Source organism: Paenibacillus gorillae (assembly GCF_000513275.1).
GTDB lineage: Bacteria > Bacillota > Bacilli > Paenibacillales > Paenibacillaceae > Pristimantibacillus > Pristimantibacillus gorillae.
The window spans coordinates 1-57,671 of the sequence record NZ_CBVJ010000021.1 but is presented as its reverse complement, the minus strand read 5'-3'; the positions used below and the strand labels follow the sequence as shown (position 1 = coordinate 57,671).

The following is a 57,671-nucleotide window of genomic DNA, read 5'->3' as shown; positions in this document are numbered from 1 at the left end:
AAGCAGCTGGCCTTCTGCTTTCTGTGACATTTCTTCAACTTGTTCCTTGGTTTCACCTGGGGCCGGATTGTACGTAACAACCATCGACTTCTCTTCGTCGCCCGGCAGGAAGCTCATGCCGATAACCGGAAGAAGGAAGCAACTGCCGATCAGCAGCACCAACGCGATGCCAAATGCGATAAATTTATGATTGAGCGACCATTTGAGCGCACCTTTGTACCATTCCGCCAGGCGTCCTGGTTTTTCTTCATGCGCTTTGCCGGCTTTGATTCCGTTACGGAACATCATATGCGCAAGCATCGGAACGACGGTAATCGCAACCAGCAGCGATGCCAGAAGGGCGAATACAATCGTAAGTGCAAACGGCATGAAGATCTCGCCGATCATGCCTGAGACGAGCGCGAGCGGCAGGAATACAGCGATGGTAACGATTGTAGAGGACATGATCGGTACGAACATTTCTTTCGTAGCGTCCAGAATCAGTTCTTTGCCCTTCAGCTTCTCGCCTGTCAGCGCCATCCGTCTGTATATATTCTCGATAACGACGATCGAGTCGTCGATAACCCGCCCGATCGCGACGGTCATCGCGCCAAGCGTCATAATATTGAGCGTAACGTCGAAACGGCTCAATACGAGAAGCGCGATCAGGATCGACAACGGAATCGATACGACAGCGATAATCGTCGAACGAATGTTGCGAAGGAAGATCAGAATAATGAATACGGCGATAATAGCGCCGATAATCGCTTTGCTGATCATCGTATGAACCGAATCTTCAATCGGTTTGCCTTGGTCCAGTGAAGTGATCACTTTCAATCCATCATTGTTTTTCTCCAAGTCAGCGATCTTGCTCTTCACGCCGTTGACAACGTCGACCGTGTTGGCGTCAGCCGATTTGACGATTGAGATGCCGATAGACAGCTCACCATTCGTACGCGAGATCGATTCCGCCTTATCAATAACTTTAAGATCTGCTACTTCGCTCAGCGATACGGTCGGAAGCTTGATATCAAGCGTCATGCCTTCCGGCAATTCTCCGCCTTGCGCTCCGCCGGCAGATCCACCTGCCGGTGCGCCTGCACCTGCTCCAGCTCCCGCACCGCCGCCAGCGCCTTGCGGTGTATACGGAATTTGCAGGTTTTTCAGGTCTTCTTCTGTTACGATATTGCCGTCTACAAGCACCGTTTTTTCGGTTGAACCGAATTCAAAGATGCCGAGCGGCACCGATACGGCGTTGCCTTGAATAATCCCTTTGACTGTCTCTTCCGTCAAACCGTACTTCGCTAGCTGCTCCGGCTTAAACGTCAGTTCAGCCTGCTTTACGTTTTGACCGGAGATTTGAACGCTGGCAACCCCTTCGATGCCTTCGAGTTCAGGCACGATGTTCTGCTCTACATCCTTCGTCAATTGTTCCAGGTCCATCTTATCATTGGAGAGGCTGAGCGCCAGAACCGGGAATGCATTCAGACTGATCCGCGATACGCTTGGGCTTTGAGCGCCTTCCGGCAAGCTCAAGCCTGCTACGGCTTCCTTAATCTCAGTTGCCGCTGCATCCATATCTACCCCGTAATCGTATTCAATAACGATCGAAGAGGCATTTTCCATCGAAGTGGAATTTACCGTTTTAACGCCCTGCATATTACGGGTACGCTGCTCGATCGGCTTCGTAACTTTCTCCATGATTTCCTCTGGAGCTGCTCCCGGATAGACCGTCGTAACACTTACAATTGGTACAGTAATGTCGGGCATCGTCTCCATCTTCATGTTCAATCCGGAATATAAACCGGCAAACATAATGATCGCAGTTAGAATCCACAAGGCAAACTTGTTGTTCAACGAAAACTTAATAATACTTTTCAAACGAATTCCACTCCTTCTCTCTCGTTCATTGTTACACTTTAAAGCGGTAGCCTACGCCCCAGATCGTCTCGATATATTGCGGGTTGGAGGGATCATGCTCGATCTTCTCCCGAAGCCTGCGGATATGAACCGTTACGGTCGCGATGTCGCCGACCGACTCCAGCCCCCATACCCGCTCGAACAATTCCTCTTTATCAAAGACACGATTCGGATGGGTTGCGAGCAGCAGCAGCAGATCATATTCCTTTGCAGTCAGCTGGGCCTCTTGCTCATGAATCATCACTCGTCTAGAAGGCTTATCTATCGACAGTCCCCGAATATGGAGCTGATTGCCGGCCGCGCCTCTATCGCCTGTCAGCCTCTCATATCGCGACAGGTGAGCCTTGACCCGGGCGACAAGCTCGCTTGGACTAAACGGCTTCGTCAAGTAATCGTCAGCGCCTAATCCAAGTCCTCTAATTTTATCAATGTCGTCTTTTTTCGCCGTTACCATAAGTACTGGAATATCGGAAGATTGCCGGATCTGCCGGCATATTTCGAATCCGTCCACCTTAGGCAGCATTAAATCCAATATAATGAGATCATAGCTGCCTTCCACCGCTTTTTGCAGCCCGACATCGCCTCTCCCTTCGATTTCGACGGCAAAGCTGTGGCTTTCCAAATAGTCACGCTCCAACTCTGCAATTGCTTTTTCGTCCTCAATTATCAATATTTTCTTCATCTTGTATCACCGTCTTGGCTTGAGTTGCAATGGGAAGAGCCACGTAGAACCGCGACCCGCCTTCCTGCGCATTTTCCGCCCAAACTCGGCCGCCATGCCCTTCTATAATTTGCTTCACGATCGCAAGGCCTAGCCCGCTGCCGCCCGTCTCCGAATTCCGGGATTGCTCCGCGCGGTAAAAGCCGTCAAAAATGTACGGCAAGTCTTCGGGTTCTATGCCAGGACCGCTGTCTTCGATGACGATGACTGCCTCCTGATCGCTTCTTGTCTCCATTCGAACAGTTATTGACTTGCCGCAGGCCTCACCATCACCATGCAGCTCCCCCATATATTTCACACTGTTGCTCAAAATATTGCCAAGGGCGCGGCTCAGCTTTTCAGAATCGGCTGCGACATAGAGCGAGGAACCGCCGGATGTTAAATTGGAAATGCGAAAATCAATCTCTTCCTTTTCCATATCGAACTGCTGTTCTTCCATAAAATAAAGTAAATAACTGCGCAGATCGATGACTTTAAAATCAAACGCAACCTTCTGCATATCGAGCTTTGAGAACAAAAACAATTCATCGATCAAACGGTCCATGTCGGTCGCCTTGCGATAAATCGTCCGCATGTAGCGTTCTCTCTTCTCATCGGTGTTGGCAATGCCGTCCACAATACCTTCCACATAGCCTTTTATGGCAGATATCGGTGTCTTCAGATCATGTGAGATATGCGACAGCAGCATTTTACGATTATCCTCGTATTGCAGGCTTTGATCGATAGAATGCTTTAGCCGGACTCTCATCTCCTCAAAGGCATTTCCTAGATCGCCAACTTCTCCTTTTGACGTGGCATCAACCTTCTGGGAGAGATCGCCCTCCTTCATCAGCAAAGCCGCTTTCTTTAAATTCTGGATGGGAAGGATAATGCTTCGGGACACCAAGTAAGTGAGCAACACACCTGTGAGACCGATAACGCACAGTGCTGACAATCCGAAAATCGGATGCCAGTACATCGGCACTTGATCCGCACGCAGCAAGAGCATTGCTCTGCCATCGTCGCCGTTTGAATACGTAAAGCTTAAAGAGACGATCCGGAACCGGTACTGCTTGTAAGCCACTTCGTCAGGCGTGGAATCAGCGTATTTCTGCCAATCCTCGTTCGGAACAAACTGCTTCAGATAGGAGGAAACCTGATCGAACTCCCCTTTGCGGAAAAATACAAAACCTGAATTCAGCTCTGCCAGCTTTGCATCCCATTTCGCCAATTCACCAGGCTCATCGACACGGTCCGGGTTGTTCTGAAGCGCATTATGCAGTTCCCCGGCGGTAAAGGACTGGACATAGACGATTTCACTGTTTTCCTTCAGGTCTCTCAGGTCCTCCACGCCGCTTAGAGACAGTGTTACGATCATAATCGCCGCAACAACAATAAAGGGGACAATCGTCATTAACATGTAAGACAAATACAGCTTTCTACGGATGGACAACGGCAATCACGCCTAACCTTTTAATTCGATGTAACTATCATTTATCTTAACGGGCAATTATAAACGGACGCTAAATCATTTCTTACAAAATCATTAAATCCAGCTGAACGCAGAGCCGGACTGTATTTCTACCCGTTTGACTTCATTTTTAAAGGATTGGCTGCGGCGCTGCAAAGTATGAACGATACCGATAACAGCCAGTGGAAAACAATCCATTCTGCGGCCCCTGCCCCGTTTATGTGTCGAAGCCAGGTGCTTCCTCCAATAATAGCTAGCAGCAATACTAAGCTTGCAGCGGTCAACGCTGTACGGCCGTTTTTCCGGGCAAGCTGCAGCAGCGCAATACAGAACAATGCGAAAAACATGGAAGTAAACGGAGCCACGACCCACATGTTGAGAAACCATGGATCGGAAGCTAACGCCAGCTTAAAGATAAATAATGCGGCTCCGATGCCCGCCCCGGACAAAACAAGCGGCACATACAGCTTGTCCCGGTAGTTACTGTAATTGTGCTCAGCTGTTTCTTTTCTCTTATCCCGCATGAACCACCTTATCCATTTGGCGATTAGCCAAAGTGCAGGAACGGCAACTCCCAGTAACGACAAACCCAGCTGAAGCAAATAATAAACACCGTACGGACCTACTCTCTCCAGCAAGGAAGGTACTCGAAGCACAAAAAAATCCGTAGCGGTGCGTCCAATTGTCAACAAAAATATGAGTCAAGTAACCGATAAAAGCAGACAACACGAACATCGCCCAGCCCGCGTATGTAAAACTCGAATAGGCCGGTGATGGGCGTTCTGCATACTCTCGCACGAATCGCTCCATTCCACCTGCCGACGGCATAAAAGCCGGCAGCGCCGGCTTTAGTACACGATGATATGCTATAGCAATTGCAATGCATAACGGTAAGCCAAGCAGCATAAATCCAGGCAAGGAATGTCCGATCGAACGAAAAGACTGCATTGCAACAAAATATTCCATATCCGGTGCCATGCTGCCCAGAACGAGCCCAGTCAGGCTAAATGCCGGAATTATTTTTTTGCAATGGAGCTGCGAACAACGGATGCGATAATGTAAACGGCATTACAATCCCCTTTCAATTGCGCTTAATACACGTTGCCGAATTTATCAATCGGCCAGATACGATATACCACCTTTCCTTCGATGCTGGAAAAAGCAATCGGTCCAAGCGATCGGCTGTCTTCACTATGCTCACGGTTGTCGCCCATTACAAACAGCTTCCCTGGCTCAACCTTGTACGGGAATTGGATGGAGCTGGTCGTCGTCATTCCTTTGACGTAAGGCTCATGCGTGAGCTCGCCATTAAGGTAAACCGCGCCGTCCCGTACGTCAATTTCATCACCGGGGATGCCGATCACTCTTTTTACGAGCCGCAATTCGCTTTCCGGGCCTTTGATAATGACGATGTCCCCCCGCTGCGGATGCTTGAAATGGTAGGACCACTTGTCTTCGATCAGACGTTGTCCGGCGACGAGCGTATTCTGCATGGAGATGTTATGTACTTCGGACTGCGCATACACATAGTTTTGGAACAGAAAAGCAAAAACGAGCGCCATACCGAGAGCAACCGTCCACTCCCGCAGTTCCCTTTTCCATCCCTTTTTTGTTACTTGGTCTTGTTCTTCCATCCGAAAGCACCTCAATTTCCATTTAGAATAGACAGACACATCATTCAAACCATAGCTATATACGACTAATTCGTTGCAGAAGTTTCCAATTCCTTCTCTCAATTTGACGTGACAGCATGAGCCTGCTCCATTAAAGTAATAAGTGGAGGGGAACAATCATGACCGCATCATCTCGAAATCAAAGACTATTGTTTACTTCGATTACTTTATTGTACTGGATTTCTATGTATGCCTATGTACCGACTTTATCACCTTACTTGAGCACACGCGGGCTATCGCTGCAACTGATTGGCATCGTGCTTGGCAGCTACGGCTTCGTTCAACTGCTGATCCGTTTCCCAATCGGCATCGCCTCCGATCGGCTTGGCAAACGCAAGCCGTTTATTGTACTGGGTATGCTTGCAGCCATGATCAGCTGCCTGCTGTTTATCGTGCCAGGCTCATGGCTGCTTCCGCTTGGCGGCAGAGCAGTTGCGGGCGTTAGCGCATCCGCTTGGGTCGCCTTTACGGTTATGTATGCCAGCTATTTCGCGCCCGGTGACGCCTCTAAGGCGATGGGCAACATTAGCGTCATGACCGTTGGCGGTCAATTAATCGGCATGATGATTAGCGGCTGGTCAGCCGAAGCATTGGGTGATGCGTGGCCTTTTCTAATCGGAGCGTTCCTCGCATTGACCGGACTGCTGCTGGCCTTAATGCTTAAAGAGCCGGAAAGCGCACTGCGCCCGAACGGGAACGGGATGTCGTTCGCCATGATCGGCCGTGTTATTCGGACCAAAACACTGCTTCAAGTGTCGCTGCTGTCGGTGCTTGCACACAGCGTTCTGTTCATTACGATGTTCGGATTTACGCCGTTAAAGGCCAAAATGCTGGGAGCCGGCGGTTTGGAGCTCACCGGCATCGTGCTGGCTTTTATGCTTCCGCATGCTGCAGCGTCAATGTTTACAGCCAAGTCATTCGCACCCCGATTCGGCAATTGGACGACGATCGGCGCAGGCTTTCTGCTCAGCGGAATTTGCACGGTCGCCATGGGCTATTCACCGTCCCTCCTCGTGCTGGGACTAACGCAAGCCGTTAACGGATTTGCCCAAGGCCTTCATATCCCGCTGCTGCTTGGACTCGCTATCCGCGATGTCGATCTGTCCGGCAGAGCGACTGCGATGGGACTCTATCAAGCGATTTATGCGGCTGGCATGTTTGCCGGCCCATTTCTGGCAGGCTGGCTGAATGAAGGCTGGGGCCTCAACAGCGGCTTTCTGTTTGGCGGGGCGCTTGCAGCCGTTGCCGTCCTATTATGTCTCGGCTGGCAGCGGAGCGAGAAACGCCGTCAATTACAGGAGCATGACGCAGTCTAGATCATCTAGACTGCGGTATTCACATAAATGAGGAGTGTAGCGGACAATAGAGCGGCAAGCATCAGCAGCGCATCTCTGGCCGTGAACTGAAGCACGAAGCCTCGTGTCGGCTTTCCGTTTGGATTGCCGATCCCTCTCGCTTCCAGCGCGTCAGCCAGCTGCTCGGCTAAACGCAGTAATGACCGGATATAGGGAATGATGACGGGGAACAGCATCGCTACTGGCAGCGAGCCCAGCTGCGTCGTTGCTTTACCTCTTGCATGCGCAATGGTGGCGAAACGCTGCCATTCGGAGCCAAGCAGCGGAATGAAGCGGAAAATAAGCGTTACCGTTAAGGCAGCAGAGCTGACCGGCACCTTGAAGCGGCTCAGCCAGCCGAAGGTCTGTTCGATAGCCCGTTGGACTCGCAGCGGAGTGACCATCGCCAGCATGGGCAGACCTAGCAGCATAACGAGCAGCAGCCCGCTGAACCTTAGAAGCGTAAACTGTGCATTCGTCCACTCAAAGCCAAACGGCTTTAATTGAATACCCGCAATAAAGGCAATTGCTGCAATCATAATGCTATAGGCCCGGATCACTTTGATCCAGGGCCTTATTTGCGCTCGAAGCGGAAATAAGACCACGCCGGTTAAGAGAGCTGCGGCTGCAATGCCCGGCCAGCGGCCTTGCATCAATATCGCGGCAGCTAGCAGCACATATGACAGAATGAGGGCACGCGGATCAAAACGCGAAGCTAATCCCGCTGCGCTAACGCCCGTGTACGGTGAAGTGCCAGAAATTGTGACCGTATGCTGCAGGCGATGTTCGGATATGAATACATCAGAGCTAGCTTGATGACCCATACCAACAGCTGCTGCTGGCTGTACGGAACGCGGAATAACCTCTTGTACTTCCTCATGCGGGTGCCGTACGAATTGTGAAGCAAGGGCGCGGGCAAGCTCACTGGAACTTGGCCAGAGATCCGCCTTGCTATTGCGCGAGATCTCGATTCCCGTACGCTGAAGCTCAGCCAATACACGCAGCGCTTGCGGAGCCGCCCCATCAGACGCATGTGCTGCTGCCCATTCCGCCGCTGGTACCGCCTGAAGCAACAAACCGTCTTCCATGACAGCCACCTCATCGGCAATCGGCAGCAGTGCATCCAAATCATGCGTCGAAATAACGGCACCGCCTCCCGCTTCCCGATGGACTCGGAGCACGTCGAGCAATTGGCTAACACCTGCCGTATCTAGACCGGACGTCGGTTCGTCAAGCAGAAGCCACTTGGGCTGGCAAGCAAGCAGACAAGCAAGTGATAATCTGCGCTGCTGACCGCCGCTCAGCGTCCAAGGATCAGCATCAGCCAGCTGCAGCGGTAGACCTGTTGCCTTCATCGCCTTCCGGATGCGTTCTTCTTGCTCTACTTCCGGCAGCTTATACGGTTTCAAGGAGAACCGAAATTCCTCACTTACCTTCGGAGCGAACCATTGCGCCTCCGAATGCTGGAGCGAAATTCCGGTATCAAGCAATACGCTGCGGTTCAGCCGCATTTTGCCGCGTTTGCCTTTTTCCCATAAGGAGCTCTCCCCAAGAGCAACGCTCCCTGACTGAAGGGCTCTAAGCCCTGCCATCGTCTCCAGCAGTGTTGATTTCCCTGCTCCATTGGCTCCTGCCAGCAGTGTGATTCGGCCTTGCCGGAAACTGCCATCAACTGGTCCGATAATTCGTTTGTTTCCAGACGCAGTAACGGCATAAACCGCCGCTTCTTCTAAAGTCCAATTCCCGCTCATCGGCTATGCACCGCCTTTGCAAGCGCAGCAGGTGTAAGCGGCAAGCCCGTCAGTTGTACGCCAAGCTTCTCTAGCTCCCATACGGTTTGAACGACATAAGGCGCTTCGAAGCCCAGCCTTTCACAGACGCTTTCCGCTGCTCCGCCCCCGCTCCGGTCGTAGAAGCCTTCCGCAGCGCCATTAAACACGATCTCGCCATGCTCAAGCGCGATAACCCGGTCGCCTTCCCTCAGCTCATCCAGCTTCTGCGTAATCCATATCACGGCAATTCCCGAACGGTTCAGCTCGCGGACGATTTCATGCACATGAATAGCGGCTTCCGGATCCAGCATCGCAGTCGGCTCGTCCATTAATAAAATAGGCGCTTCCACCGCCAGACAACCCGCGATGGCAACACGCTGCTTCTGTCCGCCGGACAATGTGCCTACCGGTTGATGAGCATGCTTGAGCATACCGGTCCGTACCAGCGCATGCGCGGCTTGCTCTGCAATAAGCTCTCCCTTAACGCCGTTCTGTTCTAGCATTATAATAAGATCCTCAAGAGGCGTCGCGCCTACCATGGACGCCTCCGGCTGCTGCATGACGATAGGCGCTTTGATACCGATTCTGGCTGTCAAGACGTCACTCCAGTCCAAATACCCGCTTGCCTCTCCGGCTTGAAAACCGGCAATGAGCTTCAGCAGAGTGCTTTTCCCGCTTCCGTTCCGTCCTATTAAAGCAATCCATTCTCCTTGTTCTACGCCCAAATGTATGTTTTTAAGTATAGCGACCAGCTCTTCTTGCTCGGCGGCCGAAAAAGGCCGGACCGTAACGCCGGTTAACTGCAACAATAAATTTGTTTTCAAAAAAATTCACCTGACCTCTTCCACAATACGGCTAGCTGTGCTACAATCCGATTTGTTAACCTAATATATAAGAATATATGGTTAACATATGACTTGGCAATGAAAACTGAAGGAGTCGATTTACTATGCGTTCCACCAGCAATGTACGCAACCTTGTATTCATCGCATTATTCGCCGCTTTATTCATCGCTATGAGCTCTATTGAGCTTAGACTGGGCCTTCCAGTCCCCATTACGCTTCAGACGCTGGCCTTGACGCTGGCAGGGGCCTTTCTCGGACCCCGCAACGGTTTCTTCGCCATTCTTATCGTTCTCGCGTTAACGGCAACAGGACTGCCCCTTCTTCATGGCAAAGGCGGCATTTCCTATCTTGTCGGGGCGACCGGCGGCTTTTTATTTATCTTTCCGTTCTGTGCCATGCTGATCGGATTCGCAACCCGCTTCATATTTAACAATGACAAGCTCCGGACTAATCGAACGCTTACCTTTATCGCCCTATTCATCGCATTTGAACTGTTCGGATCACTGATTTCCTACGTGGCCGGCGTTCCTTGGCTCATGCAGGTGACAGGTCTTAGCTTCCAAAAAGCGATGGCAGCCGGCTGCTACCCGTTCCTGCTTGGCGACGTCATCAAGGCATTCGCAGCAGCCGTCATCACACTCTCATTAAAACCATACATCCTGCGCATTCAATCGTCAATGAAGGGCAAATCACTACAAAGCGCATTTAATTCGAATCTATAAGCGAAAAAGCGGAAAAAACAAAGAAATGGCGGTGCCAGGGAGTTAATCCCGGGACCGCCATTTCTTTGTTTTCACCAATGTCCTCCGTCAGTCAGCCAAGATATTGCAGCAAGATTACATGTCAAAATGTAAATATGCAGGCTGTTAGCTGATAAATCGACGATTTATTGCTTCAAAATGCAAATGTGCAGGTTGATTCGCCTAAATCCCCTCTAAAGGGTCGAAATAACAGAATTCAAATGTACTTTTCTACAGCGACATCCGGTAAATCGCAATGACGTCTTCTTTTGTCAGCTTGCGGAAGCTTCCGCGCGTCCCGCTTCCGGTTACCTTCTCTGCCATTTCCTCTAAGCGGCTGTCATCAATATCATAATCGGCCAGTCTGGAAGGCGCTCCGATTCCGTTCCAAAACTCGCGCAAGGCAAGAATGCCTTCCTCGGCGATTTCCCGGTCTGTTTTCCCCTCCGTGCTAACGCCAAACACATTAACCGCAAACTGGCGGAAACGCGCCACGTTGTCATCCAATACATAGGTCATCCAGTTCGGGAACAGAATCGCCAATCCGCCGCCATGGGGAATGTCGTATACGGCCGAAACCGCGTGCTCCATATCATGATTAGCCCAATCTCCTATGATGCCCATCGACAGAAAGCCGTTCAGCGCCATCGTGCCGCTGTACAAAATCGTCTCCCGGTATTGCAAATTGGTCAAATCATCTACCAGCAGCGGAGCCGTTGCAATGACCGCACGCATGATTGATTCGCAAAAGCCGTCTTGAACCGGAGTGACCGGATCATGATGGAAATATTGCTCGAATACATGCGCCATCATATCAACCATGCCGTACACGGTATGATCCTTTGGCGCACTCGCTGTAAAAGCAGGATCGAGAATCGAGAATGCAGGCGATACGAACGGGCTGCCCCAGCCATGCTTCTCCAGTGTTTCTTCATTAGAGATAACAGAGCCTGCATTCATCTCCGAGCCCGTAGCTGCAAGCGTCAATACCGTGCCTAGTGGCAGAGCGGCCTGAACAGAAGCCTTCTTCGTAATGACGTCCCAGAAATCACCGTCGAACTTAGCTGCGGCCACAATCGCCTTCGCGCAGTCAATCGTGCTTCCGCCGCCAACCGCCAAAACCCAATCTATGTTTTCCTTACGGCAAAGCTCTGCACCGCGGCGTACCGTCGTAATGCGGGGGTTAGGCTCAACGCCAGCCAACTCCGTCACGACGCAGCCTGCTTCGCTCAGCTTCTCCAATACTTGCTCGTAAAGTCCATTGCGCTTGATGCTGCCGCCTCCATAGACAAGCAGAACGTTGCGGCCATGCTTCGCCGCTTCTGCGGGCAAATGCTTCAACTGTCCTTGTCCGAAATATAGCTTCGTAGGGTTAACAAATGTAAATGGGTTCATCATTCTACACTCCTCTTAGATGGTTATAGGGGGAAGAAGCGCTTGTCCTAATCGGACAAGCGCTTCTGTTATATTAGTCGCATTCCTCTGGTGCTTCCACCGATGCGGACTCTACATTGATTTTTTCCGATACGGTGTCTCGAATGATCGAAACGACAAGCTGCAGCAAATAGTTAATGTCAGTCTGGCTTTGTTGAAACTCGGAAACGATCGGAATGCCGTCAAGCTCGTCCTGCAGCGTTTCCATTTCGCCTTCGATTTTTTTCACCATATTTTCGTTTTTGAACGTTGTCTCGAAAGCGACAAGCTCTTTTTGCTTTTTCTTGATTTGCGCAATCAAGCCCTGAACACGCGTATTGCCTTGAATTTGATTTTCCGCACGGCGATAGTGCTGCACTTCCTCTGAAGTGAAGATGAGGCCCGCCAGCTCCTCCGCTTTCTCCATAATATCTTTGCGCACGATCAGATCGCGGGTATTGAACTTCGGAATGCCGCAGCCGTCCCCATGCTCGTGATCATGTTGATGGTCATGCGAATGAACGGCGTTCTGTTGCTCTGACATTGTGATCTCTCCCCTATTATCGTTAAGATACAGCCGGATGGCTGACATCGCGATTTAATGCTTCTGCTTTAATATACCATGTTTTGGCTTCCGTTACCCTAGCTTGTACGAATTGGCCGATCCATTCTGCCGGACCCTCCAGATGAACAAGCTTATTCGTGCGTGTGCGGCCTGCCAGAATGTCGGGATTATTCTTGCTTTCGCCCTCAATCAGCACTTCGACAACGTCGCCCTTCAGCCGTTCATGGCTCTCACGGCTCATCTCTGCCATCAGACTGTTCAAGCGCTGCAGACGCTGCTTCTTAACCTCAAGAGGCACATTGTCAGCCATCTCTGCGGCAGGCGTCCCTTCACGCGGGGAATAGATGAACGTATAGGCCGAATCATAGCCCACCTCGCGGACCAGAGAAAGTGTATCCTCGAATTGCTCATCGGTCTCACCAGGAAAACCGACGATAATGTCAGAGGTCAGCATCGCATTCGGAATCGCAGCCTTAATCTTGCGGACGAGCTCTAGATAGGACTCTCTCGTATATTTTCGGCTCATCCGCTTCAAAATCTCTGTACTGCCCGACTGCACCGGCAGATGGATATGCTCCACCAGATTGCCCCCGGTCGCCAGCACTTCGATCAGATGATCGTCGAAATCACGCGGATGGCTCGTCGTAAAGCGTACGCGGGGAATATCTATCTTCGACATGTCCAGCATCAGATCGCCAAACCGGTATTCGATATCTTCAAAATCTTTGCCGTAGGCGTTGACGTTTTGCCCCAGCAGCGTAATTTCTTTGAACCCTTGGCGCGCCAGCTCCCGCACTTCTGCGATGACGTCCTCCGGCCGGCGGCTCCGTTCCTTGCCCCGTGTATACGGAACGATACAGTACGTACAGAACTTATCGCAGCCGTACATAATGTTAACCCATGCCCGCATTCCTTCACGCTTCTTCGGCATGTTCTCAATAATATCGCCCTCTTTGGACCATACCTCGACTACGAGCTCTTTGCTGAAATAAGCATTTTGCAGCAGATGCGGCAGACGGTGAATGTTATGCGTACCAAAGATTATATCAACAAACGCATGCTTTTGCAGGATACGGCCTACAACGGATTCCTCTTGCGACATGCAGCCGCAGACACCGAGAATGAGACCCGGCTTCTCCTGTTTCAACACCTTCAAATGACCAAGCTCGCCAAACACTTTGTCCTCGGCATTTTCACGAATCGCGCATGTATTCAACAGAACGACGTCAGCCTGCCTGCGGTCCTCAGTCGCTTCATAGCCCATTTGCTCGAACATGCCCTTCATGACTTCCGTGTCGTGCTCGTTCATTTGACAGCCATAGGTTTGGATCAAATAAAACTTGCCCTTGCCTATAGTTTGCAGCTCCTCAGGAATTTCGAAGTCATAATGGACCTCGATATCCGTTTTGCCCCGCTTCTTCTCCGCTTTATAATCGGGAGCGGCATTGATCTGAATGTTCCGCCCCTTAATTCGATAAGTTACTTTGCCATCCTCTTCGCTTAACACTTTCGCATCGGAGAAATCGAAATATTTGGAGTAATCCTTCGTCTTTGTCTCCTTCGTCCCCATATAGTCTCCCCTTCCTTATCTATATGTTCAACTCATCAAATCATAGATTTCACTTCGCCATCAAAAAATTATACCATTTTGAGGAGTAGATTTCTATTTCTCAATTTGGTCATTTAAATAAAATGATAATGAAAATAACTTACCATTCATGTAAGAAACTTTATCCTTCTGTTATTTATTTTTATAGATGATTATTTACCATATACAAAAGGTTATTAAAATGGAGTTCACTCAACTGTTCTATTACTTCCTCCACCTCCAAATTCTCGTGGTCCGCCACCCACATAGTAATTACCCCAACCAGGCCGGATATCATATACTCAAGGCTCATCATTATGTTTCTACTTAGATCCTGATGGCCAGTATCGTCAAGGACAAGCTTTTTTATTGTGTTTTTCAGATAAATCGAAGAGTTAGGATAACCGTTTGGACTCAACATGGCTTGAAAAAATATTATATTAGTTTCAATAACTTCAAACATGGTTCTCAAGCTTGAACGAAGCATTTCCTTATCCATTTTGTGCATATTGCTCATGTTCATACCAAAGGAAACCGTTAATTTTTCTACGCTTTCTAGACACAGGCTTTCCATAAGAGCAAGTTTATCTGAATAATGCAAGTAAAAAGTATTTCGATTAATCATGGCTGTGTCCGCGATGTCCTGAACGGATATCTTTTCGTATCCTTTTGTTTGAATTAATGACAAGAACGCTTCTTTAATCGCTTTTTTTGTCTTTAAAATACGAAGATCAATTTTTCCCTTAACCATCTATATACCTGCCATTTCATAAAGATAATAGTCAATTAATTAGCATCTGACTATTAATTGTCATGTTGATAAATATCGACCATTGAATGAGTTAATTCTAAGTTTTAAAATAAAAATCGTCAAATGGAGCAGCACGCTGCATGGAGCTTTTGCTTAAAAGGAGGTATCTACATTTAAAATTTAAACTGTATAATTATCGGAATATTCTTTCATCTAAAACCTCCATTTGGCAAAAAGAATGAAAATAAGGAGTGCATAGATAATGATCTTAGTAACTGGAGCAACTGGCAATTTAGGAATTGCGGCAATCAATCATTTGTTGACGAAGGTAGAACCTTTGAATATAGCAGTATTGGCAAGAGACAGAGCTAAAGCGGCTTCGTTTGAAGAAAAGGGGATTGACATACGGATAGGAGAATATGATGATATTAATTCTCTGGAAACAGCAATGCAGGGGGTAGATAAGGTACTCCTGATTTCATCAAACGATCACGGCAAGCTTCTTCAACAGCATAAGAACGTTGTAGATGCTGCTAACAAGGCAGGTGTAAACCACCTGATTTATATCGGATCTGCAGTACAAGAGTTCGAATCCTCAACTTTACACACCATGCTGGAACCGCATTTCCAAACAGAGGATTATATTAAAGAAAGCCAAATACCTTATACAATTTTGCGTAACACCATTTATGCAGATACCCTTCCAATGTTTTTAGGAGAAAACGTATTTGATACAGGTATCTATTTGCCAGCTGGAAACGCAGAGGTTCCGTTTGCGCTCCGCAGGGAACTGGGTGAAGCGGCTGCTAACGTTATTCTGCAGCCTAATCCTAATAATAATAAAACGTATGTGCTCACCGGAAGTGAACCATACAGTTTTGAAAACTTGGCGGAAGCTCTTTCAGAAATCTCAGGGAAAACCGTAAACTATATTAATGCTGATTCTAAATCCTTTGAGGAAACGCTGCGAGGCGCTAGTGTACCTGAGTATGCAATTTCTGTACTTTCAGGTTACGTTACTGACATGAGAGAGGGACGCTATAATCTATTAACTAACGACCTTGAATCAATTCTGGGAAGAAAACCATTATCGTTGAGGGAAGCTCTGAAAGAGGTCTACTCGAAGTAAGCCACCGCATATACTCAATTCATTAGACAACTAGCTTGGAGTTTAAAATAATGAAAAGGCGGCACTAGGATAATGATCCTAATGCCGCCTTTTCTCCTTAAATCCCCGTCTGCCTAGTCAATAATCTCTCCGGTTGAGCCGTTCGCAACTCCCGCTGCATTCGCTTCATCCGTATCGATATGCATATCAAGAGCAAAGTCAGGTGACACTCTCGCGATGACGTGCTCAAACACGACGCCGCGTTCTCCGCCAAAGCGTACGCGAAGCTGCTGCTTGTCTTGAATGCTCCAACGTTCCGCATCGCTTGTATGGAAATGAATATGACGAGCTGCGACGATTACGCCTTCCTCAATCGTCACTTCGCCTTTAGGACCTCTCAATGTTACGCCTGCAGAACCAGCAATGTTGCCGGATTCGCGAAGCGGCGGATTCACGCCAATCGAGAATGCATCCGTACGGGATACTTCCAGCTGTGTCTGATTCCGGGCCGGACCCAAAATACGCACTTTAGGGAAAGTGCCCTTCGTCCCGATCACCTCTACCGTCTCGTTAGCCGCGTATTGGCCCGGCTGGGACAACGGCTTCATTTCCGTTAAGGCATAGCCTTCTCCGAATAAAATTTCAACATGCTCCTGGGATAAATGAATATGTCTAGCCGACACGCCGATCGGCACCAATTTCTGTTCCATTGCTGTCAACATCCTCTCTGGTTAGTATGTAATTGGAAGAAATAAGCATGCAGCAAATTTTGCCGCATGCTTATCATAACATTTACTTGAATTCGGCCACAAGTTTATTGAAATCCGCTTCGGAAAGCGTCAGATCCTGCTTGGACAGCGACTCCTGCTGGAAGCCGGTAATCATATCCTCATAGGATTTACGTTGTTTGTTCTGATAAATAAGTCCAGTAAGCATGCCTTCTGTTTCCATGATTTTGTTCATCGCCGCCATACGGTTGGAAGGATCGTATTCCGGGAACTGCTCCAGATTGACGATGTTTTCCTTGAACCAGTCATAGGTATTAATCTTATTGAAGGTAACGCAAGGGCTGAACACGTTGATCAGGGAGAAGCCTTCATGCTTAATGCCCGCTTCGATCAAGCTGGTCAATTGCTTCAGGTCGCTGGAGAAGGATTGCGCCACGAAGGTCGCTCCTGCCGACATTGCGATCTCAAGCGGTGAAAGCGTCGATTCGATCGAGCCCTCCGGCGTCGACTTCGTCTTGAAGCCTTCCGCGCTGCGCGGCGAGGTTTGACCCTTCGTCAGTCCGTAAATTTGGTTGTCCATGACGATATACGTAATATTAAGGTTACGGCGGATGGCATGAACGGTATGCCCCATACCAATAGCGAACCCGTCGCCGTCGCCGCCCGAAGCAATAACGGTTAACTCGCGGTTAGCAAGCTTGACCCCTTGCGCGATCGGCAGCGCGCGGCCGTGAATGCCGTGCAATCCGTAAGCGTTAATATAGCCGGAAATACGTCCCGAGCATCCGATGCCGGAGATAACAGCAAGCTCTTCCGGCTCCAGCCCTACGTTGGCAGCTGCGCGTTGAATAGCCGCTTGAATTGAGAAATCGCCGCAGCCCGGGCACCAGTTAGGTTTGACATTGTTGCGGAACTCTTTAAAAGTTGCCATCTTAGACCAGCTCCTTGCAAGCTTGATATACTTCAGAAGGCAAAAACGGGTTGCCGTCATATTTGAGTTGACTATTGATTTTATCCGCAAAGCCAACATTCATTTTGATTTGACCGGCAAGCTGAGCCGTCGCATTGTTTTCCAGGACGACAACCTTTTTCGCCGCTTGCAAATAAGAGAACAGCTGCTCTGTCGGGAAGGGATGAATCTGGCGAACCGTAATATGGTTCGTTGTGACGCCATCCTGCTCCAGCCACGCTCTCGCTTGATCGATTGTGCCGCCTGTAGAGCCCATACCGATAATAAGCAGCTCCGGCTCGGCGTGAGGCGCATCGACGCGTAACGCTTCACGAACTTGCAAATTGTTCAGCTTGTTTAGACGTTTATCCATCATGCGCAGCCGGTTAGCGGCACTCTCTGAAGGTCTGCCCGTCTCGTCATGCTCAACACCGGTAACATGGTGTATGCCGTTCTTGACGCCCGGAAGCACGCGCTGCGAGACGCCATCCTCCGTAAACTCATAACGCTTGAACAGCTCATGCTGCGCGAGCTCAGGCGCTTCCGTCACGAGCTTGCCGCGGTTGATCTGAATTTTGTTCAGATCAAGCACATCGCAAGACTGCTTGCCAAGCGACAGTTGAAGATCGGTCATTACGATAACCGGTACTTGATACTGCTCTGCCAGGTTGAAGGCTTCAATCATATCGTAAAAGCAGTCCTCAATGGATGCCGGAGCGATTACGATTTTCGGAATTTCACCGTGCGTGCCGTATACCATTGCGTTCAGGTCGGACTGCTCCTGCTTTGTCGGCAAGCCGGTCGAAGGACCTCCACGCTGTGTATTGACGATAACGAGCGGCGTTTCTGTCATTCCGGCAAGGCCAATAGCCTCCATCATGAGCGACAGACCTGGGCCAGCGGAAGCCGTCATTGTGCGTACACCCGCGTAGTTAGCGCCAATTGCCATCGTAACAGCCGCAATCTCATCCTCAGTTTGAACTACCGTGCCGCCGAATTTAGGCAGCTTCTTAATTAAATATTCCATGATTTCCGATGCCGGTGTAATCGGATATGCAGACATCAAGCGGCAGCCTGCAGCTACGCAGCCAAGCCCAATCGCTTCATTGCCGATCATGAACAGCTTCTGTTCCCCGTCTGCTTCTTCCAGCTTGAAGGCGTCCAGCGGGCCGCCTGCTTGCTCTAAGACAAATTCGGCGCCTAGCTTGACAGCCTCAATATTTTTCTCTACGACAGCCTGACCTTTGCGGCCAAACTCCTCTTCAACTGCTTTATTAAATACTTCCAGCGGCAGACCGAGCAAAGCCCAGGATGCACCGGAAGCAACCATATTTTTCATTAACGAGGTTCCGAGCTCTTCCGCAATCTTCGTAATGGGCACCGCGAATAACCTGGCATCGACCCCTTCAGGTATAACCGGGTTAAATTTAGCATCTGCCACCACAACGCCGCCTGTGCGAAGTTCCTTTGCATTCAAGTCGATGCTCTCTTGGTCAAATGCGACCAATATGTCCAAATCATCGGAAATTGCCCGAATCGGTTTTGTACTGATGCGAATTTTATTGTTCGTATGTCCGCCTTTAATCCGGGATGAAAAATGACGATATCCGTATAAATAATATCCCAGACGGTTCAGAGCCGTGGAAAAGATCCGGTCGGTGCTTTCAACACCCTCGCCCTGTTGGCCCCCGATCTTCCAAGACAATTGACTGATCAAAATGCCCATCTCCTCTTTTTGATGGCCTACGCCGTATACATGAATGAATGATTATGGGTTGAAATATAAGCATGATTATGAGGTAGAGCTTATACCTGCTTCTAGCATCTTAATAAACATTCACAACAAGTGTAAAGGGGAGATTAACAAATTGCAAGATGTAAACGCTTAATAAATGATAATGATTTTCGATGAGTATCATAACGGAAGCAGATTAGAGCATTTGCTGGATTAATCCGGCAAATGCTCCGCCAAAAAGTTCAATGCGTTGCCTGCGAAAAAAGCTTCTGTTTGCTGCTCGGTATACCTTTTCAGCAGCGCTTCACGAAGGTCTTCCACCTGACCGGGATGTGTCAAGCCATCTACGTAATGATCGATGCCGTCAAAATCCGAGCCAAACATCAGATGATGCTCGCCTCCAAGCTCGCATACATGCTCGACGTGGCGCAGCACATCGTCTATCGCTACTTTTTCCCCTCCAGCAACGAAATACGGGACAAAGGTTATGCCTACTCTGCCCTGCAGCGCGATGATTGCTTTAATCTGATCGTCAGTTAAATTACGAGGATGGCTCATTACGGATTTGCTGTTGGAATGCGAGGCGATAATCGTCCTGCTCGCCAGATCAGCCGTATCCCAGAACGCACGCTCTGACAAGTGGGACACGTCTACGATAATGCCCAGACGGTCGCATTCCTGCACAAGCTCTCTCCCCTTTGCCGTTAGTCCGCCGCCGCGGGGCTCCATCACGCCGTCCGCCGCCCAGTTCGCGTTATTCCAGGTTAACCCTGCCGCGCGAACGCCTAGCTCGAACAGCACTCTTAGGAGCGACAGATTGCCTTGTAAGCCGTCAACACCCTCCAGCGACAGCATTGCACCGATCTTTCCTGCAGCCAAGCATTGCTGAAGATCCGATTTCGTTTTAATAAATCGCATGTCTGGACAAGTCATCACCTTTTCGTTAAACAAATCGATGCTCTCCAGAATCGGTACGATATTGCCGTTCAAATGCTCCGGTATGTAGATCGCGAACGTTTGCAGCACGGTTCCCGCTTGCTTCAGACGCTCATAGGTTACGTCCAGCTTGCCTCCCTCGTTGTGGAGAAAAGTAAGCTCAGGCTGCACTAGCAGCTTGCATAGTACATCGCAGTGAAAATCGACAATTGGCTTATTCATTTGTTCACCTCGACTATTAGTATTGCTTCTCGACAAAGCAAAAAACCTGTCTACAACGTAAACAGGTTCAACTATTCAAGCGGAATACCCGCAGCAGCTGAGCCAGCAGCTGCTACCTCGGTTCAACGATGAGCTTTATCGCCGTTCGGTCTTCCCCATCGATCACAATATCTGTAAATGCCGGTACACAAATCAAATCCACCCCGCTGGGAGCAACAAAACCGCGGGCGATCGCAACCGCCTTAATCGCTTGGTTCAATGCACCCGCCCCGATAGCTTGTAATTCAGCGGCGCCGCGTTCACGTAAAACTCCGGCCAGCGCACCTGCTACGGAATTTGGATTGGACTTTGCTGAAACTTTTAATACTTCCATGAAAAAGGACCTCCTCGGGAATGATGGATGGATTCCACTATTAAATAGTATTCGAGAGAGGTTAAATAATTCCTGCTTTTATTGCGCGACTTTACCGACTCTTCTGAATTGTATGACGATTCATAGTTTCACAGAATCGATTCGCCGTTTTCTTGGAAGCATTATTAGCTGATGAAAAGCTACATAAGGAGCCATTCATCTTCTGTAAGCCGGATTTTTTGAAGTTTGACCGCTTTGCCTGTGGCATCATCAAGCTGTACCGATACGCCATGCAAATGCCAATGTCCCTCGTCAACAACGAAACGTGTCGGCAGCTGTGTCATAAATTTATGAAGCACTGCATTTCGTTCCATGCCGAGCACTCCGTCGCGCGGGCCAGTCATGCCAACGTCCGTTAAGTATGCGGTTCCTTGAGGCAAAATACGGTCATCATTCGTCTGTACATGGGTATGCGTACCAACAACGATTGAAGCTTTGCCGTCCAAATGCCAGCCCATCGCGATTTTCTCGGAGGTTGCTTCTGCATGGAAATCGACGAGAATATTGTTCGTCTCTTCCTTCGCTTGCTCAATCAATTCGTCTGCTTTGCGGAACGGACAATCGATTGGCGGCAAAAACGTCCGGCCCTGCAAATTAATAATCGCCAGCTTTTTGCCGTTTGCTGTTATCCAAGCCGCACCTTGCCCCGGCGTTCCTTCGGGAAAGTTAGCCGGACGGACGATTCTTGGTTCATCATCTATCCATTCAAAAATATCTTTATTGTCCCAGGTATGGTTGCCCATCGTAATGCCATGCACACCCCAATCGAAAAACTCTCGTGCAATGGAAGCCGTTATGCCTCTGCCGGCTGCGGCGTTTTCGCCGTTTACGATAATAATATGCGGATTATATTTGCTCTTTAATGCCGGCAGCACGCGCTTAAGGGCAGCCCGTCCTACACTGCCTACAATGTCGCCGATAAATAATACATTCATTGCTTGCGTCACTCACTTTCTGTTACCCGTATAGACGGGAAAAGTGGCTGACAAGCAGCCACTTTTCCGCAAAACTGTATTCAATTGTTGCTTTATTTCGCATATTCGACCGCGCGTGTTTCCCGAATAACCGTAACTTTAATATGTCCCGGATAATCAAGCTCGCTTTCGATCTTCTTCGTAATGTCGCGTGCCAGACGGAACGCTTCCGTATCATCAATTTTCTCCGGTTGCACCATTACGCGGACTTCACGTCCAGCTTGGATGGCGTACGACTTTTCAACGCCTTCAAACGACTCCGAAATGTCTTCCAGCTTTTCAAGCCGCTTGATATACGTCTCGAGCGTCTCGCGACGGGCTCCTGGACGAGCTGCCGACAATGCATCGGCGGCGCCAACCAGCATCGCAATAACCGATGTCGCCTCCACGTCGCCGTGGTGGGACGCAATACTGTTGATAACAACAGGGTGCTCTTTGTATTTCTTCGCCAATTCTACGCCGATCTCCACATGGGAGCCTTCAACTTCGTGATCAAGCGCTTTGCCGATATCATGCAGCAAACCTGCACGTTTCGCGAGCGTAATGTCCTCGCCTAGCTCGGCAGCCATCAATCCGGTCAGGTAGGCAACTTCCATGGAATGCTTCAGCACGTTTTGACCATAACTTGTCCGATATTTCAAACGGCCCAAAATTTTGATCAAGTCCGGATGCAGACCATGAACGCCAACCTCAAACGTAGCTTGTTCCCCGTATTCGCGAATACGTTCATCCACTTCTTTACGAGATTTCTCAACCATTTCTTCAATGCGTGCAGGATGAATTCGTCCATCTGCAACAAGCTTCTCAAGAGAAGTACGGGCAATTTCCCGTCTAATAGGGTCAAAACCAGACAGAATGACCGCTTCCGGTGTATCGTCGATAATGAGATCGATACCGGTCAATGTTTCCAACGCGCGGATATTCCGTCCTTCGCGACCAATAATGCGGCCCTTCATCTCTTCGTTCGGCAACGAAACGACCGATACCGTCGTTTCAGCCACATGGTCAGCCGCACAGCGTTGGATAGCGAGAGAAATAATGTTGCGCGCTTTCTTGTCTGCTTCTTCCTTCGCCTGCTGCTCAATCTCTTTAATCATCTGAGCTGTTTCCTGACGTACTTCCTGCTCTACATTAGATAAAATGATCGATTTCGCATCTTCCATCGTCAAGCTCGAAATACGTTCAAGCTCGCTAAGCTGCTGCTTATAGATGGAATCAATTTGATCTTGTGTCTCATCGATCCGTTTCTCTTTGTTGGCAACTAGCTCTTCTTTGCGTTCTAGCGCTTCTAATTTTTTATCCAGCGACTCCTCTTTTTGGAGCAAACGTCTTTCTTGACGCTGTGTTTCATTGCGACGTTCGCGAATGTCTCTCTCAGCTTCCGTACGGAGTTTGTGGATTTCGTCTTTTGCTTCCAGTACCGTTTCCTTTTTCTGGGCTTCCGCTTCTTTCTTTGCATTTTCTACAATGACGACAGCAGCTTGCTCAGCGCTGGAAATTTTGGCTTCGGCAATCGACTTTCGAATAAAATAACCAATCCCAAAGAAAATAACGCCAACAACGAGACAGATCAACACGATCCAGATAGGGTCCATCTTGTTCACCTCCTCGTTGCATTCACCAAAGCAAAAGCTTGGGATGATATTAAGTTTTAGCCGGTTTTCATACCGATTGATCTTCTAACAATTTGACGAAAATTATCGCTTCAAATCAACTTTTGGAAGGAAAATTGATCTGAAATAGAAGGAATACATGTTCATTTTATCTTTTGATAAAATCAATTGTCAAGCAAAAGCCCATCTTCCTCGTCGTCCGCTTCTGCCGCTGCCTGTTCCATGACCGATTTTACCGCATCCTTAACGATATCTCCTGGAAAACCTCTTCGCATCAGAAACCCCATCAGCTTGCGCTTTCGGTCTATAGGGTCGCCCTTCAGCGATCGCCATTTTTTCCCTGCCGCTTTAACCGCCGCTTCTCGTTCAACTTCTTTATCAATGGCATCCGTAGCATCGGCTGCCGCCTGTTTCGACACGCCACGCTGCTGCAGCTCCTGCTTGATCCAGCGCCGGCCTTTGTTCGAATACTTAATTCGCTGCGCGGCAAATTGCCGCGCATACTCTTCATCATCCACAATATGCTCGGATTCTAAACGTTCGACAACCGAAGAAATATGCTCGGGCTCGAACTCCTTACGCTGCAAATATTGTTCAATTTCCTTGTTTGTTCGCGGCTTGACACCCAAGTAAGCGACCGCTTTTATATAAGCACGGTACCGGCTATCCTCATCCCGAATCGCCGCCAGCTCGTCTTCTGTGAAGGAATGTCCCTTTAGCAACTGATGTCTGATGAGAATATCTTTATGAACGGTTAAAAGGGGCTCTTCGCCCTCCCCATGTATATGATAGCGGCTGCGATCCTTGCGATCCTGCTTCACCGCTTGAATCTCAATCATCAAATCCCTCGCTTTGTCTCAAAAACCAGCATCGCCGTCCCCTAGAGGACGGCGTAGGTTACTGCTATTTCGTATTAATCATCCAGTTCGGATTCATCAAAATCATCATCATCGTCTTGCGATAACGTCTCTACTGGCTGTGCCGTAGCCGACAAATTGCTCGCTTCGCGAATTTGCTTCTCGATAACAGCTGCAATTTCTGCATGATCCTTCAGGAACTGCTTCGCATTCTCCCGGCCTTGGCCGAGACGCTCTCCGTTGTAGGAAAAACCATGCGCCGCTCTTCTGCACGATATCCATTTCCGTACCGATATCGACAAGGCTGCCTTCTCTGGAAATGCCTTCGCCGTACATAATATCGATCTCCGCTTGCTTAAACGGAGGCGCTACTTTGTTCTTCACGACTTTAATACGAGTACGGTTGCCGACCATATCATTGCCTTGTTTAATCGTCTCAATCCGGCGAACGTCAAGACGTACGCTGGAATAGAATTTCAGTGCGCGTCCGCCTGGAGTCGTCTCCGGGTTACCGAACATAACGCCGACCTTCTCACGCAATTGGTTGATAAAGATTGCAATCGTCTTCGACTTGCTAATTGCGCCAGACAGCTTACGAAGCGCCTGAGACATCAAACGAGCTTGCAAGCCCACGTGAGAGTCGCCCATGTCGCCTTCGATTTCCGCTTTCGGTACAAGTGCTGCAACAGAGTCAATAACGATAATGTCAACTGCGCCGCTTCGTACGAGCGCTTCTGCGATTTCAAGCGCCTGCTCGCCCGTATCCGGCTGCGAGAGGAGCAGGTCGTCAATGTTAACGCCCAGCTTACTCGCATACAATGGATCAAGCGCATGCTCGGCATCGATAAAGGCAGCTTGTCCACCGACGCGTTGCACTTCAGCAATGGCGTGAAGCGCCACTGTCGTCTTACCGGAAGATTCCGGTCCATAAACTTCAATTACACGGCCTCTTGGCAATCCGCCGATGCCAAGAGCGATATCTAAAGCAAGCGAACCGCTAGGCACGATCTCTACTTGCATATGGGTGGATTCCCCTAATTTCATGATAGAGCCTTTACCAAACTGTTTCTCAATTTGACGTAAAGCCATTTCTAAAGCAGCGCGACGATCCGACAAGCTACTCACATCCTTCTTCATTTATAATGTAATGATACCTTGTTTCTTTCCCGTTGCCAAGTCTTTTTTCGAACATACATTCGTCTTTTTTTGTCCAGCGTCCCCCTCCCGCGCTAAATAAGCAAAAAAAGAACCGCAGCAAAGTATTCTTCGCCACGGTTCTTCCGTCATATTTACAATTATAGACAATATCTCTAATGAAAACAATCCTTTTTTGGATAATGCTAAGCTTCGCTATGCGACAAAGCTTGCCACAGCCGGTAGAGTGCTGACTTAACCGCCCTTACCCGAATGATCGAACGGCTGCCGCTGAGATGTGTCGTATGGACATCTGTCGGTTTGCCTCGCTCTGCTATGGCGAAATAAACGAGCCCGACGGGCTTACCTTCCGATTCAGCAGGACCTGCAACCCCGGTAAGTGAAATCCCGAAATCGCTATCGGCAATTTCGCGGATCCGTTCGGCCATCAGCGCCGCTGTCGATTCGCTAATGGCACCCGGTGCTCCATCGCCTTCGAGCTGTGTCATCGGAATGCCCAGCAATTGATGCTTCATCACGTTCGTATACGTAACAACTCCGCCCGCAAATTCTCCGCTGCTGCCCGGCACATTTGTCACAAGCTCTGCAAATAGACCGCCGCTGCAGCTCTCTGCGCTAGCCATCGTGCGTCTGGTTGCCCTCAGGAGCCTCACGACAGCCTCCTCCAGCGGAATATCCTCCTGCGCATACAAATGCTCGCCTACGCGATCCTTAACCGCCTGAACGGTTGCGTCGATTTTACGTATAGCCTCCTGCTCCGTTGCGGCTTTGGTCGACACCCGGATCGCGACCTCTCCCTCTTTGGCATAAGGGGCAAGTGTCGGATCGCTCTGTCCATCAATCAGATCCAGCAGCTTGGCCTCCAGATTCGATTCGCCGATACCGGCAAACCGGAGCACCCGCGAATAGAGCGGCTGGCTCTCGCCCAGAGCTTGCCGAATCCACCCGCGTCCGGCTCCTTCCATCATCGGCTTCATCTCCCGGGGAGGCCCTGGCAGCAGCAAGTAGTGCGTGCCGTCAACACTTAGTCCATTGCCGACCGCAAGTCCGGCTTCATTAAATAAAGGGTCGGCCCCGTCGATCGTATGGGCTTGCCGTTTGTTGCTTTCCACCATATGAATGCCGCGCGAGCTGAACAGCTTCTCAATTTGCTCCATGGACGGGCCGTGAATGGACATACCGCGGTTCAAATAAGCAGCAAGCACATCTTTGGTCAGATCATCCTGAGTTGGCCCAAGACCGCCGGTAAACACAAGCAGATCCGCTCTCGAGCGGGCCGTTTCGATAGCTGACTGAATACGGCCCGGATTATCGCCAACTACGGTCTGATAATAGACGTCTATGCCAAGGGCAGCTAGCTCTTGTGATAGAAATTGAGCGTTGGTGTTCACTATCTGTCCTAGTAAAAGCTCCGTGCCGACTGCGATAATTTCTGCTTTCATGAAAAATGCCCCCTGCCCGTTATTTGAATGGAAAAGCACCTTCCCTTCATGGGAAGATGCTTTTATTTTGCGAATGCAGCGATATTTGTTATTGAACCGGGATCAAGTGCTTGTTTTTGACAAAATAGTCTATTCCGGAGTAGACAGTAATCGCAACCGCTACCCAGCTGGAAATAATGTCAAACGGAAAATCGATGAAATGAAACGGGAAATTGTTAAGAAGCAAGGAGATGATCATCGTAATTTGGATGGCCGTCTTCCATTTGCCCCATTTGCTCGCCGCCATGACACTTCCTTCGAGCAGAGCAATTTGCCGCAAGCCCGTAACCGCAAATTCACGGCTAATAATGATAATAGCCATCCAAGCAGCCAGCTTATCCATTTGTACAAGCGAGATCAACACTGCTGCAACGAGCAGCTTGTCTGCCAATGGATCAAGCAGCTTGCCTAAGTTTGTTACGATTTTGTTCTTCCTTGCAATATAGCCGTCCAGCCCGTCTGTGCTTGCCGCCACGATAAATATAATTGCCGCTATAATCTGGTTGTATGTAATCTGATAATCACTGAATGCGAAATGCGGCAAATTGAAATTAACGAGCAAAAACACCATAATGATCGGAACCAAACAAATTCTAAGAATTGTAATCTTATTGGCTAGGTTCATGCGGTTACCTCCCGGGCAAAAGCCGCTTGCAGGCTCGTACCGCTGTTCTTCTTGTTTGTGTGACCTAACTGTAACTGTTCTTTCATCTGCGCGTCCCCCAGCTCATATCCGAAAAGCTATAGTCAAGTATAATACACGCTTAATCCGCATGTCAAAAGCGAGAGTACCTGCGCTAAAAACGCCGTTGTCTCTCGCTTTTCGCCCGTTCATGCCCTCTCCCGAAGTGCATTAGCGGTAGTTCGTAAACTGAAGCTCCACCTTTAGATCCGCTCCCCGAAGCAGCGCCATTACAGCTTGCAGATCGTCCCTGCTTTTACCGGATACGCGAATCTGGTCGCCTTGGATAAGGCTTTTAACTTTCAGCTTGGAGTCCCGGATCAGAATATTGAATTTTTTTGGAGTGCTCCTGATCAATGCCTTGGCGCAGCTTTATGCGCTGCCGAACCGTATGTGCCGATGCGGATTCGACTTTACCATAATCCATATTTTTAATCGGCACGCCGCGTTTTACCATTTTCGATTGCAAAATATCGAGCACGCTATTCAATTTGAACTCGTCGTCCGATATAATAACTAGCTCTTCCTTTTCCAATGCAATGCTGCTCTTGCTTCCTTTGAAATCGAAGCGTGTCTCGATCTCGCGCTCCGCTTGCTGAATCGCATTGTTCAGCTCTTGCATATCTACCTTAGAAATAATATCAAACGAACTTTCGGAACTCATACTTGCAGTTCTCCTCTACTATGTAATTAGGAAATAAAGGGCCGTTAAACGACCCTGACATTCTTAAGGCGCTTCCGTGCCCTCTCCATCCGCAGGAGGCGTCGGTGAATTCGTCGCATCACCCTGCAGCGGGCTAAGCAGCACTTTTTTGGATCTTGCTTGATCGCCATCGTTAACCGTAATGCCATCGACCGTAATAACAGTCAGATCGGCGCGGCCAACATTGACATAAAGCGGCTCTGTAATATCAAATGACTTAGTTTCACCGTCCTGTACCGTCTCGGCAATCAGCTTCTCGCCGCTGGCGCCGCCTTTACGCACTTCCGTCCAGCTCGGTCCTCCGGTAATTTTGATCTCCAGCTTATGGACGACATTGGCAGGTCCAATATCATAATGATCAACCTTGCCTTTTTTCTCCGTAAAGGTCAAGATAGTCGCCTCAGTTGGAGGTGGTGTCGGTGTTGGCGTCGCAGTCGGGCTACCAGTACCTGTACCGGCCTCGCCTTTATCACTAGGCAATGGAGAAGCCTGATCGGTGACCTTGGTCTGATCGTCAATTCCTTTGGAATCATCGCCCTTTTGGCTGACGACATAGAACCAGACGACGACTACAATAAGAATAAGAAACGACCACATCAGCACGTTGAAGCCAAGCTTGCCAATCCGCTCCGACGCTTGGGTTTGCACTCTTCTCGGCGCCCTTGCGGCTACCGGCTCCGATACCTGCTCCGTAACGGTAGCAGCAGGCACTTCATGCTGGTACAAGCGGAGTACTTCATCAGCGTCCAAGCCTACGGCTTCGCAATAATTTTTCACAAACGCCCTTAAATAAAAAGTTCCCGGCAGAATGCTATGATCTCCGTTCTCTATAGCCTCGAGATAGCGTTTGCGAATTTTGGTGGTCTCTTGAACATCTTCAAGCGATAAGCCGTGTTCTTCTCTTGCTTTCCGAAGCAATGCTCCCAAATCTGACATTTGTTCGTTCTCCTCTCTTTAGAATTCGTCCGTGTAGTTAGCCGTGAACGATTCATAAGTAATTTCCTCGTCCGGCGTATTGCGAAGCTCGATAATCATATCAAAATGGCTGTAATCATAATGGGATTCCTTAATAAAAATATCCGGATGCTCGATAACTTTAGTTGAAGGCATCGCCATGATCTCTTGAAGCAGCGCGTAATGCTTCTCATTGGAACGAATCGTGCTGACAATACCGTCGATAATAAAGATATTGTTGTTCGTCATCTCATCCTCTGACAGCTGACTTCTGACAGTCTGCCGCAGCAGCGTCGACGATACGAACGTCCATCGCTTGTTCGAACATACACTGCCGGCAATGATCGACTCTGTCTTTCCGACACGCGGCATGCCCCGCAGGCCAATTACCTGGTTGCCGTCCCGTTTGAAAACCTCGCCTAGAAAATCAACAAGAAGGCCAAGCTCATCGCGCGTAAAACGGAACGTCTTGCGGTCATCCGAATCCCGTTCAATATAACGGCCGTGCCGAACTGCCAAAATATCGACAATCGTCGGCGTCCGCAGCTTGTTAACCGTAATATTGTCTACCTTTTGCAGCATTTTGCCAAGCAGAACGATTTTCTCTTCATCGTCCGTCTGCAGCAGCATGCCCCTTGTCCGGTCTTCTACACCGTTGATCGTCATAATGTTTACTTCCAGCATACCAAGAAGAGATGCTATATCACCTAGCAGCCCGGGCCTGTTTTTATGTATCTTGTACTCCATATAATACTGCTTGCTTTCCATGAATGGTCACCGCCCCAAGCCTGTTGATGTCAGTATTGCGCAACGCTAGAATCATTAATCATTGCTATGCGAAAAATGCCGCTTTCTAAAAGCTTATTCTACAATTTTCGCTACAATCCTGCAACCTCCATCGGAAACATTGCAGAAAAGCCTCCGATTGGAGGCTTTTCTGCGAGTGAACGTATCCGGACTTATTAATGATTAACGAGCTTCACCATCAAGCCTGCAATCGTCTTTTTCTCCGACTCATCGCCTGCATCCCAAAGCTCTTTCAGCACGCGCTGCTGTTCGTTTTTGGGATCGACCTTCTCATCAAGAAAGGAGCCAATCTCATAGGCTAGATTTGTAATCATTTCCTCGGTCATCCCCGAAGCCTTTGCCTGGTCTACACGTTCAGCCAAAAACTGCTTAAAGTTCGCAAAATTGCTGAGCACTGACATTCGTTTCTTCGCCTCCTGAGTGTAAATGAAGAGAATGAACAACAGTCATTATTGTGCCGCAACGTCTGCGCAATTATTCGGATCAGATCAGGTATGCCAGCCGCCGTTCGGACTAATAATTTGACCCGTTATGTAGGAAGATTCGGGCAGCGCCAGAAAATAAACGAGCGAAGCGATCTCGTCCGGCTGGCCGAAGCGGCCAACAGGAATTTCCTGTTCAAGCGCAGCTTTCTCCTCAGCATTGAACCCGTCCATCATCATCGTATCGACTGCCCCAGGAGCGACTGCGTTAACGGTAATGCCGGTGGGTGCTAATTCCTTCGCCAAAGCTTTTGTAAAAGCGTTCATGCCGCCTTTGGTCGTGGAGTACAGCACCTCGCATGAGGCGCCTGACATCCCCCAGACAGAGGAAACGTTAATAATTCGTCCGTACCGGTTGGCGATCATGGAGGACATGAAAATTTGGCTGCAGAGGAACATACCCTTCAAATTAACAGACATGACATCGTCCCATTCCTGCTCCGTGACATCCATCAGCATGCCGTAATGGGAAATTCCGCCGTTGTTCACTAGAATGTCAGGCAGCATGCCACTCGCTTCCAGCTTATCCCGCATCCGCAGCAGCTGTTCCTTGGAGCGCAAATCTGCAGTTATCGTCATGACGTTGGCGCCAAGCCGCATACACGCTCGCGCGGTTTGATTAGCCGCTTCATGCGACTCTAAATAATGAATGACGATATTGGCGCCTTCCGCGGCAAAGCGCTGCGCAATGGCAGCGCCTATTCCCCGGCTTCCCCCGGTCACCAATACCGTCGATTGACGAATGTTCGTCATTCCCCCGCTTTTTCCACGATCGACACAGCTACCTGGCCGAAGTCGAAATGCTCGCGAAGCCTTGCATTGACCTGATCCAGCGTACTGTTCTCATACAGCGGAAGCAGATCGAACATATCGCTGTCGCGAAACCGGTAACGCGTGAATTCGCTGGCGATCGCTTCAGGGGAATTGAGCATTCGCAAATAACTGCCGATTTTTTTTCGTTTCGAGCGCTCGAAAGCTTCTTCGGAAATGCCGGTTTTCAGCGCTTCCTCTACCGCGGCACGAACTTTGCCAAGCAGTGCTTCCGGGTTGGGGCTGTCGCCTCCAATAACTGAAAATGCATAGTTGTCACTGGAATTGAATTCAGAGCCAAACGAATCCGAGATTAAATTTTCCTCATATAGATCCTGATACAGCGAAGAGCTCGCCCCGAACAAAGCATCCAGCATCAGCTTCGACAATACTTCCTGCTCCAGCAGCTCCGAAGCCGGCAAGCCGACGCGCTTCTCCTTGAATCCAAACATGACTTTAGGCAGCGAGACCGGAAGCTTCGTTATCTTTCGCGGAATTTTAACGCTGGTTGGCTCGTCTTCAAAATAGCGGTGAATTTCACCCTGCGGCTTGAAGTTTTTACTTGCTTGGTTGTTCCTTACGAGCTCGAACACTTCTGCAGCATCAACACCGCCTACAACGAACAACAGCATATTGGACGGATGGTAAAAGTTTTCGTAGCAGCGATACAGCGTTTCCTTGTCGATCTGGTAAATTGACTCCACTGTACCGGCAATATCGATATGGATCGGGTGGTTATGGTACATCGCATCGATTAGCCCGAAATAAACCTGCCAGTCGGGATTATCCTTGTACATATTAATTTCCTGCTCGATGATGCCTTTTTCCTTATTCACGTTCTCGTCTGTAAAATAAGGATTTTGCACAAAATCGATCAGTGTCTCCAAATTGGCTGTTATCTGCTCCGTTGCTGAGAACAGATAGACCGTCCGGTCAAAGCTTGTAAAAGCATTGGCTGAGGCGCCCTGGGAAGCAAAGGTTGCGAAAATATCGCCGGTAGGCTCCTCGAACATTTTATGCTCCAGAAAATGAGCGATTCCGTCGGGCACTTTAGCAGGCTCTTCGCCTCCAACTGCAAATCGGTTGTCGACAGAGCCGTATTTGGTTGCAAATGTCGCATATGTTTTTGAAAACCGGGCTTCGGCAGCACGATCACTTCAAGTCCGTTGTCCAGCACTTCGCGGTACAACGTCTCCTGCACTTTTTTGTACTCAAGCGTTTCCATGTCTGTTAAGCCTCCTTCCGGTCTCGCAGGTAATAGATCGTATCCAGTTGAACCCGGTTTGCTACGCGAACAATATCCTCAGTTCCTACCGATTGAATCTGGTCTAGAAGCTGCTGTGCGCTGCGCTCTTTGCCGGACAATACTGCATTGAAGTCATACGCAATCATTTCATAAGCGCTGTCCTGCAGCTCTCGCAAATGATTGGAGATCATCGCTTTCGTCTGGCTGATTTCCAGCTCCGTCAGCTCTCCGCGCTTCATGCTCTCAAGCTGCTCCTTGATAATGACGACAGCCCGGTCGTAGTTCTGAATTTCGATACCGGATTGAATGGTGCAGAGTCCTTTATGTCCGTCAAGCCGCGATGAAGCGTAATACGCCAGGCTTTCCTTCTCTCTGACGTTCAAGAACAGCTTCGAATGCGGATATCCGCCCAGAATACCGTTGTACATCAGCGATGCCGCGTAGTCATCATCCCCGTACAGGATACCCGTGCGAAGACCAAGATTCAGCTTGCCCTGACTGACATCCATCTCTTCAACGACCGTCTTTACATCGCCTCTCTCACGGCGGACGTTAGTCACTGTATATTGGCCGGGCACTCCCGCTTTAGGTCTGAAATACTGCTGAACAAGCGCCGTTACTTCATCTATCGTCGTATCTCCTACGACATATAGATCAAAGACTGCTTCCTCCAGCCATTGCTCGTACCTGCGATAGAGCGAATCCGCTGTAATAGAGGCTATATCCTCAAGCTTGCCGAGGGGATGAAGACGATAAGGATCATCCTCACACATCTCCTCCAAACAACGCTCAGCCGCATAACGAATTTTATCATTAACGATCGATTCAAGCCGTTTCGTTAGCGTCTGCTTCTCCGCCTCTACATATTTCGCGCGAAAAGCGCCGTCTTCCGTGCAGGGATCGGTTACAACCTCCCCTAACAGTTTGAGTGAAGCGTCCAGAAGCGGACTGTTCGAGGAGACGAATTGATCGTTGATGACATCCATTCGAAACTGGACGATCTGCGAATCGCCTCTTTTATATACGTCAAAGCCAAAGCCGGCCCCATACAAATCGTCAAGCCGTTCGCGAAATGCTTTCGTCTCTGGCGTGGAAGCCGTGCCTCGACGCAGCACAAAGGGAGCAAGTGCCGTCTCGGTCACTGTATCCTCCGATAACGGAACGCCTGCAAATAATGAAATCGCAAAAGTTTTAAATCGTTTAGTCGGCAGTACATGAAGCCGAATCCGGCCCAGCTGCCCTCTCTCAAATAGGGTCACTCCGTTAGCTCCTTCCTTGTATAAAACTGCAAATTTGGTTCTGCTGGAGTAAATGTATTCCAATTACACGTTGCCTATACCATTCTAACTTAACCGAAATGGAAGAAGCAACCTGGGCCTGCGCAAGGGCAAGGCCGGCTGCTTCTTCGGAACCGCAATTTGCTTTTACATACAGAAAATGTGTTTGCCGATCGTCTTCACTTGCGGTCTGGTCCAAATCCATTTGGAGGTTGCCGTCACCGGATTGAAATAGTACAGGCAGCCGCCACTTGGGTCCCAGCCGTTGATGGCATCTTGAACCGCTTGCGCCGCTTTCTCGTTTGGCGTCAAGTAAATCTGGCCGTCGGCCACAGCTGTAAATGCGCCTGGCTGAAAAATAACGCCCGAGATCGAGTTCGGAAAGCTTGGCGATTTCAGACGGTTAATGATAACCGCAGCAACAGCTACTTGTCCTTCATAAGGCTCGCCTCGTGCTTCACCGTAGACGGCGTTAGCCATAATCTGCAGATCGCCTTTGGAGAGGCCCAGCTTGTTGGACTTATCCAAGGCGGAGCCTCCTCCTGAACTGCCCGATCCGCTTCCTGAGCCCGTGCCGCTGCCGGCTCCCGCTCCGGCATTGCCCGATTCCTCAGCCGTTGGCTTCCAGCTCTTCGTAGCCTCCCAAAGCTTCAGCTTCGTTTTGGCACCAACGACACCGTCCGATTTCATGCCGAATTTCCATTGAAACCAAGTTACAGCGTTTTTCGTGCTCGTGCCGAATTGGCCGTCAATCTTTCCGTTGAAATACCCCAAAAATTTAAGTCTTCCTTGCAGCTCATAAACATCCTTGCCGGAGGAGCCGACTTTCAGCGTTGCGTTACTGAACGTTTCTTCCGCCTTAACGTTCATCAAATGCTGTAACGAGAACGTTCCGAATACGAGCATGACGATTAACGCGGTCATTACAATTAAACGGTTTCTCATCTAGGGATCTGCCTTTCTCATAGCAAGTTAGTTAGCTTCATGCAGCGTTGCCTAGCACTAGTATGAGAAAGGAGCTTTCGTTCTATGCATCGAATGGCAGCTGTAGCATCCCTATACAAAAAAGGATATCGTCCTAGGACGATATCCTCCCTGCCTGATATTGCTCCATTGTGAGCATAACCTCACGCGGCTTGCTGCCCTCATAAGGGCCAACGATAGAGCGGGCTTCCATCTGGTCAATCAACCGGGCTGCCCTCGTATATCCGATGCGCATCCGGCGCTGCAGCAGGGATACGGAGGCTTGCTTGGCTTCGAGAACAATTTGCACCGCTTGATCGTATAGTTCATCTACAATGTCATTCGGATCATTCGACTCTTCCTCGACCTCAGGAACAAGATCCTCTTTATATTCTGCTTCCGCTTGTCCTCTCGAATAGTCAACGAGCGCTTCAACCTCTTGATCGGAGAGGAATGCGCCTTGCACGCGAAGAGGCTTGGACATGCCGACCGGAAGGAACAGCATGTCGCCGCGGCCTAACAGCTTCTCCGCACCCACCATATCAAGAATGGTCCGCGAATCCACTTGCGATGACACGCCAAATGCAATTCGGGAAGGAATGTTGGCTTTGATAACGCCGGTAATAACGTCTACAGACGGACGCTGGGTTGCAATAATAAGATGAATGCCTGCCGCACGAGCCATTTGAGCCAGACGGGCGATTGAATCCTCAACGTCGCCAGCGGCGACCATCATCAAATCCGCGAGCTCATCGACGATAACCACGATGTACGGCAGTACTGCTTTCGGATTATCCGCCATCAAATTGTTATAGCCCTCAATATTTCTTGTGGCGGATTTAGAGAACAACTCGTAGCGTTTCTCCATCTCAACAACGATCTTCTTTAATGCCAGAGACGCTCTGCGCGGATCGGTGACGACTGGAGCGAGCAAATGCGGGATGCCGTTGTAGACGTTCAGCTCGACCATTTTCGGATCGACCATCAGAAATTTCACTTCGTCCGGTTTTGCTTTGTACAAAATGCTCGTAATAATGCCGTTGATGCAGACTGATTTGCCCGAACCCGTTGCCCCTGCTACAAGCAAATGGGGCATTCGGGCAAGATTGCCGATAATCGGCTGGCCGGATATGTCACGGCCGAAGGCAATAGACAACTTGGATGGCGCATTATGGAAGGCCGGAGTCTCCATAACCTCACGCATTGTAACGACCGATACTTCCATGTTCGGCACTTCGATGCCAATAGCCGATTTACCTGGAATCGGAGCTTCCATCCGTATATCCTTAGCGGCAAGAGCAAGCGCAATATCGTCAGTCAGGCTGACAATTCGACTTACCTTAACTCCCGTAGCCGGCTGCACTTCATATCGGGTAACGGCTGGCCCGCGGACAACGTCCAGCACTTTGGCTCGAACGCCAAAGCTTTCAAGCGTCGCTTCCAGCTTTCTCTTGGCATCAATGGAGTCGGCTCCGTCTCCTCCCCTTGCCAATAGGCTTGGCTTGGAGAGCAAGGAGAACGGCGGCAGCATGTACGGCTTCGGCTGAGGTACAGCCGGAACCGATGATGAAGAAGCAGGTTCAGCTTCTTTGACCAGAACTGCAGCTGCTGCTGCTGTATCTGCTGTATCTGCTGCTTCGCAGGCAACAGCTGCAGGTAGCTGTTCATCCTCAGGGAAATCAACTGATGGTTCCTCCATCTGCTGTTCATCCTCAGTGGATTGCTGCGGCCAAGTTCCGGTCCACTCCTCATCCTTTTCTTCCTCTGCGTAAGGAGGTGCAGGCGGATAGGAAGGTGCGTCAAGAGCCGCTTCCTGATGCTGGGCAACAGCCGGGTCTGGAATCGTAGGAACAGTCTCCCAGGGCACTTGATCAGGCGGGTTATGTAAAGTTTCTTGTGTATGTTCCTGATCTTGCTCCAGTATTGGGCGCTGCTCAGCAGGATCGTCATTACGATCCCATTCTCCTGCTGTAACTTCACCATTCCCATTCTTAGCCCAATGCGGACTCATGCCGTTCAGATGGTGCTCCTCATCCTCTTCATCGTCAAGGGACCAATCATCTTGCTTAACGGTTTGCTCGCTTTTATCCTGCTGCAGCCAAGAGAAGAACAAGGAGCGTTTCTTTTTTCTAGGCGTTAGCGGATAATCCTCATCCTCATCGATGGCATCATCATCTTGAGCATAACCTTGTGAATCGGCCGTACGAGGCGCTCTCGCAGCAGCGGCGGCGGTTGCCGCTCTAAGCGCGGCTCTCTGGTTCCACTTTGCTGCAAACAACTTGAACAGCTTGATAAGCTTGCCCTTTACAAGGCGGCCCATTTCGACGTACGATTTGCCAGTCATCAGCATGAGCGAGATCGCGAACATGACCCACATAATAAGCTTTGCCCCGAAATAGCCGAATAGCATGAACAGCATCGAGTACTCAATTGCGCCAATGTAGCCGCCGCTAATGTCCTTTTCGTTCATCGGACGGTCGTCTGCTCCGTCAAAGGTAAGCAGCTCTAGCCTGATTGAACTGCTTAACTGCTCGAAGATTAATCCGCCGGAAAGCTCCGAGGACGGTGCCAGCGATTTGTCGATCATCGCAACTGAACTCCACAGCGCTAACGCTAGTACGAAAATTAATATACCGGTACGGCGATGCGACCAGCCCTTCGGCCAAGCTCGCTTGACCATGACGGAAAGTCCGACATAAATGCCGACCAATGCCAGCACAAAATAAAATTTGCCGAGAAACAGGCCAAACAGCTTAGACAGAGACCGGCCGACCGTCGCCCCTCCTGATAAGGCGATTACCGACACCGTTATAAGTAAAATACCGTAAACTTCATATTTTAAATTGGATGCAATCGATTTCTTTTTTCTTCTCTTTTTAGCCAACTTTTTGTCACCTCTGGTTTAACATTATACCATAGGTGGACAAATGTTCCTATTTTCTCTTTCAGTTTTGTATATCATTTTGCCCGTACATCATGATGGACCCGGGTGCAAGCTGCGGATTCAAATAATCATTTAACTGGCATTGCAGCAGTCTGACGATCTTTACCATACCTGGTGCCACAGGAACCACTTCCATATGAATGCCGTGAAGCCAGATTTGCTGTGACGGAGGCTGCTCCGTTTCAGCAGCGCTTGCCATACCGTCCAATACCGTCTCCAAAGGCATAATCGTATAAAGTGTCATTTAGTTATACACCCCCGGCTCTGGCTGACCCGCTCCTGCAGGATTGCGTTCAGCAATTCGGCGGTTAAGCTCTTTAAGCGCTTCACCCAGTCCGCCAACTGAATCGATCAATCCATGTTTGACCGCATCCGATCCGATCACAGTCGTCCCGATATCACGGGTGAGCTCGCCAGTCTTGAACATAAGCTCTTTAAATGTTTCTTCCGTAACGTTGGAGTGCATCGTTACAAAACGGACGACCCTCTCCTGCATTTTGTCCAAATATTCGAAGGTTTGCGGCACGCCAATAACGAGTCCGTTCAAGCGGATCGGGTGGATCGTCATCGTCGCTGTAGCGGCAATGAATGACGTATCCCCCGCTACAGCGATTGGAACGCCAATAGAATGACCGCCTCCAAGTACGAGTGTCACGGTCGGTTTTGATAATGAAGCGATGATCTCGGCAATCGCAAGACCTGCCTCTACATCCCCGCCAACCGTGTTCAGCACGATGAGGATACCTTCGATTTTGGCATTCTGCTCGGCTGCCACCAGCTGCGGTATCAAATGCTCATATTTCGTCGTCTTATTTTGTGGAGGCAATACGATATGACCCTCGATTTGACCAATGATCGTCATGCAATGAATATTGGACTCGGCAACAGGCGTTGTCGTTTGTCCAAGCTGCTGGATCGTTTCAACGATCGTACTGTTCTTTTTCTTCTCATCGGCAGCCGGGTCAGGCTGCTGCTCATTCGATAACGGAATGGAATGGTGGCTCCACATAGTATTAAGTCCCCCTCATTAACAATGTCGCTGCAATTGCTGCGGCTTGTCATAGTATGAGGTCGACTGCTGAATTTATACAGATAAAAAGAGACCGATTGGCGGCGACTTGCCGCTCAGCATCGGTCTCTTCAAAGGTTACGGTAGTCACACTTCCATAATAATAGGCAATATCATCGGGCGGCGTCTCGTCTGTTCGTAGAGATAGCGTCCCAGCGCATCTTTCACGCTTGTTTTGAGAGATGCCCATTCATTCACTTTATCGTTCATTAATCGGTTTAACGTCGACGATACAATTTTCCCCGCTTCATCCAGCAGTCCTTCCGCTTCCCGGACATAAACGAAACCTCGTGAAATAATATCAGGACCTGACAAAATGGTCCCATCTTGCTTGCTCAACGTGACAACGACAACTAGAATGCCGTCCTGCGACAAAAGCTTACGATCGCGGAGCACAATATTGCCGACATCCCCGACGCCAAGGCCGTCGATTAGTATATTCCCGGCCTGCACCTTCGAGCCTTTTCTCGCGTCGCCGTTATGAAACTCAACCGTTTCCCCATTTTCCAAGACTAAGATATTGTCCCGGTCAATGCCTACATCTTCACCCAACCCCGCATGCAAACGAAGCATACGATACTCACCGTGGATCGGGATAAAATATTTCGGCTTAATTAAATTCAGCATGAGCTTCAATTCTTCCTGGCTGCCATGCCCAGAGACGTGAACGCCGGACACTGAACCGGGTCCATAGACCACATGTGCGCCAAGCCTGAATAGCTCATCAACCGTTCGGCCCACATAACGCTCATTGCCTGGAATCGGCGTTGCTGCAATAATAACCGTATCTCCTGGCAAAATATCGACTTTCCGGTGCGTTGCCCGGGCCATCCGGGTTAGAGCGGACATCGGCTCGCCTTGGCTTCCCGTGCATAAGATGACGACGCGGTCGGCCGCAAGCTTATTGACTTCCTCCGGTTCAATCAGCATCCCTTCCGGCACATGCAAGTAGCCAAGCTCTGAGGCGATGTTCACGACATTAACCATACTGCGGCCGATAACCGCGATCTTTCGGTTCGTCGCTTCCGCAGCATGAATGACTTGCTGAACACGATGAACATTGGAGGCAAAGGTGGCAACGACAACCCGCTGAGGCGCTTTGTAGAACAAATCTTCGAGCACCTCGCCTACATTTTTCTCCGAAGGGGTGTAGCCCGGCCTTTCCGCATTGGTGCTGTCGGACAGCAGTACAAGGACGCCGCGTTGGCCGATACCAGCGATTCGCTGCAAATCCGCATATTGTCCGTTCACAGGCGTATAATCGAATTTAAAATCTCCAGTATGAACGACGCTTCCCTCTGGCGTGTCAAGACAGACGCCTACTGAATCAGGAATGCTGTGATTTGTCTTGAAGAAGGAGACTCGTATTTGACCCAGCTCGATCTCCGAGTCGGCATGGATTAATTCCCGCTTAGTTTCACCTAGCAATCCTGCTTCCTTCAGCTTGCCTTCTATTAGCCCCAACGTTAGCTTCGTACCGTAGACGGGTACATTAAGCTCTTTGAGAACATAAGGCAGACCTCCGATATGATCTTCATGACCATGCGTGATGACGATGCCGCGAACTTTATGCTGATTTTCGAGCAAATATGAAATATCGGGAATGACGATATCAATGCCAAGCATGTCCTCCTCCGGAAATTTCAACCCCGCATCTACCACAACTATATCGTCTGCGTATTGGATGACATACATATTTTTGCCGATCTCTCCGACTCCACCCAGTGCAAAAACGAGCAATTTATCCGTATCGTTCTTCTTTGACAAGCGATTCCCTCCCTTTTATGACCGCAGCCCTCCCTGTGTGGGACGAACTCCGGTGAGATGCCGAAATGCCAATCATTGCCGAACCGTTGTTTGAACCCATTATACAGGAAAAAATTGAGAGAACACAAACTATTTCCCTCTTCGGGCTTGTCCGTGTTCTTCAGTTAATGATTAAAAATTTTTATGGTAACTGTGTCGACTACATAAGTGAATGTTCTTCCGATCGCTGTTGTATCCGGATTCCATTAATTAAGCTAAAAGGTTGGAATCCGGATACAAAGGCGAACGCTGCCGCTTCTCCAGAATCATTCGCTTACTCCGTCTCTTGTTATCATGATATGTTTCTTTTTTTTAGAAGAACGGTAGAGCTTGCCTTCGCCTCTTGTACAGGCCTCCAAGCAATCTCATGTTGATACACCGTGTCTCAGCATCAACGTTACACTATACGCCAAGCAGAAGCCTATCTAATTCGCGTCAAAAAAAGCGGTGCAGAATCATTCCTGCACCGCCTTTAAGATAACCTGCTTTGACCATGTGACACGCCCCGCCAATGCTGCTTAACCTCCGCCTACCAGCCTTCCAAGCTAAAGCACAAAACAAAATGTAAAAATGCAGGTTGATAAGCCCCTAAAGGTACCAAAACAACAATCAAAATGCAAAAGTGCAGTTGAAATCGCTATATTTCACGATTTTGAGGCTATTCAGGCCAATCAAAATGCACATTTGCATTTTGAAGCGGTAAAACGTCGAAAACTCGGCTGACAACATGTATTTTTACATTTTGATCCGTGGCAGACGATAGCAAACGTAAAATCTACTATCACTATAGTGTGTCTGATCGCATCAGTTTGTACGTATTTGGGCGAGCGGAGCGTTTTGAGTTCAGGATGACTTTTCGCAGGTTCTATCCATTCTGACATCGTGTAAGCGATGCGAGCCATGGAATCAAGAACGGCAGCATGAACCAATACGCGCAGCGAGTCCCGGAGCAACCTCAGCGAACAAAAAAAGGCGACGCAGGAATCATCCTGCACCGCCTCTTTATAAGTCCTATATCAATTTACTGATAAATTCTTTCTCTGCTTCCGTCGCTGGAACAAGCGGAAGTCTCACGCTGCCGACCGGTATGCCTTTCAAAGTAAGAGCATACTTGACGGCAACCGGATTTGGAACCGGATGCGGGCTCTCGAACAACCCTTTGAATACCGGATGACATTCCTGATGAAGTACAGCAGCCTGACGAACGTCTCCGCTCAAATAAGCTTCAATCAGCTGTTTCATTTTTGCACCGATAACATGGCTGGCTACGCTGATAATACCGTGTCCGCCGACCGCAAGCGTTGTCAACGTCGCACTATCGTCTCCGCTATATACACGGAATGTTGACGGAGCGCCAGCGACAATTTGAGTCAACTGATCCGGGCTCGCGCAATCTTTTGTCGCTACGATATTGTCCAGTTGAGCCAGACGAATCGTCGTTTCAGCCGACAGGTTAATTCCAGTTCGTCCTGGGACGTTATAGAGAACGACCGGCAAAGTCGTAGATTCTGCAATCGCTTTGAAATGCTGATAGAGTCCTTCTTGGTTCGGCTTGTTGTAGTAAGGAGCTACGAGCAGAACGCCGTCTACGCCGCAACTCTCCGCTTCCTTCGTTAGGTGGATGGAATGTGCTGTGTTGTTGCTGCCCGTTCCTGCAATAATTTTGCAGCGTCCGCCCGCGCGTTCTACCGAAAAGCGGAACAATGCCAATTTCTCCTCGTCCGTCAACGTAGGCGATTCTCCCGTTGTTCCCGACACGACCAGAGTATCGCTGAGCTGTTCTTCAATTAGATAATCGATCAGACGTCCCGTAACTTCCCAGTCAATCTGACCATTTGCATCAAATGGTGTGACCATTGCCGTCATTAATCTTCCGTAATCCATCCAAAAAACCTCCTACAAAACTTTACGAGCAATTATGCACTGTTACTATTATAAATGAAGTCCAAACTTGGCGTGAAGCGCTTGTAGCGCAGGGGCCATATCCGGCTCCTTCACAAGTACCCATATCGTCGTGTTCGAATCCGCCGATTGCATAATTGTAATGCCTTGTTCCGTCAATGCCTCGACGATTCGCGCCATGACGCCGGGCACGCCGTTCATGCCCCCGCCGATGACCGACACTTTCGCACAGCCATTAATTGCAGTTGGTAAATATCCAATATCCTGAAGTAAACGCACAGCACGGTCTGCATCGTGATCGAACACAGTATACACCGCGCCGCTTGGCGTTACGTTAATAAAGTCAACGCTAATATGATTGCGGGCCATCGTCTGAAACACTTGCAATTGCACGTCCGAACGGCCCTCTATCGCTTGAACCGAAATTTGCGTAATGCCGGACACATGTGCAATACCTGTTACATGACGATCGCTTACATAGCCCTTCGCGAGCTCTGGCCTGTCAGTTACAAGCGTGCCTTCATCATCGGAAAAAGTGGAGCGTACCCGAATCGGGATACGGGCTTGCTGTGCGATTTCTACAGCACGGGGATGAATGACCTTTGCTCCCTGGCGCGCCATATTGCATATTTCAGCATAGCCAACGACCAGCAGCGGCTTCGCGTCTTTGACCAAACGAGGATCAGCCGTCAAGATGCCATTCACATCGGTGTAAATGTCTACACAGTCTGCACGAAGTGCTGCGCCAATCGCGGTTGCCGAGGTATCGCTTCCTCCCCGGCCTAGCGTAGTCATATCACCGTACTCTGTACTGCCTTGGAAACCGGTTACGATCACGACCTCGCCAGTCCGCAAGTGTGACAGTATGCGGTCGGGATGAAGCTCTTTAATGCGCGCATGGCCGAATTGCTCATCCGTCCGAATGCCCGCCTGGCCCCCATTAAGCACAATTGCAGCAATGCCCCGCGAGCAGAGCAGGCTGCATAAGGCAGAAGCGGAAATAATCTCTCCGCAGCCTAGCAGCATATCCCGCTCGCGGGGCGGTAAATGGTCGCCGTTATCGCGAATGAGCTGAAGCAGGGTATCCGTAGCGTACGGGTCGCCTTTGCGACCCATCGCCGAAACGACAACGACGATACGGAAACCGTTCTTCAGCTCTCTGGCAATATGTTCTACACAGTGATTTCTAGCTTTATCGGACGAAAGTGACGTGCCCCCGAATTTCTGAACCAGGATGCGCATGAATGATTATCCTCCGGTACCGATAGCAAGATGTCAATATTGCCGTCAACCTTTACCTTTAGCCTTTTGCGATATGCTCTGCAATTTGAACGGCGTTCCATGCGGCGCCCTTCATCAGATTATCGGAAACGATCCACAGGTTAAGTCCGCGCTCATGGCCCAGATCCCGTCTCAGGCGGCCGACGAATACGTCTGGCTTGCCTGCAGCGTCTGTTGCCAATGGGTATTGCTGATTCGCCGGATCATCTACCAGCGTTACGCCTGGCGCGTTCGCGAGCAGCTGTTTGACATCTTCCAGGTCATAATTATTTTTAAGTTCAACATATACGGATTCGGAATGGCCGTAAACGACTGGAATACGAACGCAAGTAGCAGTTACTTCGATCGATTCGTCGTTCATAATTTTTTTCGTCTCGCGGACCATCTTCATTTCTTCCAGCGTGTAGCCGTTGTCTTGGAATTTATCGATTTGCGGAACAGCGTTGAAAGCAATTTGATGCTTAACAGGCAAGCTGCCTACTGGCAAAATGTCCGGGTTAACCGGCTCGCCATCCAATGCAGCGCGAGTTTGGCGAAGCATTTCGTCAATTGCGCGTGCACCAGCGCCAGATACCGCTTGGTATGTGGAAACAATAATACGGCTGATTCCATATTTGTCCTGCAGCGGCTTCAAAGCTGCAACCATTTGAATCGTCGAGCAATTCGGATTCGCAATAATGCCTTTGTGCTCGCTTACTTTCTCAATGTTCACTTCCGGAACGACAAGCGGCGTATTCGGATCCATGCGGTAAGCGTTCGTGTTATCAATGCAAATCGTGCCATGTTCCACCGCATGCGGAGCGAGTGCTTTAGTCACGTCGCCCCCGGCGCTGAACAATGCTATATCAACGCCCTTGAAGCTGTCCGGAGTTGCTTCCTCTACGGTTACTTCTTGGCCTTTGAACTTTAATTTGGTGCCAGCGGAACGAGCCGAGGACAACAGCTTTAATTCGCGGATAGGAAAATTTCTCGTATCGAGCAAGTTCAGTATTTGTTCCCCTACTGCGCCTGTTGCGCCTACTACCGCAACGTTAAACAATTTCTGATTGGACATCTGTCGTAATTCTCCCCTCTATCTTTGAACAACCAATAAAAAATGAAATAAAAACAAATAAGGCTAGTAATTAAACCGTTCAATAAGCAGCGGCTGCAGTTGTTTCCCTTGCAGCGCAGCCTCGCACGTCTCCAGTGCCAAGTCCATTCTGGCTACTAGCGAGTTCGGTTTTTGAACGGGATTATCTTGGCCAAAAGGCACAAAATAAATATGTTTAGCCACTAACAGCTTTGCGATGTTCGCGGCATTCAACCCAAGTCCGTCATTCGTTGAAATAGCAAGCACGACTGGTCTTCCATTTCTCATTTGCGCTTTGGCAGCCATCAATACAGCACTGTCTGTCAACGCATTTGCTAGTCTGCTTGTCGTATTGCCCGTGCATGGCGCAATCAATAGCACGTCAATCTGTTTCGATGGCCCAAGCGGCTCCGCTTGCACAATCGTCGAAATAATCTCATTGCCCGTTATCGCTTTTAACTGCGTTTGCCATTCCTCCGAGGTGCCAAAGCGTGTATCCGTCGTCATAATCGTATTGGAAACGATCGGAATGACGTTCGCTCCCGCGTCTACAAATCTCGCAATTTGCGGCATAATTTCGGCAAGTGTGCAGTGCGACCCTGATAATGCGTATCCTACCGTTAATCCCGACCAATTCATTGCCCATTCCCCCGCTTAATCGAATCGTCCATAATCAATTGAGACAAACAATCGGCTATGATTCGTCCAGCTGTTTTGGGTGCAACGATACCGGGCAGGCCGGGCGCGAGCATCGCCTTGATTCCCCGTTTCTCGGCGAAGCGGAAATCTGTTCCGCCAGGCTTGGAAGCGAGGTCAATAATAACGGCCCGCGAAGGTAAATTCGCTATAATTTGCGCTGTGACTATCATAGTCGGAATTGTATTAAAAAGCAAGTCAATATTGCCTGTATACTCCAGCAGTTTACTGGTGTAGAAAGGCTTGAAGCCCATTTCCGCAGCCCTTGCAAAATGCTCTGTACGCCTTACGCCGACGAGTACATCTGCACCCAATCCCTGGAGGGTGCGGGCCATCGTGAAGCCGGTTCGGCCGAAGCCAAGCACCATTGAAGTTGAGCCGTGAATCGTGATATCCGTATTCTGGATAGCGAGCATTATCGCACCCTCAGCTGTGGGAATGGAGTTATAAATGGCAACGTCATCCCGATCAAACAATTCGATAAGTTCCAGCCCCTGCTGCCGGCAAATATCCCTCAAGTATAGCTTCGCCATACCTGTGTATACTTTGCAATGCTTAGGCGCACGAGCGAGATGCTGATCCAGGAGCCGAATCTCGCGATCGCTGAACACGGTATGAATCAAGCCTTGGTCGTCAGTGCCGACCGCAGGCAGCAGCAGCGCGTCGATGTTATCGAACAGTTGCTCGTCAAACTCGGCATGCACCGCGCCATCCAGCGATGAATGAAGCCCCTCGAAACCCGATACGGTCACCGTCGCATCTAATTCCGACAGCTTCCGAATGACCTCGAGCTGCCTTGCATCGCCGCCAAGCAGCAGCACTTGAATGCCTGTTAACATGCAGCTATCACTCCTTTCTGCGCACGAGTTATAAATCATCTTATGCCAGCGCCCAGAATGGGTGAAAAAAAGCTGACAATGTGATTAAGCTAATATCATTAATCACATTGCAGCCTGCTGACAATGTGATTAAGCTAGTGTGATTAAACACATTGTAGCCTGCTGAAAATGTGGTTAAGTTAATGGCCAATCGCTGCGACCAGGGAGCCGCAACCAAAAAAAGAGAGCTGGTTCCTCCTGCAGTTACTGCAGGAGGAACCAGCTCTCTCATCAAACCTAAACGCCTGTATGGCCAAAGCCCCCGGCACCGCGAACGGTATCCGGCAGCTCATCCGCCAATGCGATTTCAATCGCCGGAATTTGCTGAAATACCATTTGGGCAATTCGCTCGCCGCGTGTAATCGTGAATGGTTCCTGACCCAGATTAACAAGCAGCACCTTTACTTCGCCCCGGTAATCTGCGTCGATTGTTCCCGGCGAGTTCAAGCAGGTAATGCCATGCTTGTAAGCCAGACCGCTTCTTGGGCGGATTTGCGCCTCAAGCTGCGCTGGCATCGCCATTGCGAATCCGGTTGGAATGAGCTTACGCTCTCCCGGTGCAAGTATGACCGGTTCACCGACAGCGGCTTGCAGGTCAAAACCTGCCGCCCATTCTGACATTTTATTCGGCAATTGAATATCTTCATTGCCTTCTAGCCGTTTAAATAGTACCTGAAACAAAACGATTCCTCCCCAATTGTGCCGCTGCTTTATCGTTCGAGCCGACCATTGCGACTGCGAACGGCACGGAAAGCATCCGTTTCGTCACTTCGCGCACGTCGTCCATCGTCACATTATCGATTCGTTTCAGCAATTCGTCAAGCGTATAATGACGCCCCAGCATAAGCTCGTTTTTCCCGAGCCGGTTCATCCTGCTGCTAGTGCTTTCCAGACTTAAGATCAGGCTGCCTTTCAACTGCTCTTTCCCGCGGTGCAGTTCATCCTCGCCAAGCCCTTTCACCGCAAGCTCCTCAAGCTGCTCCATCGTCAGATCCAGCACTTCCTTCGTCTGCTTAGGCGCCGTTCCGGCATAGATCGTGAACAGACCAGTATCCGCATAGGACGTATGGTAGGAATAGACGGAATAAGCCAAGCCGCGCTTCTCCCGGATTTCTTGGAACAAGCGGGAGCTCATCCCTCCGCCTAGCGCGTTATTAAGTAAAATCATCGCATACAGCTGCGGATCGCTTATCGAACAGCCCGGGAATGAGAGGCAGATGTGGTTCTGCTCTGTTTTCTTCTTAAAGAAAATATAATCACCATGAAAGCCCGGCGCTTGTACAGGATCTGAACTTCCTCTAGCGCTGAAGCGGCCAAACTGGCTCTCCAGCAGCGCCAGCAGCGCCTTCTCCTCTACGTTGCCCGCAACGCTGATTACCGTATTTTCAATCGTATATGTATCGTTCATATAATCCCGCAGCGAATCGGAATTCATCGCGGTCAAACGCTCTTCTAACCCAAGAATGGAATATGCAAGCGGATGATCGCCATATGCAGCGCGGGAAGCCTCGTCATGCACCTTATCATCCGGTGTATCCTCATACATCGAGATTTCTTCCAAAATAACGTTTTTCTCTTTAGCCAGTTCCTCTGCGTCAAGCCGCGATTCGAAGAACATATCAGCCAAAGCATCGACCGCTATCGGCAAATGCTGATCCAGCACTTTGGCGAAATAGCAAGTGTACTCCTTCGAAGTAAACGCGTTGACATTACCGCCGATTCCATCAAATAAATCTGCAATATCTTTTGCCGAACGTTTGTTGGTGCCTTTGAAAAGCATATGTTCAACAAAATGAGAAATACCGTTATTGTCCGGCGTCTCATTCCTTGAACCTGTTTTGACCCATATACCGAATGCGACCGACCGAAACGTAGGTATATATTCCACAACGACTCTAAGTCCGTTGCTGAGCGTATATTTATTCACAATGGTCCTCCTTAGCAAGCTGAATGTAGTTCTGTGATAGGCACGAGCTTTCCGCTTACCTTAAGCTCTTGCTTCCAATCAGTTTATCAAAATTATGACTCCGGCTCAACAACAGAAGGAACGCGTTGTGTCGACAGCAGTTCGCTTACCGTACCGATAGCGTAGCCCTTCTGCTTCGCATCACGGATCATGCCGGGCAGCGCATCTCTGGAAGAGGCTGTCGGATGCATAAGAATGAGAGCACCCGGCTCCAACTTGGACGAAATACGGCGCATAATTGTATCAGGAGGAGGCTTCTTCCAATCTACCGTATCAATCGTCCATAGCACCGTCATAAGCCCTTGCTCTGCTGCAACTTGGATGGTCGTCTGATTATAGTCGCCTGAAGGGGGAGCGAACCATTTGTTTTCAACCGACAGCGTCGATTTCAACAGCTCTTCTGTTCTCGAAATTTGCGTATAAGCGGCCTGCCTGCCGAGCTCACTCATATTCGGATGCGAATAAGCATGGTTGGACATCTCATGGCCCTTCGCTTGAATTTGCTTGGCTACGTCAGGATATTTCTTCAACCAGGAACCGTCCAAGAAGAAGGTCGCCTTCACCTGTTCCTTCTCCAGCGTATCGAGAATCGGTTGAATATATTCATTGCCCCATGCGACATTGATCATAAAAGCGATCATTTTCTTCTCAGGATTGCCTCTGAAAATCGGATATCTGCCCAAGTCCCGCAGCGAAATTTCCGGATTAACTTCCTTATATACAAATTGAATGGGAGTCAATGCCCCTGCTGCCACTGTTTTTTCATAGCTTTTGTCAACATCCACATCCACGCCGTTATAACCGGGAATTGCTTTCCATACCCGATCGATTCTTGCGTTTACAGGCGCAATACGTTGTTTTTCCGCTTCACTAGCAATCGTCTGCTTCAGCTCGCTCAACTCCTGCTCACTGAATAACGGTTTTACGACAGCCTTTGCCGCACCGCTTGCTTTAACAGCTGCTACATAATCACCAATACCGCCGAGATTCAAGCTAAAGGCTGCAATAAACGCCGCCATGCACACGCCTATCCAACCGATTTTCATACGCACGTTCATAGGTTTAGCTCCACCTTCATCATCGGTTAGCATCTTTGCCCTATTCCAGTCCATGCAGCAAGACGCTTGCTCAAAATGTATGAAGAAATGGACGAGATTATGCAAGTCGAGGGCCAAGTCCCATAAAAAAACAAAAGAGACAGATTCACTCTGACTCTTTGCATTCAAACCATATAGAAAGCGCAGAAGCTGGACTTACTGCGCTGGTACTTCAGGTGTAAGAACGGCTTTACGGGACAGGTTGATCCGGCCCTGCTGGTCGATCTCGGTTACTTTAACCGTAATTTGGTCGCCGATCGCCACAACGTCTTCAACTTTAGCTACACGTTCGTTAGCAAGCTGGGAAATGTGGACAAGACCGTCTTTGTTCGGCAAAATTTCAACGAATGCGCCGAATTTCTCAATGCGTTTAACGGTTCCGAGATACACTTCACCGATTACAACCTCTTTAACGATACCTTCGATAATCGCTTTCGCACGTTGGTTCATCTCTTCGTTGGAAGAAGCGATGTATACCATGCCGTCTTGCTCGATATCGATTTTCACGCCGGTTTCCTCAATGATTTTGTTGATAATTTTGCCGCCAGAGCCGATAACATCACGGATTTTGTCCGGGTGAATACGGAGCGTCAAAATTTTCGGAGCGTACTGGGACAGGTTTTTACGCGACTCGGACATTACTTCGTTCATTTTGCCCAAAATATGCATCCGGCCCTCGCGTGCTTGCTCCAGCGCCTGGGACAAAATCGCACGGTCGATACCGTTGATTTTAATATCCATTTGAATGGCTGTTACGCCTTGCGCCGTACCTGCAACTTTAAAGTCCATATCGCCGAGATGATCTTCCATCCCTTGAATGTCGGACAAGATGGAGAAATGTTCGCCGTCCTTGATCAAGCCCATTGCAATACCCGCTACTGGAGCTTTAATCGGAACGCCCGCATCCATCATCGCAAGCGTACTTGCGCAAATGCTTGCTTGGGAAGTCGAACCGTTTGATTCCAAAACCTCGGAAACGAGACGGATGGCATATGGGAATTCAGCTTCAGAAGGAATAACCTTCGACAATGCGCGTTCGCCGAGTGCACCGTGGCCAATCTCGCGGCGGCCTGGAGGACGGAGCGGTCTTGCTTCGCCGACGCTGAATGGCGGGAAGTTGTAATGATGCATGAAGCGTTTCGTTTCTTCAGGGCTGACGCCATCCAAAATTTGAACGTCGCCAAGCGCGCCGAGTGTACAGATGCTCAGTGCTTGTGTCTGACCGCGTGTGAATAAGCCGGAGCCATGTGTACGCGGCAACAAAGCGACGTCGCATTCGATCGGACGAATTTCGGCAAGGCCGCGTCCATCGGGACGTACTTTGTCATGTGTAATCAAGCGGCGAACTTCTTCTTTAACGATGTCGTACAGCACTTCTTTTACATCACCGATAAGCTCAGGCGTTTCTGCATACACTTCTTCGAAGTGAGCAACAGTGTCGCTGTTGACTGCGTCAATTGCTTCCTGGCGGGCATGCTTCTCCTCGATGCGAATCGCTTCTACAAGGCGTTCGGATGCATAAGCGCGAACCGCTTCGTTAACGGAAGCATCTACAGCATGAAGCTTCACTTCCATCTTAGGCTTGCCAGCAGTTGCAACGAGCTCTTCAATCGACGCAACGATTTTTTTGATTTCGTCATGGCCGAACATGATTGCTTCGAGCATAACGTCTTCACCGACTTCATTGCCTTCCGCTTCTACCATCATGATCGCATCTTTCGTACCTGCGACAACGACGAAAATATCCGTCTGCTGCCCTTGCTCGACAGTCGGATTAATAACGAATTCGCCATTGACACGGCCAACGCTTACGCCGCCGATCGGACCGTCAAATGGAACGTCAGAGATAGCAAGTGCTGCAGATGTACCAATCATTGCCGCAATTTCAGGTGGGCAATCCTGATCCACGCTCATGACGATGTTCGCGATTTGCACATCGTTGCGGAAGCCTTCAGGGAACAACGGACGAATCGGGCGGTCAGTCAATCGGCTCGACAGAATCGCTTTTTCACTTGGACGTCCTTCGCGTTTAATGAAGCCGCCGGGAATTTTACCGACTGCGTACATACGCTCTTCATAGTTGACTGTCAGCGGGAAGAAATCCAAATCCTTTGGTCCCGTTGAAGCCGTAACCGTACACAAAATAACGGTGTCCCCGTAACGTACGGTTACAGCGGCATTTGCTTGCTTGGCGAGACGGCCTGTCTCAAGGACAAGCTTTCTGCCGCCCAACAACATTTCGACTTGTTGCAAATGTAATCCCTCCTAGTTTGTAATGTAACAGTTGGCATTGATACCATTCGCCAACAGCGTTGGCATATCCTGCTGTACCTTTTGATATTACAAAAAGCAACCCGCTAATGCCGGCTCCGGGAAGCCCGGACGGCAAAACAGCCAGGTTGCTTTTCATGAAACAGATTCTAGCGGCGAAGGCCGAGTTTTTCGATCAATGCGCTATAACGTCTAACATCTTTGTTTTTCAGGTATGCCAACAGCTTACGGCGTTGACCTACCATCTTGAGCAAACCACGACGGGAGTGGTGATCTTTCTTGTGCTCCCGCAAGTGTTGAGTCAAGTTCACGATGTTTTCAGTCAGGATAGCGACTTGAACCTCTGGTGACCCTGTATCGCTCGCATGTGTTTTGTGCGTTTCGATCAGTTCTTGTTTACGCTCTTGTGTAATTGCCATCCTCGTTCACCTCCTTGAAAAATTAAAATAATCGCCGTTAGCCCAGGTACCGCCGGTGAGAGCGGACATCCAAGCTAAGGTTCTCATTACGTTCGTCCATAAATGGGCCGGTCCGCAACGTTACTCAGTATAACACAATGGCATAGGCAAGTAAATGCCGCAGCCTTAACCGAGATTGAACAATTGTTTGACTTTATCCGAATCCAGACCAATTTGCGTGATCAGCTCTTGTACGGAACCGAATTTTTGCTCCGTCCGGATAAAATCATGGAACCGGACTGTTATCGCTTCTCCATAAATGTCCTGGTTAAAGTCGAAAAGATGCACTTCCATAACCGGCCGGATCTCTTCTTTATTGAAGGTTGGCTTCATGCCATGGTTCAGAACGCCATAGAACGGCTTTCCGGCTACTTCACCTGAAACGGCAAAGACGCCAAGACGCGGAGCCACATAACGGTCTGAAACTTCAAGGTTGGCCGTTGGAAAACCAATCGTCCGGCCGCGCCCGTCTCCATGAACAACTACGCCTTTAATCTCATAAGGACGGCTGAGCAAGTTGGCAGCCAATTCGATGCCGCCCTGCTCTAGCGCCTCGCGTACATAAGTACTGCTCACCTTGATGCCGTTCTCGAACAGCGGCTCTATAATTTCGACATCAATGTCCGGCGCACCCAAGCTGCGCATCATTTCGGCATTGCCTTGACCCTTGAAGCCAAACATAAAGTCAAAGCCAACGACAATTTGACGCGCTCTCAGCGGCCGGAGCACCTCATCGACAAATTGCTGCGGTGAAATGGCCGCAAACGTTTTATCGAATTCCATAACGAAGACAAGGTCTACACCAAGCTCCTTGAACAAGGAAGCTTTGGTCTCAAACGGCGTAAGACTATTGAAATAACGGTCGCCTTGACCCAGCACTTCTTTGGGATGCGGGCTAAACGTCATAACAGCGGACAGTAAGCCCTTGCCTTTAGCGAGCGCTACTGCCTGTTTAATGACGTTCTGATGCCCGCGATGCACACCGTCGAAATGGCCGATCGCGATCGAAAGCGAATGATCCCGGAGCGTCTCCGGAATTTCCGTTAACGGATACTTGAATGAAATCATTTCCAACTTGGATACACCTGCATTTCTGTTCAGACTTTCGCTTATGCGAGCCGATGTGATTGTGATGCTATGAAAATACTTTGACCGGTTTCAAAATTTCCGAGCCGGCATCCCATTCAAAAATACCGATAAACCGGTTGTCATCACCGTAGAGGCGGATCAACCGATCTCCGCCAGGACGCTCGGCCAGCAATCGCAGCGGAATTTTTTGCCCTTTGAGTGCCATATCAGCAACTGCTGCTGATGCCTCAACAAGCTCCAAATGCGAGATTGCCGTCTCTGCCGATAACAATCGGGATTCTAGCTCTCCGGCCATCTGAAGCTCTTCTACCTGCTCCAGTGTTAAGCATTGTTCCTTCGTAATTCCGCCAGACATCGTGCGCGTCAACTGCGCCATTGCCGCCGGAACACCCAGTTCACGTCCAATATCGACGCATAATGTCCGGATGTACGTGCCCTTCGAACAGACGACCGAGAAGGAAAATGTCGGCTTGTCAGAGGATAAATCGAGGCTTTGCAGCTCAATTTGGTGGATCGTTGCTTTTCTTGCTTTCCGTTCCACCGTCTTGCCTTCCCGGGCCAGCTCATAGAGACGCTTGCCGTCGACCTTAACGGCGGAGAACATCGGCGGGATTTGCTCAATCTCGCCGACGAAGCCCCTCAGAACCCGAATAACTTGTTCTTCCGTCACGACAATGCCGCTGCGCTCTTCCACTACGTTGCCGGTCATATCTTCCGTATCCGTCGAAATACCAAGCTGTATGACAGCCTCATAGGCCTTCGGACGTTCTTGCAAGTATTCAACCATACGTGTGGAGCGGCCCAGACAGAGAGGAAGCACTCCTGTTACCATGGGATCCAATGTTCCCGCATGGCCGATCCGCTTCATCTTGGTCAGCCGGCGAACCTTCGCCACCACATCATGCGAAGTCCAACCCGCAGGCTTCCAGATCGCGATAATACCATCCATCGTTAATTCAACGCCTTTCTAACTGCTTCAACCAAAGACGCAATAGCATCCGGAAGCGATCCGCTGAGCCGGCATCCGGCAGCACGAACATGACCGCCGCCGCCGAAGGTTTGAGCGATAGCCGCCACGTCTGCTTTGCCCGAAGAGCGAAGGCTTGCTTTCACATGGCCGTCTTCCGTTTCCTTGAACAAAATCCCGACTTCAACACCGTCAATATTCAAAGCATAATTGACGATACCCTCGAAATCCTCAGATACGGCTCCGGTTTCCTTCATATCGTCTTTGGCGACATAGAGCCAGCCAATCTGCTGATCTTCACTGAAAGTAAGCCTGCTGAGACTGCGTTGAAGCAGCTTCAGCTTCGGCATCGTCATTTTTTCAAGCAAATGATCTGCCAGCTGATGACCGCTGATGCCTTGCTCCAGCATACGTGAAGCGATCCCCATTACTTTGGAGCTTGTATTCGAGTAGCGGAAGCCGCCCGTATCGGTCAAGAGACCGGTATAGATTGCTGTTGCGCACTCCTTGTCAAAGTCAAAGCCGGCTCTTTCAATAAGATCATATAAAATCTCAACGGTAGCTGCTGCATCAGACCGAATAATATTAACCGTACCGAAACCATTATTGGTTGGATGATGGTCGATATTAAGCAGCCCGGCACCCTCCGCAAACAAGTCCGACACCTCGCCGATTCTTTGATAGTCAGCGCAGTCTACCGTAATAATATGCTTATAAGCCGCAGCGGGCTGCGACTTGCGATAATTAATAATAGCTTCATAATGCACAAGATAGTTTAAGCGTGAAGGAGACTCTCCTTCATTCATTAATACGAAAGATTTGCCCAGCTTGCCTAGCAGCCAGCCAACAACTGCTGTCGAACTAATCGCATCCCCGTCAGGCTGAACATGGGAGACGACTAAAAAGTCGTCCCCCTCGTTCATAAAAGCTAGGGCAGCATCAAGCTGCCGCGTATATTCCGCAGTCATCATCACGATTTATTCCCACGGTTGATTTCCTCGAGCAGCCCTTCAATCCGGCTGCCGTATTCAATCGAACTATCGAACTTGAACAAAATCTCCGGCGTATGGCGCAGACGCATCCGCTTGCCGAGCTCCGTACGGATAAATCCGTTTGCCCGTCCAAGCGCTTTAAGCGTCTCTTCCTTCTGCTCCTCGCTGCCAAGCACGCTTAAGTAAACGCGCGCTTGGGACAGATCGCCAGTCGCTTCTACACCAGTTACGGTGATGAAGCCGATTCGCGGATCCTTCAGTTCGGTTTGAATAATTTGGCTCAGTTCTTTCTTAATCTGTTCGCCTACTCGGCCGACACGTATTTTAGCCATCGATTAATCACCTCTCTACCGATTCCATCACGAAGGCTTCAATAATGTCCCCTTCTTTGAAGTCGTTAAACCGCTCCAGCGTAATACCGCACTCATAGCCTTGCGCAACTTCCTTGACGTCATCCTTGAAGCGTTTCAGCGTATCGACTTTACCTTCGAAAATAACGATGCCTTCGCGTACGATACGCGCTTCAGCGGAACGGGTTACTTTGCCCGATGTAATCATACAGCCTGCAATTGCCCCAACTTTGCTAACCTTGAAGACGTTGCGGACTTCCGCTTGACCAATAACGACTTCCTTGAAGATCGGATCAAGCATCCCTTTCATCGCCTGTTCGATTTCCTCGATCACGTTATAGATGACGCGGTGCATACGAACATCGACTTTCTCTTGCTGCGCGGCCAGATCAGCCTGCGGCTCTGGACGAACGTTAAAGCCGACAACGATAGCGTTGGATGCCGAAGCCAGGTTGATATCGGACTCGTTGATCGCGCCGACGCCGCTGTGAATGATTTTAACGCGTACGCCTTCAATATCGATTTTGGCGAGGGAGCCTTTGAGTGCTTCCGCAGAGCCTTGAACGTCAGATTTAATAATAACGTTCAGGTCTTTAATTTCGCCTTCTTTGATGTGTTTATACAGATCATCCAGTGTTACGCGAGTATTCGCACCCAGCTCGGATTGACGCTGCTTGATGGAACGGCGCTCGGAGATTGCTCTCGCTTTGCGCTCATCCTCGAATACCATAAACGGATCGCCGGCTTGCGGCACTTCTGTAAGACCAGTAATTTCTACTGGTGTAGAAGGGCCAACTTCCTTCAGTCTGCGGCCTTTATCATTGACCATCGCACGAACGCGGCCGAAGCAATTGCCGGCAACGAATGCATCGCCGATTTTGAGCGTGCCGTGCTGAACGAGAATACGAGCTACAGGGCCTTTGCCTTTGTCCAGCTCGGCTTCAAGCACAGTACCGCGTGCGCGTTTGTCCGGGTTCGCTTTATAGTCGTTCACTTCCGATACGAGAAGGATCATCTCCAGCAAGTCTTCAAGACCGATGCGCTGTTTCGCGGAAACGTTAACGAAGATTGTATCTCCGCCCCACTCTTCCGGGACGAGCTCATACTCGGTCAGAGCTTGCTTGATTTTGTCCGGATCGGCATCCGGCTTATCGATTTTGTTGACAGCAACAATGATTGGCACGCCAGCAGCTTTCGCATGGTTGACTGCTTCCACCGTTTGCGGCATAACGCCGTCATCCGCTGCTACGACAATAATCGTAATATCAGTAACCTGCGCACCGCGTGCACGCATGAGCGTAAACGCTTCGTGACCCGGTGTATCGAGGAACGTAATTTTCTTTTGGTTGATTTCTACTTGATAAGCGCCGATATGCTGCGTAATACCGCCTGCTTCGCCACCTGTTACATTCGTTTGACGGATCGCATCGAGCAGCGTCGTTTTACCGTGGTCAACGTGACCCATGATCGTAACGACCGGCGGACGAGCCACCAAATCTTCATCCTCGTCGCTCTCTTCCACAGTCTCAAAGGAATCCTCTTCAACCGGGATTTTCACTTCAACCTCTACGCCGTACTCCGAGGAGAGCAGCAAGATAGCCTCCATTTCGAGCTCTTGGTTGATCGTTGCCATTACACCAAGGGTAATCAGCTTTTTAATAACTTCCGAAGCATCTTTATGAAGCAGTTTTGCCAATTCGCCTACCGTCATCGTACCGCGTACAATGATTTTTTTAGGCGTATTGTCGATTTTTTCGCGACGCTCCTGCTGTGGCTGGTTACGATTATTGCGTCCTTTGCCGCCGCGGTTGTTGCCGCCTCTGAATCCGCCCGGCTTGCCGTCGTCGAATCGTCTTTGACCGTTGTTGCTGTTTGGACCGCCTGATTTCGACTTATTCAAGCCAGGCTTGCCGTTACGGTTGGAGTCGCCTGCACCAGAACGTGAAGCCGGCTGCGCCGGACGAGAGTCGAAGCTGCGAGCTGGACCG

At 49.6% G+C, this 57,671-nt stretch carries 50 protein-coding genes and 4 pseudogenes (1 of these 54 running past the window's edge); 3 read left to right on the top strand and 51 right to left on the bottom strand.

Annotated features, from left to right (window positions below):
* The 6 genes and pseudogenes from TY10_RS03535 to lepB form a co-directional block, all read right to left on the bottom strand.
* On the bottom strand, window positions 1-1,860 hold the 5' portion of the coding sequence (locus tag TY10_RS03535; protein WP_042160644.1) for an efflux RND transporter permease subunit. It extends 1,284 nt beyond the left edge of the window; only the first 1,860 of its 3,144 coding nucleotides appear in the window; it begins with the start codon at window positions 1,858-1,860; the stop codon falls past the left edge of the window.
* 31 nt (window positions 1,861-1,891) lie between these two features.
* Entirely contained in the window at window positions 1,892-2,581 is a 690-nt protein-coding gene (locus TY10_RS03530) for a response regulator transcription factor (RefSeq protein ID WP_042160643.1), read from the bottom strand.
* On the bottom strand, window positions 2,559-4,052 hold the full coding sequence (locus TY10_RS03525) for a sensor histidine kinase (RefSeq protein ID WP_042160670.1): 1,494 nt from the start codon (window positions 4,050-4,052) through the stop codon (window positions 2,559-2,561). The genes TY10_RS03530 and TY10_RS03525 overlap by 23 nt, the downstream gene beginning before the upstream one ends.
* Before the next feature lie 128 nt (window positions 4,053-4,180).
* Window positions 4,181-4,708 (bottom strand): hypothetical protein, encoded by a 528-nt coding sequence (locus tag TY10_RS32655; RefSeq protein WP_238327422.1) that lies wholly within the window; start codon window positions 4,706-4,708, stop codon window positions 4,181-4,183.
* Window positions 4,709-4,724: 16 nt separating this feature from the next.
* Window positions 4,725-5,072, bottom strand: a pseudogene (locus tag TY10_RS32445) (DUF4184 family protein); the annotation flags it as partial.
* Window positions 5,073-5,161: 89 nt separating this feature from the next.
* Window positions 5,162-5,704, bottom strand: coding sequence for a signal peptidase I (lepB, locus tag TY10_RS03515; RefSeq protein WP_042160640.1), 543 nt, complete (start codon window positions 5,702-5,704; stop codon window positions 5,162-5,164).
* A gap of 158 nt (window positions 5,705-5,862) precedes the next feature.
* Between lepB and TY10_RS03510 the strand changes: the two genes are divergently transcribed.
* Entirely contained in the window at window positions 5,863-7,059 is a 1,197-nt protein-coding gene (locus TY10_RS03510; protein WP_042160637.1) for an MFS transporter, read from the top strand.
* A 5-nt stretch (window positions 7,060-7,064) separates the two neighbouring features.
* On the opposite strand, the gene TY10_RS03505 is transcribed toward TY10_RS03510, so the two are convergent.
* Entirely contained in the window at window positions 7,065-8,828 is a 1,764-nt protein-coding gene (locus tag TY10_RS03505; protein WP_042160636.1) for an ATP-binding cassette domain-containing protein, read from the bottom strand.
* Complete coding sequence (locus TY10_RS03500; RefSeq protein WP_052350327.1) at window positions 8,825-9,673, bottom strand: energy-coupling factor ABC transporter ATP-binding protein; 849 nt, start codon at window positions 9,671-9,673, stop codon at window positions 8,825-8,827. Before TY10_RS03500 ends, TY10_RS03505 begins: the two co-directional genes overlap by 4 nt.
* A gap of 125 nt (window positions 9,674-9,798) precedes the next feature.
* Here TY10_RS03500 and TY10_RS03495 point away from each other — a divergent pair, with 125 nt between their 5' ends.
* The gene (locus TY10_RS03495; RefSeq protein ID WP_042160634.1) at window positions 9,799-10,416 is read left to right on the top strand and encodes a biotin transporter BioY; all 618 of its coding nucleotides are present in this window, start codon (window positions 9,799-9,801) and stop codon (window positions 10,414-10,416) included.
* Between the two features lie 249 nt (window positions 10,417-10,665).
* On the opposite strand, the gene TY10_RS03490 is transcribed toward TY10_RS03495, so the two are convergent.
* From TY10_RS03490 to TY10_RS03475, 4 genes are all read right to left on the bottom strand, one after another.
* The gene (locus TY10_RS03490) at window positions 10,666-11,829 is read right to left on the bottom strand and encodes an iron-containing alcohol dehydrogenase (RefSeq protein ID WP_042160666.1); all 1,164 of its coding nucleotides are present in this window, start codon (window positions 11,827-11,829) and stop codon (window positions 10,666-10,668) included.
* Between the two features lie 73 nt (window positions 11,830-11,902).
* Window positions 11,903-12,391: a YlbF/YmcA family competence regulator gene (locus TY10_RS03485; RefSeq protein ID WP_042160632.1), complete on the bottom strand. Its 489-nt coding sequence runs from the start codon at window positions 12,389-12,391 to the stop codon at window positions 11,903-11,905.
* A 22-nt stretch (window positions 12,392-12,413) separates the two neighbouring features.
* Window positions 12,414-13,982, bottom strand: coding sequence for a tRNA (N6-isopentenyl adenosine(37)-C2)-methylthiotransferase MiaB (gene miaB / locus TY10_RS03480; protein WP_042160629.1), 1,569 nt, complete (start codon window positions 13,980-13,982; stop codon window positions 12,414-12,416).
* Window positions 13,983-14,163: 181 nt separating this feature from the next.
* Window positions 14,164-14,751, bottom strand: a complete 588-nt coding sequence (locus TY10_RS03475; protein ID WP_042160628.1) for a TetR/AcrR family transcriptional regulator — start codon at window positions 14,749-14,751, stop codon at window positions 14,164-14,166.
* Between the two features lie 262 nt (window positions 14,752-15,013).
* On the opposite strand from TY10_RS03475, the gene TY10_RS03470 reads away from it, so the two are divergent.
* A complete protein-coding gene (locus tag TY10_RS03470; protein WP_042160623.1) occupies window positions 15,014-15,880 on the top strand; it encodes an SDR family oxidoreductase in 867 nt (288 codons plus the stop codon).
* A 113-nt stretch (window positions 15,881-15,993) separates the two neighbouring features.
* On the opposite strand, the gene pduL is transcribed toward TY10_RS03470, so the two are convergent.
* The 39 genes and pseudogenes from pduL to infB all read right to left on the bottom strand — a co-directional run.
* Window positions 15,994-16,569: a phosphate propanoyltransferase gene (gene pduL, locus TY10_RS03465; protein WP_042160621.1), complete on the bottom strand. Its 576-nt coding sequence runs from the start codon at window positions 16,567-16,569 to the stop codon at window positions 15,994-15,996.
* An 82-nt stretch (window positions 16,570-16,651) separates the two neighbouring features.
* Window positions 16,652-17,518 carry a 2-oxoacid:ferredoxin oxidoreductase subunit beta gene (locus TY10_RS03460; RefSeq protein ID WP_042160619.1) on the bottom strand — a complete coding sequence of 289 codons (867 nt, stop codon included), beginning with the start codon at window positions 17,516-17,518 and terminating at the stop codon, window positions 16,652-16,654.
* Window position 17,519: 1 nt separating this feature from the next.
* Entirely contained in the window at window positions 17,520-19,253 is a 1,734-nt protein-coding gene (locus TY10_RS03455) for a 2-oxoacid:acceptor oxidoreductase subunit alpha (protein WP_042160663.1), read from the bottom strand.
* A 231-nt stretch (window positions 19,254-19,484) separates the two neighbouring features.
* The gene (locus TY10_RS03450) at window positions 19,485-20,429 is read right to left on the bottom strand and encodes a dipeptidase (RefSeq protein WP_042160617.1); all 945 of its coding nucleotides are present in this window, start codon (window positions 20,427-20,429) and stop codon (window positions 19,485-19,487) included.
* A gap of 112 nt (window positions 20,430-20,541) precedes the next feature.
* On the bottom strand, window positions 20,542-20,802 hold the full coding sequence (locus tag TY10_RS03445; protein WP_005550495.1) for a stage V sporulation protein S: 261 nt from the start codon (window positions 20,800-20,802) through the stop codon (window positions 20,542-20,544).
* 179 nt (window positions 20,803-20,981) lie between these two features.
* A complete protein-coding gene (locus TY10_RS03440) occupies window positions 20,982-21,776 on the bottom strand; it encodes a TIGR00282 family metallophosphoesterase (protein WP_042160615.1) in 795 nt (264 codons plus the stop codon).
* Window positions 21,777-21,868: 92 nt separating this feature from the next.
* Window positions 21,869-23,410: a ribonuclease Y gene (rny, locus tag TY10_RS03435; RefSeq protein WP_042160613.1), complete on the bottom strand. Its 1,542-nt coding sequence runs from the start codon at window positions 23,408-23,410 to the stop codon at window positions 21,869-21,871.
* 182 nt (window positions 23,411-23,592) lie between these two features.
* The gene (locus TY10_RS03430) at window positions 23,593-24,267 is read right to left on the bottom strand and encodes a regulatory protein RecX (protein WP_042160611.1); all 675 of its coding nucleotides are present in this window, start codon (window positions 24,265-24,267) and stop codon (window positions 23,593-23,595) included.
* 74 nt (window positions 24,268-24,341) lie between these two features.
* Window positions 24,342-25,401: pseudogene (recA, locus tag TY10_RS03425) on the bottom strand (recombinase RecA).
* Window positions 25,402-25,625: 224 nt separating this feature from the next.
* Window positions 25,626-26,882, bottom strand: a complete 1,257-nt coding sequence (locus TY10_RS03420; protein WP_042160609.1) for a competence/damage-inducible protein A — start codon at window positions 26,880-26,882, stop codon at window positions 25,626-25,628.
* An 88-nt stretch (window positions 26,883-26,970) separates the two neighbouring features.
* Window positions 26,971-27,546, bottom strand: a complete 576-nt coding sequence (gene pgsA, locus TY10_RS03415; protein WP_042160607.1) for a CDP-diacylglycerol--glycerol-3-phosphate 3-phosphatidyltransferase — start codon at window positions 27,544-27,546, stop codon at window positions 26,971-26,973.
* A gap of 228 nt (window positions 27,547-27,774) precedes the next feature.
* Window positions 27,775-28,267 (bottom strand): annotated as a pseudogene (locus TY10_RS03410) (YajQ family cyclic di-GMP-binding protein).
* 63 nt (window positions 28,268-28,330) lie between these two features.
* Window positions 28,331-29,242 (bottom strand): helix-turn-helix domain-containing protein, encoded by a 912-nt coding sequence (locus tag TY10_RS03405; protein WP_052350325.1) that lies wholly within the window; start codon window positions 29,240-29,242, stop codon window positions 28,331-28,333.
* Between the two features lie 18 nt (window positions 29,243-29,260).
* Window positions 29,261-30,028, bottom strand: coding sequence for a DUF3388 domain-containing protein (locus tag TY10_RS03400; RefSeq protein WP_042160605.1), 768 nt, complete (start codon window positions 30,026-30,028; stop codon window positions 29,261-29,263).
* A 194-nt stretch (window positions 30,029-30,222) separates the two neighbouring features.
* Window positions 30,223-30,468 carry a DUF3243 domain-containing protein gene (locus tag TY10_RS03395; RefSeq protein WP_042160604.1) on the bottom strand — a complete coding sequence of 82 codons (246 nt, stop codon included), beginning with the start codon at window positions 30,466-30,468 and terminating at the stop codon, window positions 30,223-30,225.
* Window positions 30,469-30,555: 87 nt separating this feature from the next.
* On the bottom strand, window positions 30,556-31,302 hold the full coding sequence (gene ymfI / locus TY10_RS03390) for an elongation factor P 5-aminopentanone reductase (protein WP_042160602.1): 747 nt from the start codon (window positions 31,300-31,302) through the stop codon (window positions 30,556-30,558).
* Window positions 31,299-32,584: pseudogene (gene yfmH, locus TY10_RS03385) on the bottom strand (EF-P 5-aminopentanol modification-associated protein YfmH). Before yfmH ends, ymfI begins: the two are co-directional and overlap by 4 nt.
* A 5-nt stretch (window positions 32,585-32,589) precedes the next feature.
* Complete coding sequence (gene yfmF, locus TY10_RS03380; RefSeq protein ID WP_042160600.1) at window positions 32,590-33,864, bottom strand: EF-P 5-aminopentanol modification-associated protein YfmF; 1,275 nt, start codon at window positions 33,862-33,864, stop codon at window positions 32,590-32,592.
* A gap of 165 nt (window positions 33,865-34,029) precedes the next feature.
* Complete coding sequence (gene sleB, locus TY10_RS03375; protein WP_042160598.1) at window positions 34,030-34,827, bottom strand: spore cortex-lytic enzyme; 798 nt, start codon at window positions 34,825-34,827, stop codon at window positions 34,030-34,032.
* Window positions 34,828-34,960: 133 nt separating this feature from the next.
* Window positions 34,961-37,729, bottom strand: coding sequence for an FtsK/SpoIIIE family DNA translocase (locus TY10_RS03370; protein WP_042160596.1), 2,769 nt, complete (start codon window positions 37,727-37,729; stop codon window positions 34,961-34,963).
* A 61-nt stretch (window positions 37,730-37,790) separates the two neighbouring features.
* On the bottom strand, window positions 37,791-38,033 hold the full coding sequence (locus tag TY10_RS03365) for a YlzJ-like family protein (RefSeq protein WP_042160595.1): 243 nt from the start codon (window positions 38,031-38,033) through the stop codon (window positions 37,791-37,793).
* Window positions 38,034-38,798 (bottom strand): ClpP family protease, encoded by a 765-nt coding sequence (locus TY10_RS03360; protein ID WP_042160593.1) that lies wholly within the window; start codon window positions 38,796-38,798, stop codon window positions 38,034-38,036.
* A gap of 147 nt (window positions 38,799-38,945) precedes the next feature.
* The gene (locus TY10_RS03355; protein WP_042160591.1) at window positions 38,946-40,625 is read right to left on the bottom strand and encodes a ribonuclease J; all 1,680 of its coding nucleotides are present in this window, start codon (window positions 40,623-40,625) and stop codon (window positions 38,946-38,948) included.
* A 1,050-nt stretch (window positions 40,626-41,675) separates the two neighbouring features.
* The gene (gene dapA / locus TY10_RS03350) at window positions 41,676-42,548 is read right to left on the bottom strand and encodes a 4-hydroxy-tetrahydrodipicolinate synthase (protein ID WP_042160589.1); all 873 of its coding nucleotides are present in this window, start codon (window positions 42,546-42,548) and stop codon (window positions 41,676-41,678) included.
* A 48-nt stretch (window positions 42,549-42,596) separates the two neighbouring features.
* Complete coding sequence (gene dapG, locus TY10_RS03345) at window positions 42,597-43,808, bottom strand: aspartate kinase (RefSeq protein WP_042160587.1); 1,212 nt, start codon at window positions 43,806-43,808, stop codon at window positions 42,597-42,599.
* Between the two features lie 58 nt (window positions 43,809-43,866).
* Entirely contained in the window at window positions 43,867-44,901 is a 1,035-nt protein-coding gene (locus TY10_RS03340; RefSeq protein WP_042160585.1) for an aspartate-semialdehyde dehydrogenase, read from the bottom strand.
* A gap of 63 nt (window positions 44,902-44,964) precedes the next feature.
* On the bottom strand, window positions 44,965-45,558 hold the full coding sequence (locus tag TY10_RS03335; protein WP_042160583.1) for a dipicolinate synthase subunit B: 594 nt from the start codon (window positions 45,556-45,558) through the stop codon (window positions 44,965-44,967).
* Window positions 45,555-46,454, bottom strand: a complete 900-nt coding sequence (gene dpsA, locus TY10_RS03330; protein ID WP_042160581.1) for a dipicolinate synthase subunit DpsA — start codon at window positions 46,452-46,454, stop codon at window positions 45,555-45,557. The genes TY10_RS03335 and dpsA overlap by 4 nt, the downstream gene beginning before the upstream one ends.
* Window positions 46,455-46,494: 40 nt before the next feature.
* Window positions 46,495-46,725 (bottom strand): hypothetical protein, encoded by a 231-nt coding sequence (locus TY10_RS30220; RefSeq protein ID WP_155985670.1) that lies wholly within the window; start codon window positions 46,723-46,725, stop codon window positions 46,495-46,497.
* 5 nt (window positions 46,726-46,730) lie between these two features.
* A complete protein-coding gene (gene dut, locus TY10_RS03325) occupies window positions 46,731-47,174 on the bottom strand; it encodes a dUTP diphosphatase (RefSeq protein WP_081735083.1) in 444 nt (147 codons plus the stop codon).
* Window positions 47,155-48,420: a M16 family metallopeptidase gene (locus tag TY10_RS03320; RefSeq protein WP_042160579.1), complete on the bottom strand. Its 1,266-nt coding sequence runs from the start codon at window positions 48,418-48,420 to the stop codon at window positions 47,155-47,157. The genes dut and TY10_RS03320 overlap by 20 nt, the downstream gene beginning before the upstream one ends.
* 92 nt (window positions 48,421-48,512) lie before the next feature.
* On the bottom strand, window positions 48,513-49,517 hold the full coding sequence (locus tag TY10_RS03315; RefSeq protein ID WP_042160577.1) for a polysaccharide deacetylase family protein: 1,005 nt from the start codon (window positions 49,515-49,517) through the stop codon (window positions 48,513-48,515).
* A gap of 195 nt (window positions 49,518-49,712) precedes the next feature.
* Window positions 49,713-51,794 (bottom strand): polyribonucleotide nucleotidyltransferase, encoded by a 2,082-nt coding sequence (pnp, locus tag TY10_RS03310; protein ID WP_042160657.1) that lies wholly within the window; start codon window positions 51,792-51,794, stop codon window positions 49,713-49,715.
* Between the two features lie 182 nt (window positions 51,795-51,976).
* A complete protein-coding gene (gene rpsO / locus TY10_RS03305; protein WP_042160574.1) occupies window positions 51,977-52,246 on the bottom strand; it encodes a 30S ribosomal protein S15 in 270 nt (89 codons plus the stop codon).
* Window positions 52,247-52,411: 165 nt separating this feature from the next.
* Window positions 52,412-53,353: a bifunctional riboflavin kinase/FAD synthetase gene (locus tag TY10_RS03300; RefSeq protein ID WP_238327423.1), complete on the bottom strand. Its 942-nt coding sequence runs from the start codon at window positions 53,351-53,353 to the stop codon at window positions 52,412-52,414.
* Between the two features lie 67 nt (window positions 53,354-53,420).
* On the bottom strand, window positions 53,421-54,323 hold the full coding sequence (truB, locus tag TY10_RS03295; protein WP_042160571.1) for a tRNA pseudouridine(55) synthase TruB: 903 nt from the start codon (window positions 54,321-54,323) through the stop codon (window positions 53,421-53,423).
* 2 nt (window positions 54,324-54,325) lie between these two features.
* Window positions 54,326-55,312 carry a DHH family phosphoesterase gene (locus tag TY10_RS03290; RefSeq protein ID WP_042160569.1) on the bottom strand — a complete coding sequence of 329 codons (987 nt, stop codon included), beginning with the start codon at window positions 55,310-55,312 and terminating at the stop codon, window positions 54,326-54,328.
* Complete coding sequence (gene rbfA, locus TY10_RS03285) at window positions 55,312-55,665, bottom strand: 30S ribosome-binding factor RbfA (RefSeq protein ID WP_042160567.1); 354 nt, start codon at window positions 55,663-55,665, stop codon at window positions 55,312-55,314. Before rbfA ends, TY10_RS03290 begins: the two co-directional genes overlap by 1 nt.
* Window positions 55,666-55,672: 7 nt before the next feature.
* Window positions 55,673-57,671, bottom strand: a 1,999-nt coding sequence (gene infB / locus TY10_RS03280; RefSeq protein WP_042160564.1) for a translation initiation factor IF-2, incomplete at its 5' end; no start/stop codon positions are given.

Excerpts from the sequence above, each read along its gene's own strand:
- TY10_RS03530 (WP_042160643.1), bottom strand. The coding sequence starts at position 2,581 with ATGAAGAAAATATTGATAATTGAGGACGAAAAAGCAATTGCAGAGTTG.
- lepB (WP_042160640.1), bottom strand. The coding sequence starts at position 5,704 with ATGGAAGAACAAGACCAAGTAACAAAAAAGGGATGGAAAAGGGAACTG.
- TY10_RS03510 (WP_042160637.1), top strand. The coding sequence starts at position 5,863 with ATGACCGCATCATCTCGAAATCAAAGACTATTGTTTACTTCGATTACT.
- TY10_RS03505 (WP_042160636.1), bottom strand. The coding sequence starts at position 8,828 with ATGAGCGGGAATTGGACTTTAGAAGAAGCGGCGGTTTATGCCGTTACT.
- TY10_RS03495 (WP_042160634.1), top strand. The coding sequence starts at position 9,799 with ATGCGTTCCACCAGCAATGTACGCAACCTTGTATTCATCGCATTATTC.
- TY10_RS03490 (WP_042160666.1), bottom strand. The coding sequence starts at position 11,829 with ATGAACCCATTTACATTTGTTAACCCTACGAAGCTATATTTCGGACAA.
- TY10_RS03485 (WP_042160632.1), bottom strand. The coding sequence starts at position 12,391 with ATGTCAGAGCAACAGAACGCCGTTCATTCGCATGACCATCAACATGAT.
- miaB (WP_042160629.1), bottom strand. The coding sequence starts at position 13,982 with ATGGGGACGAAGGAGACAAAGACGAAGGATTACTCCAAATATTTCGAT.
- TY10_RS03475 (WP_042160628.1), bottom strand. The coding sequence starts at position 14,751 with ATGGTTAAGGGAAAAATTGATCTTCGTATTTTAAAGACAAAAAAAGCG.
- TY10_RS03470 (WP_042160623.1), top strand. The coding sequence starts at position 15,014 with ATGATCTTAGTAACTGGAGCAACTGGCAATTTAGGAATTGCGGCAATC.
- pduL (WP_042160621.1), bottom strand. The coding sequence starts at position 16,569 with ATGGAACAGAAATTGGTGCCGATCGGCGTGTCGGCTAGACATATTCAT.
- TY10_RS03460 (WP_042160619.1), bottom strand. The coding sequence starts at position 17,518 with ATGGCAACTTTTAAAGAGTTCCGCAACAATGTCAAACCTAACTGGTGC.
- TY10_RS03450 (WP_042160617.1), bottom strand. The coding sequence starts at position 20,429 with ATGAATAAGCCAATTGTCGATTTTCACTGCGATGTACTATGCAAGCTG.
- TY10_RS03445 (WP_005550495.1), bottom strand. The coding sequence starts at position 20,802 with ATGGAAGTATTAAAAGTTTCAGCAAAGTCCAATCCAAATTCCGTAGCA.
- TY10_RS03440 (WP_042160615.1), bottom strand. The coding sequence starts at position 21,776 with ATGAATGTATTATTTATCGGCGACATTGTAGGCAGTGTAGGACGGGCT.
- rny (WP_042160613.1), bottom strand. The coding sequence starts at position 23,410 with ATGGACCCTATCTGGATCGTGTTGATCTGTCTCGTTGTTGGCGTTATT.
- TY10_RS03430 (WP_042160611.1), bottom strand. The coding sequence starts at position 24,267 with ATGATTGAGATTCAAGCGGTGAAGCAGGATCGCAAGGATCGCAGCCGC.
- TY10_RS03420 (WP_042160609.1), bottom strand. The coding sequence starts at position 26,882 with ATGAAAGCAGAAATTATCGCAGTCGGCACGGAGCTTTTACTAGGACAG.
- pgsA (WP_042160607.1), bottom strand. The coding sequence starts at position 27,546 with ATGAACCTAGCCAATAAGATTACAATTCTTAGAATTTGTTTGGTTCCG.
- TY10_RS03405 (WP_052350325.1), bottom strand. The coding sequence starts at position 29,242 with ATGTCAGATTTGGGAGCATTGCTTCGGAAAGCAAGAGAAGAACACGGC.
- TY10_RS03400 (WP_042160605.1), bottom strand. The coding sequence starts at position 30,028 with ATGGAAAGCAAGCAGTATTATATGGAGTACAAGATACATAAAAACAGG.
- TY10_RS03395 (WP_042160604.1), bottom strand. The coding sequence starts at position 30,468 with ATGTCAGTGCTCAGCAATTTTGCGAACTTTAAGCAGTTTTTGGCTGAA.
- ymfI (WP_042160602.1), bottom strand. The coding sequence starts at position 31,302 with ATGACGAACATTCGTCAATCGACGGTATTGGTGACCGGGGGAAGCCGG.
- sleB (WP_042160598.1), bottom strand. The coding sequence starts at position 34,827 with ATGAGAAACCGTTTAATTGTAATGACCGCGTTAATCGTCATGCTCGTA.
- TY10_RS03365 (WP_042160595.1), bottom strand. The coding sequence starts at position 38,033 with ATGACACTTTATACGATTATGCCTTTGGAGACGGTATTGGACGGTATG.
- TY10_RS03360 (WP_042160593.1), bottom strand. The coding sequence starts at position 38,798 with ATGTGGAGCCACCATTCCATTCCGTTATCGAATGAGCAGCAGCCTGAC.
- dapA (WP_042160589.1), bottom strand. The coding sequence starts at position 42,548 with ATGGATTACGGAAGATTAATGACGGCAATGGTCACACCATTTGATGCA.
- dapG (WP_042160587.1), bottom strand. The coding sequence starts at position 43,808 with ATGCGCATCCTGGTTCAGAAATTCGGGGGCACGTCACTTTCGTCCGAT.
- TY10_RS03340 (WP_042160585.1), bottom strand. The coding sequence starts at position 44,901 with ATGTCCAATCAGAAATTGTTTAACGTTGCGGTAGTAGGCGCAACAGGC.
- TY10_RS03335 (WP_042160583.1), bottom strand. The coding sequence starts at position 45,558 with ATGAATTGGTCGGGATTAACGGTAGGATACGCATTATCAGGGTCGCAC.
- dpsA (WP_042160581.1), bottom strand. The coding sequence starts at position 46,454 with ATGTTAACAGGCATTCAAGTGCTGCTGCTTGGCGGCGATGCAAGGCAG.
- TY10_RS30220 (WP_155985670.1), bottom strand. The coding sequence starts at position 46,725 with ATGAGAGAGCTGGTTCCTCCTGCAGTAACTGCAGGAGGAACCAGCTCT.
- TY10_RS03315 (WP_042160577.1), bottom strand. The coding sequence starts at position 49,517 with ATGAACGTGCGTATGAAAATCGGTTGGATAGGCGTGTGCATGGCGGCG.
- pnp (WP_042160657.1), bottom strand. The coding sequence starts at position 51,794 with ATGTTGTTGGGCGGCAGAAAGCTTGTCCTTGAGACAGGCCGTCTCGCC.
- rpsO (WP_042160574.1), bottom strand. The coding sequence starts at position 52,246 with ATGGCAATTACACAAGAGCGTAAACAAGAACTGATCGAAACGCACAAA.
- TY10_RS03300 (WP_238327423.1), bottom strand. The coding sequence starts at position 53,353 with ATGATTTCATTCAAGTATCCGTTAACGGAAATTCCGGAGACGCTCCGG.
- truB (WP_042160571.1), bottom strand. The coding sequence starts at position 54,323 with ATGGATGGTATTATCGCGATCTGGAAGCCTGCGGGTTGGACTTCGCAT.
- TY10_RS03290 (WP_042160569.1), bottom strand. The coding sequence starts at position 55,312 with ATGATGACTGCGGAATATACGCGGCAGCTTGATGCTGCCCTAGCTTTT.
- rbfA (WP_042160567.1), bottom strand. The coding sequence starts at position 55,665 with ATGGCTAAAATACGTGTCGGCCGAGTAGGCGAACAGATTAAGAAAGAA.